54 protein-coding genes and 2 pseudogenes (1 of these 56 running past the window's edge) are annotated in these 56,648 nt (G+C 58.6%); 32 read left to right on the top strand and 24 right to left on the bottom strand.

Features of this window, described 5'->3' with window-relative positions; all coding sequences use genetic code 11:
• A protein-coding gene (locus tag AB4Z52_RS25765; RefSeq protein ID WP_442220741.1) for a DUF2252 family protein crosses the window boundary here: on the bottom strand, positions 1-289 show its 5' portion. The gene continues 938 nt to the left of window position 1, outside the view; 289 of the gene's 1,227 nt are visible here — the first part of the coding sequence; the start codon lies at positions 287-289; the stop codon falls past the left edge of the window.
• A 794-nt stretch (positions 290-1,083) separates the two neighbouring features.
• Here AB4Z52_RS25765 and AB4Z52_RS25760 point away from each other — a divergent pair.
• From AB4Z52_RS25760 to AB4Z52_RS25740, 5 genes are all read left to right on the top strand, one after another.
• Entirely contained in the window at positions 1,084-1,317 is a 234-nt protein-coding gene (locus tag AB4Z52_RS25760; RefSeq protein ID WP_442220740.1) for a DUF6894 family protein, read from the top strand.
• Between the two features lie 82 nt (positions 1,318-1,399).
• Positions 1,400-2,308, top strand: coding sequence for a DUF6328 family protein (locus AB4Z52_RS25755; protein ID WP_442220739.1), 909 nt, complete (start codon positions 1,400-1,402; stop codon positions 2,306-2,308).
• Positions 2,309-2,667: 359 nt separating this feature from the next.
• Positions 2,668-2,937, top strand: coding sequence for a hypothetical protein (locus AB4Z52_RS25750; RefSeq protein ID WP_442220738.1), 270 nt, complete (start codon positions 2,668-2,670; stop codon positions 2,935-2,937).
• A gap of 363 nt (positions 2,938-3,300) precedes the next feature.
• Positions 3,301-4,062 carry a hypothetical protein gene (locus AB4Z52_RS25745; protein ID WP_442220737.1) on the top strand — a complete coding sequence of 254 codons (762 nt, stop codon included), beginning with the start codon at positions 3,301-3,303 and terminating at the stop codon, positions 4,060-4,062.
• Positions 3,986-4,642, top strand: coding sequence for a sensor histidine kinase (locus AB4Z52_RS25740; RefSeq protein ID WP_442220736.1), 657 nt, complete (start codon positions 3,986-3,988; stop codon positions 4,640-4,642). Before AB4Z52_RS25745 ends, AB4Z52_RS25740 begins: the two co-directional genes overlap by 77 nt.
• A 67-nt stretch (positions 4,643-4,709) precedes the next feature.
• On the opposite strand, the gene AB4Z52_RS25735 is transcribed toward AB4Z52_RS25740, so the two are convergent.
• The 3 genes from AB4Z52_RS25735 to AB4Z52_RS25725 form a co-directional block, all read right to left on the bottom strand.
• Entirely contained in the window at positions 4,710-5,096 is a 387-nt protein-coding gene (locus AB4Z52_RS25735; protein WP_442220735.1) for a hypothetical protein, read from the bottom strand.
• Positions 5,097-6,032: 936 nt separating this feature from the next.
• Positions 6,033-6,506, bottom strand: coding sequence for a VOC family protein (locus AB4Z52_RS25730; RefSeq protein ID WP_442220734.1), 474 nt, complete (start codon positions 6,504-6,506; stop codon positions 6,033-6,035).
• A gap of 31 nt (positions 6,507-6,537) precedes the next feature.
• On the bottom strand, positions 6,538-6,741 hold the full coding sequence (locus AB4Z52_RS25725; RefSeq protein ID WP_442220733.1) for a hypothetical protein: 204 nt from the start codon (positions 6,739-6,741) through the stop codon (positions 6,538-6,540).
• On the opposite strand from AB4Z52_RS25725, the gene AB4Z52_RS25720 reads away from it, so the two are divergent.
• On the top strand, positions 6,734-6,895 hold the full coding sequence (locus AB4Z52_RS25720) for a DUF3309 family protein (RefSeq protein WP_442220732.1): 162 nt from the start codon (positions 6,734-6,736) through the stop codon (positions 6,893-6,895). The genes AB4Z52_RS25725 and AB4Z52_RS25720 overlap by 8 nt on opposite strands.
• A 114-nt stretch (positions 6,896-7,009) precedes the next feature.
• On the opposite strand, the gene AB4Z52_RS25715 is transcribed toward AB4Z52_RS25720, so the two are convergent.
• The gene (locus AB4Z52_RS25715) at positions 7,010-7,420 is read right to left on the bottom strand and encodes a hypothetical protein (protein ID WP_442220731.1); all 411 of its coding nucleotides are present in this window, start codon (positions 7,418-7,420) and stop codon (positions 7,010-7,012) included.
• A gap of 817 nt (positions 7,421-8,237) precedes the next feature.
• Between AB4Z52_RS25715 and speB the strand changes: the two genes are divergently transcribed.
• Complete coding sequence (gene speB / locus AB4Z52_RS25710; RefSeq protein WP_442220730.1) at positions 8,238-9,197, top strand: agmatinase; 960 nt, start codon at positions 8,238-8,240, stop codon at positions 9,195-9,197.
• 175 nt (positions 9,198-9,372) lie between these two features.
• Here the strand turns inward: speB and AB4Z52_RS25705 are convergent, their stop codons facing one another.
• On the bottom strand, positions 9,373-9,549 hold the full coding sequence (locus AB4Z52_RS25705) for a hypothetical protein (RefSeq protein WP_442220729.1): 177 nt from the start codon (positions 9,547-9,549) through the stop codon (positions 9,373-9,375).
• 62 nt (positions 9,550-9,611) lie between these two features.
• Positions 9,612-9,719 (bottom strand): annotated as a pseudogene (locus AB4Z52_RS25700) (DUF993 family protein); the annotation flags it as partial.
• Positions 9,720-10,088: 369 nt separating this feature from the next.
• Between AB4Z52_RS25700 and AB4Z52_RS25695 the strand changes: the two are divergent.
• Both AB4Z52_RS25695 and AB4Z52_RS25690 read left to right on the top strand, forming a co-directional pair.
• Entirely contained in the window at positions 10,089-10,301 is a 213-nt protein-coding gene (locus tag AB4Z52_RS25695) for a hypothetical protein (protein WP_442220728.1), read from the top strand.
• Positions 10,302-10,813: 512 nt separating this feature from the next.
• The gene (locus AB4Z52_RS25690; RefSeq protein WP_442220727.1) at positions 10,814-11,053 is read left to right on the top strand and encodes a hypothetical protein; all 240 of its coding nucleotides are present in this window, start codon (positions 10,814-10,816) and stop codon (positions 11,051-11,053) included.
• Positions 11,054-11,179: 126 nt separating this feature from the next.
• On the opposite strand, the gene AB4Z52_RS25685 is transcribed toward AB4Z52_RS25690, so the two are convergent.
• Together AB4Z52_RS25685 and AB4Z52_RS25680 are read right to left on the bottom strand one after the other, a co-directional pair.
• Entirely contained in the window at positions 11,180-11,422 is a 243-nt protein-coding gene (locus tag AB4Z52_RS25685) for a DUF982 domain-containing protein (protein WP_442220726.1), read from the bottom strand.
• Between the two features lie 598 nt (positions 11,423-12,020).
• On the bottom strand, positions 12,021-12,170 hold the full coding sequence (locus tag AB4Z52_RS25680; protein WP_442220725.1) for a hypothetical protein: 150 nt from the start codon (positions 12,168-12,170) through the stop codon (positions 12,021-12,023).
• A 50-nt stretch (positions 12,171-12,220) separates the two neighbouring features.
• Here AB4Z52_RS25680 and AB4Z52_RS25675 point away from each other — a divergent pair, with 50 nt between their 5' ends.
• Positions 12,221-12,433 (top strand): hypothetical protein, encoded by a 213-nt coding sequence (locus tag AB4Z52_RS25675; protein ID WP_442220724.1) that lies wholly within the window; start codon positions 12,221-12,223, stop codon positions 12,431-12,433.
• Between the two features lie 277 nt (positions 12,434-12,710).
• Here AB4Z52_RS25675 and AB4Z52_RS25670 read toward each other — a convergent pair.
• Both AB4Z52_RS25670 and AB4Z52_RS25665 read right to left on the bottom strand, forming a co-directional pair.
• Positions 12,711-13,568 (bottom strand): annotated as a pseudogene (locus tag AB4Z52_RS25670) (alpha/beta fold hydrolase).
• A gap of 276 nt (positions 13,569-13,844) precedes the next feature.
• Complete coding sequence (locus tag AB4Z52_RS25665; protein ID WP_442220723.1) at positions 13,845-14,153, bottom strand: hypothetical protein; 309 nt, start codon at positions 14,151-14,153, stop codon at positions 13,845-13,847.
• A 350-nt stretch (positions 14,154-14,503) separates the two neighbouring features.
• Between AB4Z52_RS25665 and AB4Z52_RS25660 the strand changes: the two genes are divergently transcribed.
• Complete coding sequence (locus AB4Z52_RS25660) at positions 14,504-14,755, top strand: cold-shock protein (RefSeq protein ID WP_442220722.1); 252 nt, start codon at positions 14,504-14,506, stop codon at positions 14,753-14,755.
• Between the two features lie 170 nt (positions 14,756-14,925).
• Positions 14,926-15,705 (top strand): TIGR01458 family HAD-type hydrolase, encoded by a 780-nt coding sequence (locus AB4Z52_RS25655; RefSeq protein WP_442220721.1) that lies wholly within the window; start codon positions 14,926-14,928, stop codon positions 15,703-15,705.
• A gap of 496 nt (positions 15,706-16,201) precedes the next feature.
• Here the strand turns inward: AB4Z52_RS25655 and AB4Z52_RS25650 are convergent, their stop codons facing one another.
• Positions 16,202-16,321 carry a hypothetical protein gene (locus tag AB4Z52_RS25650; RefSeq protein WP_442220778.1) on the bottom strand — a complete coding sequence of 40 codons (120 nt, stop codon included), beginning with the start codon at positions 16,319-16,321 and terminating at the stop codon, positions 16,202-16,204.
• Between the two features lie 760 nt (positions 16,322-17,081).
• On the opposite strand from AB4Z52_RS25650, the gene AB4Z52_RS25645 reads away from it, so the two are divergent.
• The gene (locus tag AB4Z52_RS25645) at positions 17,082-18,422 is read left to right on the top strand and encodes an epoxide hydrolase family protein (RefSeq protein ID WP_442220720.1); all 1,341 of its coding nucleotides are present in this window, start codon (positions 17,082-17,084) and stop codon (positions 18,420-18,422) included.
• Positions 18,423-18,780: 358 nt separating this feature from the next.
• On the opposite strand, the gene AB4Z52_RS25640 is transcribed toward AB4Z52_RS25645, so the two are convergent.
• The 3 genes from AB4Z52_RS25640 to AB4Z52_RS25630 form a co-directional block, all read right to left on the bottom strand.
• Positions 18,781-20,787 carry an ABC transporter ATP-binding protein/permease gene (locus tag AB4Z52_RS25640; protein ID WP_442220719.1) on the bottom strand — a complete coding sequence of 669 codons (2,007 nt, stop codon included), beginning with the start codon at positions 20,785-20,787 and terminating at the stop codon, positions 18,781-18,783.
• A gap of 277 nt (positions 20,788-21,064) precedes the next feature.
• Positions 21,065-22,048, bottom strand: a complete 984-nt coding sequence (locus AB4Z52_RS25635; RefSeq protein ID WP_442220718.1) for an NAD-dependent epimerase/dehydratase family protein — start codon at positions 22,046-22,048, stop codon at positions 21,065-21,067.
• Between the two features lie 12 nt (positions 22,049-22,060).
• Positions 22,061-23,272 carry a glycosyltransferase family 4 protein gene (locus AB4Z52_RS25630; protein WP_442220717.1) on the bottom strand — a complete coding sequence of 404 codons (1,212 nt, stop codon included), beginning with the start codon at positions 23,270-23,272 and terminating at the stop codon, positions 22,061-22,063.
• 376 nt (positions 23,273-23,648) lie between these two features.
• Between AB4Z52_RS25630 and AB4Z52_RS25625 the strand changes: the two genes are divergently transcribed.
• From AB4Z52_RS25625 to AB4Z52_RS25590, 8 genes are all read left to right on the top strand, one after another.
• Positions 23,649-25,604 carry an oxidoreductase gene (locus tag AB4Z52_RS25625; RefSeq protein ID WP_442220716.1) on the top strand — a complete coding sequence of 652 codons (1,956 nt, stop codon included), beginning with the start codon at positions 23,649-23,651 and terminating at the stop codon, positions 25,602-25,604.
• 1,345 nt (positions 25,605-26,949) lie between these two features.
• Positions 26,950-28,671: a ubiquinone-dependent pyruvate dehydrogenase gene (poxB, locus tag AB4Z52_RS25620; RefSeq protein ID WP_442220715.1), complete on the top strand. Its 1,722-nt coding sequence runs from the start codon at positions 26,950-26,952 to the stop codon at positions 28,669-28,671.
• Between the two features lie 631 nt (positions 28,672-29,302).
• The gene (locus tag AB4Z52_RS25615; protein WP_442220714.1) at positions 29,303-29,470 is read left to right on the top strand and encodes a hypothetical protein; all 168 of its coding nucleotides are present in this window, start codon (positions 29,303-29,305) and stop codon (positions 29,468-29,470) included.
• On the top strand, positions 29,467-31,002 hold the full coding sequence (locus AB4Z52_RS25610; protein WP_442220713.1) for a sugar ABC transporter ATP-binding protein: 1,536 nt from the start codon (positions 29,467-29,469) through the stop codon (positions 31,000-31,002). Before AB4Z52_RS25615 ends, AB4Z52_RS25610 begins: the two co-directional genes overlap by 4 nt.
• Before the next feature lie 10 nt (positions 31,003-31,012).
• Positions 31,013-32,017, top strand: coding sequence for an ABC transporter permease (locus tag AB4Z52_RS25605; RefSeq protein ID WP_442220712.1), 1,005 nt, complete (start codon positions 31,013-31,015; stop codon positions 32,015-32,017).
• A complete protein-coding gene (locus tag AB4Z52_RS25600; RefSeq protein ID WP_442220711.1) occupies positions 32,014-33,027 on the top strand; it encodes an ABC transporter permease in 1,014 nt (337 codons plus the stop codon). The genes AB4Z52_RS25605 and AB4Z52_RS25600 overlap by 4 nt, the downstream gene beginning before the upstream one ends.
• Positions 33,024-33,350, top strand: coding sequence for an L-rhamnose mutarotase (gene rhaM, locus AB4Z52_RS25595; RefSeq protein WP_442220710.1), 327 nt, complete (start codon positions 33,024-33,026; stop codon positions 33,348-33,350). Before AB4Z52_RS25600 ends, rhaM begins: the two co-directional genes overlap by 4 nt.
• Positions 33,347-34,771, top strand: coding sequence for an FGGY-family carbohydrate kinase (locus AB4Z52_RS25590; RefSeq protein ID WP_442220709.1), 1,425 nt, complete (start codon positions 33,347-33,349; stop codon positions 34,769-34,771). Before rhaM ends, AB4Z52_RS25590 begins: the two co-directional genes overlap by 4 nt.
• A gap of 70 nt (positions 34,772-34,841) precedes the next feature.
• On the opposite strand, the gene AB4Z52_RS25585 is transcribed toward AB4Z52_RS25590, so the two are convergent.
• Positions 34,842-35,048 (bottom strand): hypothetical protein, encoded by a 207-nt coding sequence (locus AB4Z52_RS25585; protein ID WP_442220708.1) that lies wholly within the window; start codon positions 35,046-35,048, stop codon positions 34,842-34,844.
• 130 nt (positions 35,049-35,178) lie between these two features.
• On the opposite strand from AB4Z52_RS25585, the gene AB4Z52_RS25580 reads away from it, so the two are divergent.
• Complete coding sequence (locus AB4Z52_RS25580; protein ID WP_442220707.1) at positions 35,179-35,358, top strand: hypothetical protein; 180 nt, start codon at positions 35,179-35,181, stop codon at positions 35,356-35,358.
• Between the two features lie 47 nt (positions 35,359-35,405).
• On the opposite strand, the gene AB4Z52_RS25575 is transcribed toward AB4Z52_RS25580, so the two are convergent.
• From AB4Z52_RS25575 to AB4Z52_RS25555, 5 genes are all read right to left on the bottom strand, one after another.
• Positions 35,406-38,522 (bottom strand): efflux RND transporter permease subunit, encoded by a 3,117-nt coding sequence (locus AB4Z52_RS25575; RefSeq protein ID WP_442220706.1) that lies wholly within the window; start codon positions 38,520-38,522, stop codon positions 35,406-35,408.
• Positions 38,519-41,638: an efflux RND transporter permease subunit gene (locus AB4Z52_RS25570; protein ID WP_442220705.1), complete on the bottom strand. Its 3,120-nt coding sequence runs from the start codon at positions 41,636-41,638 to the stop codon at positions 38,519-38,521. Before AB4Z52_RS25570 ends, AB4Z52_RS25575 begins: the two co-directional genes overlap by 4 nt.
• Complete coding sequence (locus tag AB4Z52_RS25565) at positions 41,635-42,993, bottom strand: efflux RND transporter periplasmic adaptor subunit (protein ID WP_442220704.1); 1,359 nt, start codon at positions 42,991-42,993, stop codon at positions 41,635-41,637. Before AB4Z52_RS25565 ends, AB4Z52_RS25570 begins: the two co-directional genes overlap by 4 nt.
• 175 nt (positions 42,994-43,168) lie before the next feature.
• Positions 43,169-43,444: a DUF2934 domain-containing protein gene (locus tag AB4Z52_RS25560; protein WP_442220703.1), complete on the bottom strand. Its 276-nt coding sequence runs from the start codon at positions 43,442-43,444 to the stop codon at positions 43,169-43,171.
• A 119-nt stretch (positions 43,445-43,563) separates the two neighbouring features.
• On the bottom strand, positions 43,564-44,289 hold the full coding sequence (locus AB4Z52_RS25555) for a glucose 1-dehydrogenase (protein ID WP_442220702.1): 726 nt from the start codon (positions 44,287-44,289) through the stop codon (positions 43,564-43,566).
• 314 nt (positions 44,290-44,603) lie between these two features.
• Here AB4Z52_RS25555 and AB4Z52_RS25550 point away from each other — a divergent pair, with 314 nt between their 5' ends.
• The 5 genes from AB4Z52_RS25550 to ftsZ all read left to right on the top strand — a co-directional run bounded on the left by AB4Z52_RS25550 (position 44,604) and on the right by ftsZ (position 46,856).
• Positions 44,604-44,780: a hypothetical protein gene (locus AB4Z52_RS25550; protein WP_442220701.1), complete on the top strand. Its 177-nt coding sequence runs from the start codon at positions 44,604-44,606 to the stop codon at positions 44,778-44,780.
• A gap of 70 nt (positions 44,781-44,850) precedes the next feature.
• Positions 44,851-45,096: a hypothetical protein gene (locus AB4Z52_RS25545; protein ID WP_442220700.1), complete on the top strand. Its 246-nt coding sequence runs from the start codon at positions 44,851-44,853 to the stop codon at positions 45,094-45,096.
• A 57-nt stretch (positions 45,097-45,153) separates the two neighbouring features.
• Positions 45,154-45,348 carry a hypothetical protein gene (locus AB4Z52_RS25540; protein ID WP_442220699.1) on the top strand — a complete coding sequence of 65 codons (195 nt, stop codon included), beginning with the start codon at positions 45,154-45,156 and terminating at the stop codon, positions 45,346-45,348.
• A gap of 112 nt (positions 45,349-45,460) precedes the next feature.
• Entirely contained in the window at positions 45,461-45,667 is a 207-nt protein-coding gene (locus AB4Z52_RS25535) for a hypothetical protein (protein ID WP_442220698.1), read from the top strand.
• A 157-nt stretch (positions 45,668-45,824) separates the two neighbouring features.
• Positions 45,825-46,856 (top strand): cell division protein FtsZ, encoded by a 1,032-nt coding sequence (gene ftsZ / locus AB4Z52_RS25530; protein WP_442220697.1) that lies wholly within the window; start codon positions 45,825-45,827, stop codon positions 46,854-46,856.
• 20 nt (positions 46,857-46,876) lie between these two features.
• On the opposite strand, the gene AB4Z52_RS25525 is transcribed toward ftsZ, so the two are convergent.
• Positions 46,877-48,268: an FAD/NAD(P)-binding protein gene (locus AB4Z52_RS25525; protein ID WP_442220696.1), complete on the bottom strand. Its 1,392-nt coding sequence runs from the start codon at positions 48,266-48,268 to the stop codon at positions 46,877-46,879.
• Positions 48,269-48,496: 228 nt separating this feature from the next.
• Positions 48,497-49,222, bottom strand: a complete 726-nt coding sequence (locus tag AB4Z52_RS25520; RefSeq protein WP_442220695.1) for an invasion associated locus B family protein — start codon at positions 49,220-49,222, stop codon at positions 48,497-48,499.
• Between the two features lie 813 nt (positions 49,223-50,035).
• On the opposite strand from AB4Z52_RS25520, the gene AB4Z52_RS25515 reads away from it, so the two are divergent.
• The 5 genes from AB4Z52_RS25515 (at position 50,036) to AB4Z52_RS25495 (ending at position 56,202) form a co-directional block, all read left to right on the top strand.
• Complete coding sequence (locus AB4Z52_RS25515) at positions 50,036-50,893, top strand: CsgG/HfaB family protein (RefSeq protein ID WP_442220694.1); 858 nt, start codon at positions 50,036-50,038, stop codon at positions 50,891-50,893.
• 350 nt (positions 50,894-51,243) lie between these two features.
• Positions 51,244-54,750 (top strand): beta strand repeat-containing protein, encoded by a 3,507-nt coding sequence (locus AB4Z52_RS25510; RefSeq protein ID WP_442220693.1) that lies wholly within the window; start codon positions 51,244-51,246, stop codon positions 54,748-54,750.
• Between the two features lie 55 nt (positions 54,751-54,805).
• Positions 54,806-55,231, top strand: coding sequence for a curli-like amyloid fiber formation chaperone CsgH (gene csgH, locus AB4Z52_RS25505; RefSeq protein ID WP_442220692.1), 426 nt, complete (start codon positions 54,806-54,808; stop codon positions 55,229-55,231).
• A 35-nt stretch (positions 55,232-55,266) separates the two neighbouring features.
• A complete protein-coding gene (locus AB4Z52_RS25500; RefSeq protein WP_442220691.1) occupies positions 55,267-55,875 on the top strand; it encodes a hypothetical protein in 609 nt (202 codons plus the stop codon).
• 42 nt (positions 55,876-55,917) lie between these two features.
• The gene (locus AB4Z52_RS25495; RefSeq protein ID WP_442220690.1) at positions 55,918-56,202 is read left to right on the top strand and encodes a curli assembly protein CsgF; all 285 of its coding nucleotides are present in this window, start codon (positions 55,918-55,920) and stop codon (positions 56,200-56,202) included.
• Positions 56,203-56,314: 112 nt separating this feature from the next.
• On the opposite strand, the gene AB4Z52_RS25490 is transcribed toward AB4Z52_RS25495, so the two are convergent.
• Positions 56,315-56,648: group II intron maturase-specific domain-containing protein (locus AB4Z52_RS25490; RefSeq protein WP_442220689.1), on the bottom strand; the 334-nt coding region annotated here is incomplete at its 5' end.

Raw genomic sequence — 56,648 nt, 5'->3', positions numbered from 1 at the left:
GCCGAATAAGATCATGGGCCGGATTGCCAATAACGGTCTGATCGAAGTCACGAATCTGGATGGCGAGCTTGCCGCTCTTGCTCGCGACGGGCCCAAGATTGCCAACGTGGCAGTCCCCGCATATCCAGACGTTGGGGCCTTGGGGGAGTGCTCGGGGACCGGACGTCTGGAGCCATTGATAGAATTGATCGGTGCTTCCCCGAACAAAGGACTGTACAGACTTCGCCATCTTGCGGTTGCGCACCGTGTTGAGGACCAGCGTCCTATCCCCAGGCTGCACGGTCTTCATGCTATGGCCTTGCTCCGCAAATCCTCGGCGTACGTTGAACGCGTCGGATTTGATCGGAAACGTGCCGCTCGCCGAAAACTTGTTTGCGAGCTCCGCTGAGCAATATGCTTTGCATCCGCTGAGCGAACCGAGGCCGCGTTGTGCAAACAGGCGGCAACTTGCCCACATTGCACCGAAGAAATTTCAGATCCAGCAAGGCGATCATTTTGGAAGCCAATTCTTCGAGAGCTTCTGCCAACGATCCGCTAAACACGCAGACGTCAGCGCTCGCTAAACGATGAGCTGTTAGGTTGGTTCCATCGTCGGACCTGCGGCATCGTCGCAACATAAGAACTGGCTATTATGTTGTGACGCCTCTGCCGAGGACACGTTGTTGCCTCCGAATCTATACAAATCACAACATCTCATATCATCGCCGTTGGGCTTGTCTTTCCTGCTTTCAATTCATGCGCGTGCGGGCGAGTTCTTCACGATTGCCTTCCGCTGTCTGAACGACAGGCCTCTGGAAACTCTGCTGCCCGTCATGAAGGCAGCCGGCGACTTCCGTGCAATCCGTGCGGAGGTGTGACTGAAAAGCTCGGCGATGTGGTCCTTGAGACGGGCGCGTGCGGAAGGCCTTTGACAACATGAGGGCAACCTCGAGCACCACTGCTGCCGTCGAAGCTAGGGTGGAAGTGACCGATACTGACAGGTCTCGCCTGGCTTAGTTTCTTCGGGATCGCGCGGTTACCACAGCCTGGAACGGAACAAATTTTCTCCCTGGACCTTTTGCATAGATCGGAAGGACTGGCGCGATGAGCAGATATTTTTTCGACTTGCACAATGGTGACGGGCCAATAAGGGACGAACAGGGTATTGCACTTCCGTCGCGCGCGCGGGTGTCCAAAGAACTAGCAAGAATCCTACTTGATGTCGCTCGTGATGAGCTACCCGATTCAGACCGAGCGGTCATTTCTATCACAGTCAGAGATGAGAGCGGCAACGCAGTGTCCGTTGCTACTCTAACATTCAGCAACGAATGGCTTTGACGTATCGTTTAGGCTCGCCGCATCCCGCCAACCGGAACACTCCGGATCGGGCGGGAATTATTTCCGACAGTGAGGGAAAGGAATGTTGCTTACCGAGCGAACGAAGACGGCCCTGGATGAATCACGAATGCTGATGATGGGCGCGCAGATCTTGCTCGGTTTTCAGTTCCACGCGCCATTTCAAAACGCATTCGACGCGCTAAGCCCGCAGGAAAAAAACATTGAAATAGTAGTTCTTGGCGCCATAGTGATTGTCGTGGGCCTTCTTGTAGCACCGAGCGCGCGCCATCGAATCGTCGAGCACGGAGAGGCGACACTGGGCATCAACGACTACATCTCCCGGATCGCCATGGTCACGCTTGCACCGTTTGCGCTCGCCATGGCTCTGGATCTCGGCCTTGCGGCCAGCCGCGCACTCGGTGCACCAATAGGTACCGTTGTCGGCGCAACGGGCGGCGCCGTCGCACTTGGCCTGTGGTACGGGCCCTTGCTGTTGCGCGATAAAAGAGCAGAACCCATCATGTCAACTTCGGATGAAAAGACGCCGACTGCTGCCAAGATCGATTATGTGCTGACAGAGGCGCGCGTGGTGTTGCCAGGAGCACAGGCGCTGCTCGGCTTTCAATTTGCCATTGTGCTGACGACCGGCTTTGCGGAGCTACCGCCATCAGCGAAAGCACTGCACGGCGCCGCACTTGTTTTCGTCGCGGTTTCCGCAATGCTGTTGATGGCTCCGGCCGCCTACCACCGCATCGTCTATAACGGTGGCGAGGCTCCAGAATTCTATCGAGTCGCCAGCCGCTTCGTGCTTGTCGCAACGGTGTTTTTGGCCTTAGGCCTGACCGCAGATATCCAAGTCGTGACTGCAAAGATCAGCGGAAGCCCGATGCTTGCTGACATCCTATCGTTGGCAACCGCAATCATACTTTCCGGTCTCTGGCTTATCTGCCCATGGTGGCTGCGTGTTCGGCGCGCGCAGCGCCAATCGTAATACCGGCGGGTGGCTTTTAGAGCAATGCTGCCCTCTGCAGTAAAGGTCTCCTCTCCCGTATCCATGAACAGCATTCTGCTCCTCCCGACGATGATCAAAGGGTTCGCCGAACCCGACCTCTCCCGCCACCCGGAGACTTTCGGGTGCGAGGATCTGGTCGTAGCTCAAATAATTCGAAATCGATTGTGAACGCCGTTGCGAAGCCTCCTGTTCCGTGGCGATCTGAACACAAGCGGTTGCGGATCTGTTCACTACAGGAACCCGCCCGAATCCTCTGAGATCGTTTACATTTTACCGTTCCGATTACCGGCCCTGAAAGATCCGATGTGGTATGAACGTCTTGAAAGGGGACACTCCGCATGGCCGAAATCGACATCAAGCCGCAGGCGCTTTTCGACGCCCGGAACCGCATCCTGAAGCTCCAGGAGCAGATGACCGACCGTGTCCTGCAGATGGCAACCGAGGTCGAGAAGCTGATGAAGATCGTTCCGGCATCGGAAGCGAAGGCGTTCCTGAAGGCGCGGTGCAATCTGCCCGCGGTCGAGCTGTCGACATACGTTGGATTTGCGAGGACACTGAAGGGTTCAGAAGACGTCCTCCGGAGGCGCGCGCATCCTTCCCAGTCGTGAAAGCGCTCGTCTCGGCAGACGCCGAAGCCCGGCAGGAGGTCCTCGAGCGGATGCAGATCGGCGCTGGTCGCAGCCAGGCGAGCATCTTTTTCGGGTAGTCAGTTGACAGTTGTCAGTGTGCCTGATCCTGAATAGAACATATGCAGTGCGTCTGGGGTAGGCATAGGCGAAACGTTTCTCCGAAAATGGCGTCGCACGCTGAGACACCCGGCGTCGGCACCGACAATCACGGGCATAGTCCTCGTCGCGGTCTGCACCATCGCTGGACTGATGTCATGGCAGAACTACGCCTCGGTCGTAGCCTCGGCAGAGGCCCAGGCCCAGTCCTCCGCCCATGTCGTTGCCGCGCACGCCGAGTGGATGATGGAAGCGAGCGACCAGGCCCTCCGCCGTATCGACGCGGCACTGGCCGACAGACCTATCGAGATGGCGGCGGACGCGATCGCAGACATCGGCCAAGCGGTCGGCGGCCTTCCTGAAGGATTCCAATATTCCGTTTACGATCAAGATGGGCGCCTGCGTTTTTCGAGCTATCCACATGCGGAATTGGTGAATGTCTCCGATCGCGAATATTTCAAGCGCCTGAAGGCCGGGGCCGCAATCGACATTTCCCCTCAGCTTGTGGAGCGCGTCAGTCACCGGTCCGTATTTGTGGTCGCGCGAAGAATTGAGCGAAGCGATGGCCTCCGCGGGGTGGCCACCATTGCCATTCCTACCAGCAAGATGGATGAGCCCTGGGCGACGATGTCGCTTGGCCCAAGCTCAACAGTGTCCATCGTGCGCGAGGATGGCTTGCTGGTGGCGCGCTACCCAAGCGTGCCCGACTCGCTCGACATGCGGCAGTCGGCACTATTCAACGCGTATCCCAAAGCCGCGCATGGAGTTTACCATAGCGATCATTCCCCCGCAGACGGCATCGCGCGCGTCATCGGATACTGGAAGGTCGAGCACTGGCCGCTGGTTGCAGTGGCGGGAATGGAAAGGGGGTATTCGCTTCAACTCTTCTGGTCGACGCTGGTTATCCAACTCGCCTTTGCGCTTCCGGTGATTGTGCTCTTGCTTGCGGGGGCATTCTCGGGGGTCATTTCTTCTGCAGCGGTATGCGAGGCGGAACCTCGAGCTTGAGCAGGCTCTGGAGCGCAACAACTTCCTGTTTCGAGAGATCCATCACCGAGTAAAGAACAACCTGCAGGCAGTGTCTTCACTCGTCCGACTTCAGCCAATCCCAAAGGAGGCGCGCGAGGACATGGACAGACGCATCGCAGCAATGGTGGCCGTCCACGAACAGATCTACCGGACCGACCAGTTCGACCGGGTTGATGTCGCACCCTATGCGGAACATCTTATCTGGGACATTGCCGCGTCCTATCCGGGCGAAATTGACATTGACCTTCGGCTCGACCACGTCGAGGTGGACCGCGACCACGCGCTGCCGCTCGGGATGATTATCAACGAGGTTGTCTCGAACAGCTTCAAATACGCGTTCAGGGAACGGGGCAACGGCGTTCTGACGGTGTTGCTGGCACGGACGGATGACAATTGCGCCATTCTCACGATAAGAGACGATGGCCCCGGTGTCGTGGGAGATTGTACCAAAGGGGCCGGATCGAAGCTTATCGCAGCGTTCGTGACGCAACTGCGAGGAGAATACGCCCTCACCTCGGAGCATGGTGCAGTGTTCCGACTTTCTTTTCCACTGACCTGACGTCAGCCAACGAGCGACGTCGGCTGGGCCCTTCTCGCAGCGGCATGAGTACGCCGAGGCACAGCCATCAAAAGCCGCGGCGGCCAGCGTCAAACGTCGCCTCAATCAATGCCAGCCGAAGCAAGTGGGTAGCGACAAAAACGGCTCCAAAGGCTGCTGCAAGTTTCAGCCAGGGGAATTCTCCGAGCTGGTTGCGCGCGGTTCTGTCGAGAGCCATCGCACTCGAACTAATCGATGCTGCCTTGTCTTCCGCGATAGAGGCGAGACGATAGCGAAGCAGCGCAACTTCCCTTCGAAGCTTCTCCTTCTCTTCGGCCAGTTCCCGCAAGGCGATCTCGGAGGCCGTCGCAGGCGCATCCGCGAACGGGAGATCTCCTTCTTCAATACGCTCGTCGCGATCTTCCTCGCCCAGGTTGACGATGTTTCCACGGTCGTGTCTCTTGCTCTGGCGCATCGTTATCTCCTGCAGGCTCCCTGTTTCGGCACCTGATGGATCAACGCAGGTGGCAGAGAAAAGATGCATGTGGATGGAAAAACTCACGGAGTCTGCGGTTTCGCTCGAACTCGGCAAATCATCCGCTCACTCGACCGCACGAGCACCATCGCTGCAGGCCCGGCCCCTTTATGCCAGATAGTGCAGATGGGCCTCGTCCGCGGCGACCACGCTGCGGACCTCTTCCGGCTCCAAGGGGTGACCACATCGGCGCACGCCAGGATAGGGCCGCCACTGGGTCCTGCTGAGGGAGACGCGCGGACCATCAGATCAACAAAGCGGCCGTAGAACTCCCAGCCACTAACCTAAATGTGGCATTGCTGGCCACCGTTAGCGATAAATGTTTCAACCCGCATGACGGGCCTTTTCTCGTTCGGAGATTTATCTGAAGCCCCGATGGCAACTGCGCGCCATGCGACCACCGCGGCGGTCGTAGAACTCCGTATTTTGCGTCGAATGCCGTAATCCTTCAACGTAGCAGATGGCCCGACGCCGGGTGCGCGGCATGTCATCGTCTTCATCTAACCTCTCCTGGTTTGGTCGAGAGGAAACATCTGAATTCAAGGAATGGTTCCGAAACCTAAAGTCCCTGGGAATGTCCCCTTCAGGCCGCAATCTGGGGAGCACGCACGCCACGGCAAAGGGCGGGGGTGATTACTGCTCTGCTATAAAGGACCAATGCGGGCTGCCAATTGGCCAGCGCTACAAATCATAGTGATCATTGAAGTGCTTCGCACGCCGTGGTCTGCACGTTTGAACGCCGGGATCACCAGCTTAACAATGATTTGAGCAACGTCGCGCGAGACATCCGTTCAGTGGGCTAAGCCTTCCCCGGTTCGCGCGCCGGGCAAGACGAAGAAGCCGTCTGCGTCGCCGTGCAGCAGGGAGCCTTTCTCGTCAACCACGACGCGCCGCTTCGATCGCGGCGACGTCGATTTTCCCCATGTCCATCATAGCATCGAATGCGCGCTTTGCTTCGGCGCCGCCGGCCGCGATCGCGTCAGTCAGGACGCGCGGAGTGATCTGCCAGGAAACCCCCCACTTGTCTTTGCACCAGCCGCATACGCTCTCCTCGCCGCCATTGCCGACGATGGCATTCCAGTAGCGGTCGGTTTCTGCCTGATCGTCAGTGGCGATCTGGAACGAGAAGGCTTCGTTGTGCTTGAACGCCGACCCCCCGTTGAGCCCGATACAAGGAATGCCCGCAACCGTGAATTCGACCGTCAACACGTCGCCCTCCTTGCCGGCCGGATAGTCACTGGGTGCACGATGGACGGCACTCACCACGCTGTCGGGAAAGGTCTCGGCGTAGAAGCGGGCGGCAGCCTCTGCATCCTTGTCGTACCAAACGCAAATCGTATTCTTTGCCATTGCCTGTTCCTTTCGCATTGAAGCCAGGATTTCAGCCTTGTTTCCCATCGGCTCCGGTGATCACAACATCTCCAGAGACTTGGCTTGCAAGCCCCTTGGCATCCACCAGCCATGCCAAACGCGCGACGGTACTGAACGTTGACGTTTCGACCCAGGGCGCTAACTCCAATTTGTAAGAAACATCTGCAAGTCCTTTGACTTGCACTGAATTTCGACAAGGGATATCGATGGGCATACTTATAATCTTTGGTGGCGGTGGCGGGTACTACGCCCATGGCAGCTACGGCGGCAGGGGACTTGGCGGGGTCCTGGCCCTGGTTCTCATTATTCTCATTGTCTTGTGGTTGCTCGGTGGGCTTCATGGCTTCCCTAGCGGAGCCGCCGTCTAACGAACTTTCGCGACTTTGCATTCGAGCCGCCCCGAAGGCCGGGGCAGCCTTTCTTTTGTGTTGCCTGACGCGTGGCGGTAGACCGCTCTTTAGATCGCATTTATTGACGGAATGTCAAAGCCGCCCCAGGTTTTTCCACGTCGCCGCCCGCCTCAGATCGTCAAGCCGCTGCCGTAGGTCCGTGGCAACTGCCGCCAACCGATCGGCGGGATCGTTGGCCTTTGATCGGCGGGTCGTCGCCACCAACAGCCCGATCAACGAGACGACAACGACGGTTGCGATCAATCTATTATTTGACAGGATCCTTCCCGTCTCCCGGCTGACCTTTGTGGCGTTCGCCGCTAGACTGTTGCCGCCAGACCGTCCGAGATTTGCCAGTGCCTCGCGTGTAGCGACAACCTGCTCTCTCATCGAGCGGACCTCCTCTCGCATCGTCTGCCGCTCTGGCACACCAACGGTGCCGCTCGCAGTGTCAATCACGCCGACAGGTATTGTTTCTCCGATTCCGCTGCCAGAGTCCTTCATGAGCTTTCTCCCTGTACCTGAGCAATGAACCGTCAAAGTAAGGAGAAGTTCCACAGGCCACCGCACCGGGCTCCGGATACTATGGCGCAGACGATGTTCCAGCTTGGGGGATTACGAGTGACGTCGGTGCGGCCGGTTCGAACTGAACGTGGATGACATGCACCGCAGCTTGTCTCTGATGCAATGGGGGGCTGGCGACGCTCCGGGCACGGTGCCGCCAGCCTCCGCAGAGCACAGCCCTGCGTACCCGGTGAGGTGGGAAAACCGGATACAATCCAAGGCAAATCATACGAATATTAGATCGAGCTGAGGAGCAATGGATTCAGCCTCGGTGTTAGGCGACCTGACGGCGCGGCTCCCTCTCCAGTCTAGACGCTGACGCGTATCAGGATCCGCCCGTAGCTAACGGAACTTCTTTTCTCGCTTCCAGTTCTTGGCAAATGAGGTGACGACATGCCGCTAGGAAAGAGACAGCTCGATATCCGTACAACTCCATATAAGAGCACGAGGAGTGGGTGGGTGGTCTTCGGAGTTGTCGTGATTGGGCTGGCCGCTTCGGCGTGGTGGCTTATGAAATCGCAGCCGAACGAGGCGGCCGTCACCGGTTCCTCAATATTGGCGACTGCCCCGGCAGCCCCGCCGAAACAGCTCAATGCCGACGGGGCGCCCAGGTCAGATTAGTTCCGAAAACTGGGGGTGAAACGGATTTCATCCGATCACCCGTAATCTTCGAGGCAACGGGAATATGGCGGACGCCGGCGACTGTTCACCACAGGCCCTTTCGCTATGATCGAAAAAAACACAAAGGATTCCGGCCATGAACGAGACATTCCATCAGCCAGTCGATGCTGCCAAGGTGCCGCGGTTTGCAGGGCATGCGACTTTCATGCGCCTGCCCGCCATCGCGTCGGCTGAGGGGCTGGATATCGCGCTCGTCGGAATACCGTGGGATGGGGGAACGACCAACCGTGCCGGTGCGCGCCACGGCCCCCGCGAGGTTAGAAACTACTCCAGCCTCATGCGAAGCACCCACCATGTCTTTAAGACTGAGCCATTTAAAATTGCGAACATTGCCGATGTTGGCGACGTTGCGGTCAACCCGATCGATCTTCTCAACGGCCTGGAACTGATTGAAGCCGGCATTGCTGACATCGTCGCCAAGGGTGCACTTCCGCTTTCCATCGGCGGGGATCATCTCACAACGCTTCCGGTGCTGCGCGCAGTCGCCAAAGCGGCACCGGTCGGCCTTATCCATTTCGACGCCCATTCCGATACGAATGACACCTATTTCGGAAACAATCACTACACGCATGGAACACCTTTCCGTCGCGCCATCGAGGAAGGGCTACTTGATCCTCATCGCGTTGTGCAGATCGGCATCCGTGGTTCCATCTATTCTCCGGATGAGCATAACTGGGCACAGGCCCAGCGCATCCGGATCATCTACATTGAGGAATTCCTCGCGCGCGGAGCTGAGGCGGTCATGGCGGAGGCACGTGATATTGTCGGAGACGAGCCGACCTACGTCACGTTCGATATAGATTCCATCGATCCGTCAATGGCACCGGGGACAGGCACTCCGGAAATCGGAGGATTCACGACAAGAGAGGCACAGCAGCTCGTTCGCCTGCTAGATGGACTGACCCTGGTCGGAGCCGATGTCGTGGAAGTGTCTCCGCCGTTTGACCTCGGAGGCATGACATCGATTGTGGGTGCTACGATCATGTTCGAATTGCTTTGCGTCATGGCTCGCCAAGTGGAGAGGCGGCGAGGATGAAGGTTCAGGTTGCGACCTGCGGGCATGCATGGCTTTTGGCCATCTTCGACCAACAAGGGAAGCAAAGCACTTCTCGCACCCGCTTTCTTGGTAGATTTTTGATTTTGAAGTCGCAGTCAGCCTATCCCAAAGTCGAATGTCCGCGCCGATGTCGCTGGAATCAAGAATCGCTCACTCAGCGCACGAGCTTGCCGGACATTGATTTGCCTCCTGGACTCTCCGTGGCGGAGCGCGCGGCGTCATCCTCGGTCGCAACATCTGACAGCGCGATCGTAAGACGGGCGAAGAGACCATCGCAGCGATCGCCAAGCAGCGAATTTTGATGGCGGCGGAATTCGAATTCCGTGGCCATCGCCTTTCCCGGTGATGCAACGATCCTTTCATCGCGGCAAGCTCTTTGCACCAGCAATTTTACTATTCGATTCCATAGGTGCCGACAAAGTGCCTCATCCGATTGAGGGCAGGGTCCGGCCTGTTAAGAACGTTCGCATAATCGGCGAGCCTGAAGATGTCGGCATAGTGGTTGCACGTTATAGCAAGTAGCGAGCTGCGCCGATGCCAAAGAATCCTGAAGGAGGGCGCTGAAGGCTTCGGCGCACTGCTCGTCCGTGAGCGATCGCCGTCTTCCTTGATGCTGTCCCCTCGCCCGCCGCAGCAATCCCGGCGATCATGCACTCCCTGATGATCGCGCGCTGTAGATACCTCGTTGACTCGATCCAAAGCTACCCTAGTTGGTGTTGAAGGCGAAGTTATCTGTCGCCGGTCATGAAATTGCGCTCACTTGTGCCTGAGACCATGTCGCCGGTTTTCGTCTGCTGGCAACAAGACCGAGTTTTCAGGCGGCGATTTCTCGAAACGGATCATCTCAACCTGATGGCGAAAGGAGACATCATGGTATTCGCACGGATTTCGGAGGTGGCAGCACCTGACGACCACGTCGTTACCGCAAAGGAGGCGCTGGAATCTCTCTACCTGAGACTTGAGCAGGAGGTAGAAGTCCGGATGGTTGCTGCGGCATTGAGGGCTGGCTGGTCGGCCGGCGAAGCCCTGGATGCGATCGATGAGCTTCGGAGAGACGACATAGAGGCGGCGTCGGGGCATTGACCACGACCGCAACCTGTCGTCGCGCTGAAGTCAAAAAAATTGAGCCGTTCATCGAGATGACCGCCGCGGAGGTGGTCACTAACGTAGCCGCCGGCTCGAACCTGACCAGGCGATAGGCGCGGTGCGGTCAAAGAGGCACGAGAGAATCATAGCCTCCCTCCGGACAGATCACTGAAGGGTAACCGTTGCGCTTCTCACAATGTCCTCAAGGCTCAACCGGTCGCATAGTTCATCAGCGTCTTGAAGTCGGCGGCCTGTTTCGACAAAGCCGAGCGTCGGAACCAGCCACAATGGTGGTGAGAAAACAAAGGCGTTCCTCATTTTGCGTCCCTGCTGCGAAAGGCGGCATTTCTCACACCAGACGCGGCGGTCATTAGCCACCCCATGCCTACCGCCAACAGGAACGGCGAACCGTGCGGTATCGAATAAGCAGTTGAATCGCACTTTTTAAGGCCTAGAATGTCTTGCGAGCGCTAGTTGAGCGTATCATCCGCTCGGCAAGTGGGGCTGCGATGGCTGGCCTTTCTGAAGGAGTTTTCCATGCCGACCCAGAGGTTGTCCTTGAGGCGCTGACGGCATGGTGCATTCGAAGACATGACGACCCGGACGACTATTTGATATCGCTGGCAATCACCCTCTACAACGATGGCAACGATAGTCCGGAGCGCCTGTTGAAGGCCCTCGAAATTGAATTTGCCGGCGACGCCATACCGCTCTCTCGACTTGGAACCACTGCGCGATTTGACGGTTAATTCAGCGGTCAGGGTTTGAACAAACAGAGACCCTGAGCGCTAGAGGGCCAGGCGTGGTTCCCAGCATCCAGACTGCGCCTGGTCAGCACTCGCCGCAGGCCCCGACCTCAGCGCGCCTGGCCGCCTTTATGCCAGACATTGCAGGTGGGCCTCGTCCGCAGCGACCAGGAAAGTGCTGCGCACCTCTTCCGGCTCCGCAGCATCGTTGGAGGCGTCGAGGACCGCCATTTCCGTTCGCCACCACGCGCGCCTATGATCGGGCCACTCGTCCAGCAGCAGCAACTTGCCGACATCCATGACCGTTGTGACGATCCTGTAGCGCGCCCCAACCTCGACGCTGACTGGGCGAAAGGTTCTCCGGTTTTCCATGACACGAAACCTCGTAGAAGCCATCTCGCTCAACGATTCTGCGCGCGAACCGTTCCGGTTGTTCGAAGCCGCAGCGCTTTGTCTCCGGGCGTGTCAAGCGAAGCGAGGAATTGCCCTAACGAAGTGAAGAACTGACCCCTCGTGTCAGAACGAGGAGAGATGGATGACGAGTGAGATTTCATCGCATCCTCATTGTCGCGAACGATGCTGGACGGGGATATCCCATCGGCATCCGCCTCAGCCCAGTATAATGTGGCGACCGCCTCGGCGTATGCTAGGAGGGGTGCCACCGGGTCTCAATTGGGGAGATACACAGACCAACCGATCAACAAAACGCTGACAGAGTAAAGATCGAAATTGGCCTTTCATTGCCAAGCCTTCAATGGAGAGGCTGGCGATGCTCCGGGGGGGATCTGCGCCAGCCTCTGCAGAGCAATGCTCTGCGTATCCGGTCAGGTGGGGCCCATCCAGATACGTTATCACTCAGACCACACAAATATGAGCTTGAGCTGAGGGCTAATCCCATTGCCATGTCGTCTGGCCAAGGACATGACGCCCCACGAGTTCTCTGTCTTGTCTCAGCGTCAGAACTCGATCGTCACGCCGCTATGCCGCCGATAGTGTTGATCCCAGTAACGATCACGGTACCCCCCTTGATCCCAGTAGCGATCGTGGTGATGATCCCACCGATCCCGGTGCCAATCGTGACGGTCGTAGTGTCGGTGATGTCGCCAATACCAATCATCATGGCGGCCGTGCCCGTTCCAGCCGGCAGGCTTTCCATCCTGGCGCACTTGGATGACGTCAGATACCGGGGCAATCTCGAAGCGAGCGCCCGGCACTGCAGATGCGGGCGTTGATATCACCAGCGCCGATCCCAGCGTCATGGACGCAGTCAAGAAAATGGTTGCAAACGTCTTCACCGCATTGCTCCTATTTCGAACAGTCTTTGCGCCTCTGACCGATCAACGTGCGAATGCCTCTCATGTTCCCAATTTGCAGCCCAATTGATAGCTGCATCAAGCTCAGATTCGAGATCTTCCATAGCGTTCGCGCCAATGAGATGCCCGATAGTCGCGACAGTGATGCACAACGCAAGGTGGGATCTAACAGTCGGCGCGGACGACGGCGTCTGGAACGGCGGTGCGCATCGCGGTTCTCCTTTCGAAATCGCGGGCGTGTCAAGCCGACGCGAAAGGGATGGTGAACATGGCGGTTTTTCGGTTCTCCCGCCATGGCCAACGAGACGGCAGACGAGCACTCCACCTATCCGTCCGCGATTTCCCCCTCACCTCAAGAACGACTTCAAGGCCTCGGCCAATGCCACCGGATTTTCCTCGGCGACATGATGGCCGCTGTCGATACCGTGCCCATCGATCTCGCTAACCCAGGATCGCCAGACATCGATCGGGTTGCCGTACAGCTCCTCGATATCGTCCTTCGTCGACCACAGGCAGAGGGTCGGACATTGCACCCGCCTCCCCGCCAGTCTGTCTTCAAGGTCATGCTGGCGATCCGCCGTCAGTCCTGCCCGATAGTCTTCCACCATTCCATGCACGACCGCCGGATCATGGATAACGTCCAGTAGATCCTGAAACGCCTCAGCACCCATCTGGTCCGGTTTCAGCTCGCCATACCACGCTGAAGGGTTCGCCGAGATGGCTCGTTCAGGCTTGTCCGGCGTCGCGAAGAAGAACCAGTGCCACTATAGCCGCGCAAACGTCTCGTCAGCGCGCTCAAGCGCTTCCAGAATGGGCACGCTGTCGATCACGGCGAGTTTCGTGACGGCCTCCGGATGCTCCATCGCCATCCGAAACGCCACATAGCTGCCACGGTCGTGCCCCGCGACGGCAAACCGCCTATGGCCGAGACCTCTCATCAGCCCAACACAGTCCTGCGCCTTGGTACGTTTGGAAGACCCTGCGTGACCGCTGCTCTCTAGGGGCTGAAACGAGCGACCGAAACCGCGCAGATCCGGGCAGACGACCGTGAAGAGCGGCGACAGCAAATCTGCGACCTGTCCCCAGGTCATATGCGTGCGAGGATGACCATGCAGGAGAAAAAGCGGCGGCCCGGAACCCCCGTGACGGACGCGAAGTTCACCTGGGCCGACGTCGATCATTTCCAATTGGAAGCCGTTGAACATGCATCCTCCTCATCTACAGATGCAATATGGAACGCACGCTCGGACCCTCAACCATATGCTGGAGTCTGGCCGGAATATCGGCAACGCTGCCATGGGCGAATAACGGGACAAACGCCAAGCGGTGTCGCTTCGAGATTGTCGACGAAAGCATTGTCGCGCTTGGCTTGCCGTTGAAGGCAATCGGAAGGGCAGCACAGTCCATTGCGCTCGCGGCCACGTTGCGTCTTGCTTGGCAGGGCGGGCTTACCCTGATGGCGGGGCACGCGCTTATCTGTACTAGCGTTCGGGGCAACCTGGAACATTCGCAAAACTGATACGGTCGAGCCCACTATCGGTCATTCCTTCAACGATGATCCGACGGTCGGTTGCTCTGACGATTCTGGGATGATGAAATCCTTCCTCTCGAGCGGCCGCAATCGCTTCCCCTGGTGCGCAGCCATCGCGAGGCTCGTCGTCCCGTATCACCGGACGAATGCCATGTTTTCCTATTTCGATATCGATACCCTGGGCGTTGGCAGACAGGCTTGAAAACGTAATGCACGAAAGAAACGCCGCAGCGCTGGCGGCTATGGGAACAAGTTTCATTGTGCCTCTCCTTAGAAAGCTGCATGCCATAGTAATCTCTGGGCGGGATGTATGTTCCACGCAAATTCAGCCCCAGATCTGTCTTCGCCCAGCCGATGATGTTCATGCCGCCGCCATTCAGAAACAGCGATGTGGTCATGATCACTAAGGACTTGCGGCGGCCGCATCAGATTGACTTCAGCGTTGGGTAAACAATATTCGTCAGCAGCTCCTTTGTGAGGCCCTCACAAATGCTCGGTGATGGCGCATTGAAAATGGCGTCGATCGTTCAAGACCTCGGCTACTGCTTGTTGTCAGGCTCGGGGCCTCCCCCCAGTTTTTGGCAAGGCCATCGACGAGAGGACAACACGTTGGCAACCGGCACTGTGAAATGGTTCATTCAGGATAAGGGCTGCGGCTTCATTCCTCCCGATGATAAATCGACGGACGTCTTCGTCCATCTTTCCGCTGTGCAGCGTTCTGGCCTTGTCGATCTGCATGACCGGCAGAAAGTGAGCTACGAATTCGCGCAGGATCGGCGAACCGGAAAGACCTGTGCTGACAATCTCAAGGTCCTATGGGACACGATGCGATGTGGCTGGTATTTCCAACAGCGGAAATGAACTGCACGGAGGCCGACACGTCGGGAGAATGAAGAGCTTGCGCGTAAGCCACGCTCCGCCGCGAGTGAGGATTGATACCGGCGAAAGAACGGGAAGCACGGACGACGAATAAGCTGGAACTTCGCTTTGAAGAATTTGACGCATGACGCTTCCGGGTTCATTCTGCCTCGATGATCAGCGGTGTGCTTCTGGATCTTGCTGGCGTCATCTATGATGGCGGAAAGGTTATACCGGGCGCAACAGACGCGGTTGCCCGCTTGCGGGAGGTTGGCCTTCCCATCCGGTTCGTGAGCAACACGACACGCTCAAACAAGCAGGCTGTTCTTGATCGGCTTGATGGGTTTGGGCTTTCTGTCACAAGGAGCGAGCTCTTCACCCCCGCCCAAGCAGCACGAGAGTGGCTTGGTCAACACAATCGGACGCCGTGCCTTTTGGTTGACCCTGATTTGGTGGCGGACTTCCACGATCTGGTCGGCGGCCAGGGCAAGGCTCTTGTTGTTGGCGATGCGGGTGAGGTTTTCAATTACCAGACTTTGAACAGGGCGTTTCGAGAGTTGATCGAGGGTGCAGAATTCCTGGCGCTCGCGTCGAACCGGACCTTCCAAGATGTTGACGGAAAACGTAGTCTCGATGCGGGAGCATTCGTCACGGCCCTGGAGTTTGCCAGCCGAAAGGCTGCTATTGTCCTGGGAAAGCCCTCGCCTCAGTTCTTCCTGTCGGCGCTCACCAGCATGAATTGTTCGAAAATGGAGGCCGTGATGGTGGGTGACGATGCGGAGACCGATATCGCTGGCGCTTTGAGGGCCGGACTTTCCGAGGCAGTACTGGTGCGCACAGGCAAGTATCGTCTCGGTGACGAGAACCTTTTCAAGCCTGCGCCAACTGCAACGATGGACGACATTTCCGCCGCAGTTGACTGGATCATCGCAGCGCGCAGCATTTTGCCGTGACCGAAGCGCGATGCCCAATCGGTTGATGTGTGTGGTTGTGGAGCAACGCGGCCAATCCAAGTTGCGTTTAGCTGAAGCAGTCGAATACGCCCGATTGCTGACTGCCGGCCCGGAACAGGCAGTCGCCATCGCGATGGCGATGAGAGGCCTGATGCCGAGGTTCTATTTCAATGTGCGTGTTGGTTCCGAATGTCATACTCGATATCGAGGGGACCGACCTGTCCTCGCCCAGGAGGCGCAGGCCAGACTAACGGCAGCCGGACTGTCCCGTCAGATCAAGCGAATATTTTCGTATCGGACCTTCTTGAAAGTGTTCGACCTTCCCGTTGCTCGACCATAGATATTTATACGCGAAGACGTGACCTACGGGCGGCCAAGCGGGCATTTTCATAGATTCAACGCTTCAAAGAGGGTTGATCATAACTCTCGTCGATCTTCGCAATGTCCTCCAAATCGTATGTTGCATCAGTCTCCACGCGAGCCTGCATGATCAGGTTCACATCGCTCTCCGATAAAGCTTCTGCGAAAGCGAACCCCTGAATCGCTGCCAGAGCTGATGAAACATTTCTGAAGACACCAAATATGCTGTTGGTCTGCCGTACTTTGTGATCTCGATGGGACCTTAGTGCATCTCTTCATGCTACTTGCCGAAGTTTTTCTGAAACTCTGAAGCAGGAACGCAGGCCACAACACCCTCCGTTTTCCGTGGCATGCACAATTGACACAAAAGAAGCGGCCGTTTCAACGGGCCTTTCTCTTCCGGAATCTCGACGGAGGCTCTTTTCTGGACGAAGTCTGAGGCCGTAGGCCTTGATGATGGTGACAAGCGTCGGACAAGTGACGGAGCCGCATGGAACGTGGAGAGCGACGCAAAGGGCCCGAATGGAAATCCGATCGTCTGACTGTGCGTGTGGGCTTGAACAATCGCGAATTTGCCTAAGATATCATAAAGCCTGGCCCGAGGCTGTTTTCACCCGAGATTCCCATTAGCCGTGGAATGATTCTGTCAGCAGCGTTGGACTTTCAATTCAAGAGAGGAATCAAAAACATGCCCATAACCAAGGCGGCGCCGACCAACGCTGCTCTGCTGGCCTTTCTGAAGAGCTAGTGAGCAACGGCTGTCGTGCGCCAGGATTTGGATCCCGCTACGGCCGGTTCAGGGGTTTTTGTTCGGTTCTTTTCCCGCGACAAAGCTGCAAGTCTTGAGTTTGCACTTGGGGCCCTACAGCCTCGGCCGAGGCATCCCCTCGAATTCGAGATGTGCGATTGTACATCATCACACCTGGATGGTGCGACGGGAAGCGAGGAAGAATCCACGTCCCGACAGAGCTGCTCCCTGCCCTGCCAAAGACGCTTTGTTCAGAGGAGATAAAACTATGACCATATCCACCAAAAAGCCCGCTTCAAAAAATCAGCATGACATCGTTGATCAAGGCAGGCGAACGTTGATCGCGTCTGCGGCAATCGGTCTGGTCGCAGCAGGAACGGCTACTGTTTTGGCCCCCAACCTCGCATCGGCCGCTACGGAAGATGCGATCCGGCCGTTCCGCGCCAACGCTGCAGGCGAAGACCTCATGGACCTTCGCCGCCGCATTCAGATGACGCGTTGGCCCGATCAGGAGACGGTCGCCGATCAGTCGCAGGGAATTCAGCTTTCAAAACTCAGGCCTTTCGTTGAGTATTGGGGCACCGATTATGACTGGAGGAAGGCCGAAGCGAAGCTGAACTCCTTCCCGCAATACATGACCGAGATCGAGGGTCTCGACGTTCACTTCATTCACGTTCGCTCGATCCATCCCAACGCGATGCCTGTGATCGTCACCCACGGTTGGCCGGGCTCGGTGTTCGAAATTCTGAAAGCCATTGGTCCGCTCACCGATCCGACCGCACATGGCGGAAGTGCTGAGGACGCCTTCGATGTTGTTGCTCCATCGATGCCCGGCTATGGCTTTTCCGGCAAACCCACGACGACCGGATGGAGCCCAGATCACACGGCGCGTATCTGGGCCGAGCTGATGAAGCGCCTCGGCTACAAGCGTTACGTTGCCCAAGGCGGGGACTGGGGTTCTCCAGTCTCAAGCGCGATGGCGCGACTGGCTCCCGCTGGCTTGCTGGGCATCCACATCAACCTGCCTGCCGTTGTCCCACCTGAGATCGCCGTCATTCTCGCCGTGGGCGGCCCCGCGCCTGATGGCCTCACCGAGAAGGAGCGTACGACTTTCGAGACGCTCAGCACGGCTGCCAAGATGGGCAACAGGTCCTATGCCACGATGATGGGCACCCGTCCGCAAACCGTCGGATATGGGCTGACAGATTCACCCGCAGGTCTTGCGGCGTGGATGCTCGGGCATCCAGGTTTCACACGTTGGACCTACAAGGACAGCGACCCGGAAAAGTCGCCAGACGAGGTGCTCGACGACATCACGCTCTATTGGTTGACGAACAGCGCCGTCTCGTCGGCCCGCCTCTACTGGGAGTATGGCGGCGGTCGCAGTCCCGTTTTGGCAGCCGGAGAGAAAACGAGCGAAATTGCGCTGCCGGTGGCGATCACGGTGTTCCCAGGTGAGAGCTACCAAGCTCCGGAGACATGGGCGCGGCGTGCGTATCGCAATCTCAGTTATTTTCACGAAGTCAATAAAGGTGGCCATTTTGCCGCGTGGGAGGAGCCTGAACTCTTCTCGGCCGAGCTGCGGGCCGCATTCCGACCGCTGCGGTAACGTGGTTCGCCTAGTATCCTAGTGACAATTGCAGCAGTCGTCGGTTCTGCCAGCTTTTCAAGCCCGATCAGAGTTTGGATGGGGTTAAGGTGGATGAACAACTGAATGTAGCCATTTGTTTCTTCTTATGATTCTAGCCCACATCGATCTGTTAGTTTGCCGATGCAGAGCTTGAAGGCAGGCGTCCAGTTGGCCCCCGCCAGAAAAGGTCGTTGGACTTTCAACTGTGGATCGATGGTTTCGCCTCGTGATGGAGACGCCCAGGAAGCTATCTTGAGCAACTTGGTGGTGCCTGCGACAGGACCATCTCTAACGCAGGCTCGCGCAAGTCCTTCCGGAAACCCCGACCAGGCGGACTTCAATTTTTATTCTGGGGCAGCGCCGCTTTACTCGAGGTCGTATTCCCTTTCGGTCGGGGGCGCGGGTTCTCCAAAAAGCGCAAAAGCAAGTTCCGTTTTTTCTTGTGCTGGACAAGATCGATATCACTAACAAGCTTTGCGCCGCCTTCGCGCCGCTCCAATGTGATCTTGCGGCTATGGAAGGCTTCCAGCTCAGCTCGATGCGCTACACTTATAATGGTGACCTTCGGCAATTCGTGGATCATCATCTCCATCATCTTGTCCTGGCTCTTCTCATCGAGTGCTGACGTTGCTTCATCCAGCACGATGATATCGGGATTGTGTAGCAGGAGACGCGCAAATGCGAGCCGCTGCTTTTCGCCACCCGACAACGTATGGTCCCAGGGCGCGTCTTCCTCGACCTTGTCCTTCAAATAATCGAGTCCCACCTTGTCGAGGGCCGCCTTGATCTTATCGAGCGTCCAGCTATCCTCGGCACTGGGATAGGCGACTGCGCGGCGAAGCGTACCGGAAGGGATATAAGACCGTTGCGGTAACATGAACAGTCGTCTGTCGGCGTGGAAATTGACGCTGCCGCCACCCCATGGCCAAAGACCTGCGATGGCCCGCACCAGCGTGCTCTTGCCTGAACCGGATTCTCCCGCTACGAGCACCCACTCGCCTGGTTCGATCACAACCTGGGTTTCCTTGACCACGGCGGTGCCGTCGTCGAGCGACACCGACAGATCGTTTAGGCTCAGCATCGCATCGCCTTCAGTTTCACCGCGATTGATGCGTCCCAAGGCGTTGCTCTGTTCTGCGCGCTCGAGCCCGTCGAGCGACATCATCAGCGAAGCAATGCGCCGTGCGCAGGCGTTCCAATCGGCAAGACGGGGGTAGTTGTCAACCAACCATCCGAACGCACTCTGAACGATGGCGAAGGCAGAGGCAGCCTGCATGACCTCTCCAAGAGTCATACTGCCCTCGAGGAACTTTGGAGCGCAAAGCAAAATCGGCACGACTGGCGCAAACAGGCTCGACCCCTGCGACACAAGCGTTGTGCGCATGTGCTGGCGTGCAAGGAGCGCCCATTGCTTAAGGACATTGGCGAACGTCTTGTCGACATCGTTGCGCTCTTCCTCTTCACCGCCGAGCAACGCGATACTCTCGCCGTTTTCCCGCACGTGCGTCAGCATGTAGCGAAACTCGGCTTCCGCCTGATTTTTGACCTCAGAGACCTGGACGAAATTGCGGCCGATGACCGCTATCGAGCTGGACGTGATCGCAGCGTAGAGTACCGCAGTGACGACGAGGAAGGCGGGAACAGTGATGGTCGAACCTGCGATCGTCAGAGTGAGAGCCCCGCCGATGGTCCAGAGCACCACGATGAAGGTCGAGGCCGACAAAAATGCAGATATGACGCCAGCGATAAAATCGACAGGGGATTCGGTGGCAATCCGCAAATCCTCCGCGATGCGCGCCTCGGGGTTCTTGTGATCGCCGCCGATGAGGTTCAACTGGTAGTAACGGCCGTTGGCGAGCCAGCGCGCGATCACTGCGGCGGTGAGCCAGGAACGCCAGCGGCGCTGAATCGTCATACGAAGAGAGACTTGTGCCACGACAAGGACTACGCTTCCGAGCACGAGTGGCAGGAATACGGCGCTCAGAAAGTAGACGGTGCGGGCGTTGTGTTGCTCTATGGCGTCAAAAATTGCGCGATTCCAGACATTGATTCCATACTGGAAGCCGACATTGATACCGATCAGGGTCAATAGCCCGATTGAGCACGGCCAAGCGAGCCTGTGGCCGCCGCGGCCCCAGTAACCGCGCGCGCTGATCCAGAAACGCGTTAGTAAATACCTCTTGCGCGCCTGCTCAGCCTCCTCAGGCGTCAACTCTCGATCGGGCTCAATGACATCTGGCGGCGGCGCGGCCTCGACAGTCGATGCCTTCTCCTGGCGCGACGTCTCGGGAGCCTGCGGATTGGTGCCGTCTACGGATTTCGGATTGAATTTTGGGTCGGCCATAAGCACAATAACGGCTTAAAAATCAAAAGGTTTCATGATGCCAGTATCGAACATCACATCGGAGGCTTGTCGAGGGAATGAGGTAGTGGCCGTTCGAACTCACGGGATAACCATTGCGTTCGCAGAGCCTGACCAACAACTTCCGCCGGCATGCCTCGTGGTCATTCATCCGGCAAAAGCGGAGCGATTTGGTTGCTTTTGGCAAGCAATTATAGGCAACTATTTAGTTGCAGTGACTATGGCAAATGGAAAAGCGGCGGAGTTGATTGGTCCTTGTTCAGATGGCTAGCGCTATGGCGCCTGCTCGCAGATGCTCCAGCGTCCGCGCGACCCCCTCTTCTAGACTGACCAGCGGCGTTAGTCCGTAGGAGCGTTGCAGGACCGTATCACCGCAACGGTAAAAAACACCTTCGGGATGGCCCGATCGGCCGGCGACGGCCGGCTGCCAGCCAATCTGCCGACTGATGGTCTCGGCCAATTCGATGAACGAGGTAGCAATGCCGGTCGAAAGATTGAGACTGGCGCCGTCGGGAAGCAATTCCTTCGTCTGCCAGATGAAATCGATGCAGTCGGAAACATGGATGAAATCACGGCACTGTCGGCCTGAGCCCCAAACGAATACTTCTGCCGCGCCTTGCTCTGCAAGCAACCGGCGACAGATCGCCGGGAAAGGATAGGCGAGATCCTGATCCTCGCCGTAGCCGCTGAACGGTCGGTAGGCGATGGCGCGTAGGCCGTAGCGCTCGACATAGAGCTTCATCAGATATTCGCCGGTCAGTTTCGCCCAGCCATAGCTGAGGTCGGGTACGCCGATGGCGGCGTCGAAATTGATCATGTCCTCCGCTAGCAGCCGATGATTTCCGACGGTCTGCAGCGACACTGGATAGGCCGCGCTGGAGCTAAAGAATACCACTGAACCCGGCTTGGCGCGTGACGCCCACTGCCATAGCTCCGCATCGACCGCCAGATCCTCAGCAACATCGAGCGCCCGCGTTTCCAACGTCACGCGGCCGCCGACCAGGGCCGCCAGATGGAAGACATAGTCAAAATGCTCAAGCGGGCGTGCGAAGAAAGCGCGACAAGCTTCCTGGAGAAATGTGAAGCGGGAGCGCGCGAAACGCTGCCACAAGTCCGGATGAAGTGCCCCCGTCCCCACCACCAGCGAATCGACGCAGACGACATCCAGTCCTTCAGCAAGAAGCCGCCGGATAAGATGTCGGCCGACGAAACCGCAGCCGCCCGTCACCAAGGCACGTGCCATTGTCCACCCCCACTAATGCGTAGAGAAGCTGCTACGCCCCATATAGATGTCCACCATTTTGAGCCCCCATTCCGCTCTGCTCGGCGCGATCCGTTGGCCAAGGGCAAATGCACCCTCGCTCAGCCTTCGCATAAGACGGTCGTCATCTGTCGCCGCCAATTTCTCAGCCAGCGAATTTGCATCGCCGCTATCGAAAACCAAACCGGCGTCGTTGTTCTCGACTTCCGTCGCAATCAGCGCATTGCTGCTGACAATCACCGGGATGCCGGACATCAATGCTTCGGCCGCGACCAGACCGTAAGGCTCGGGCATGCGAGACGGCATGATGAAAACGCGCGCTTCGCTCGCGTGCCTCGTGACCTCTTCATCGCTCAGCCAACCGGGCACGAAGCAATGCGGCAACGCACGCTGCATCTCCGCAAGCAACGGTCCTCGTCCGATAAGCGTAGCTGTCCTGCCCGTTTTGTTGAGCGCATCCGCCAGGGTTTGCACCCCTTTTTCCCAGCACATGCGGCCGAGATAGATGGTGCGGCGGTTGCTCCATACCTCCACCGGCCCCCGCGTCAATGGCTCCGTCGGCGTGCGCAGCGTCGTGAAATGCTGCAAAGGGCCGGAGCGCAGATGCGCCTCCATGTTTTCATGGGCCAGCACGATGCCGACGCGGCTCCAGAATTCCTCGCCGACGCCCTGTTGGGTCAAGGCTCGGCTGAAACGCCAAAGTTTATGGAAATAATTGCGCTTGTCGCAGTTGGTCGCCAGGCATGCAGCAGACAGCGGCTTGATATGGCAGACGTCGCCGCTGCGGAAATTGATGAGCCCTCCGTTTGGACAGTTCAGGAAGAAATCATGCGCTGTGACGATGACTTTGGCCTCGTGCTTTGCAAGCGCATAGAAAATCGACGGCGACAGGATTTGCGACCAACCGTGCACGTGCACGACGGTCTCCTCTGCCGATTCCTGAAGCAATCCCTCCATCGCCTCGTAGGCGCGCCTATTGTAGTTCTTCGTGAAGACATCGGTGAAAGTCGGACCTTCCCGCAGGGGCCGCTCGCCAAGCGCGACTGTCCGAATGCCGGCGAACTGCGGCTTGAGACCTTCACCATCATCGCCGACCAGTATGGCGCAAGTCAGACCCGCATCCATGCCTGCCTCAAGACATTGCAATGCCACCTTGGTCGCGCCGCCGCGAACGGTTGAAACGTCATTGACAACTATGAGACGCATGAGACCAGACGCCCGCTTGTGTTATCTGGGCGGACGAAAGAAATTGGTCTCTTACGTCGCGCACCTGACATACATAGAGGGGGCTAACACAGCGCTATTGCAATTCATCCATTCGCATGAGGGCATCCCGCTTTCAGATCGAATCAACAATATCTTAAAGATTCAAAGGGCTGGAATGCCTTTAGCGTGTGCTCACTATGGTTGTTACTCTAGGATTGGTTGATCAAGCGAAGACGGAAATTCGCCCCCGAGCGCGTCTGGCTCATGCTTACGCCAACCCGGGTGCAATCCGGCACGGCGCGAATATGCATTGAAGCACTTACGGATGCGCTATAGCTTCGGATCTCGCCGCCATACATGAGAGCACGAGAGCGCCGTGAGCCCTGCCCTTCCGCATCTATATTCGCCCTTCACCATCAGGCGCACGGTCATCAAGAACCGCATCATGTCAACGGGCCACGACACAACATTGCCGACAGCGTTTGTGCCGAATGACGCACTGATCGCCTACCAACAAGCGCGGGCAAAAGGCGGCGTCGGGCTGATTGTGCTGCAGGTCGCCGGCGTGCACGAAACCGCGCGCTATACTTCCCATTTGCTGATGGCGACCAGCGATGACTGCATTCCGGGCTACCGGAGGCTGGCCGAGGTCTGTCATGAAAATGGCGCGACCGTTTTCGGCCAACTCTTCCATCCCGGCCGGGAAATCATGGAAACCAGCGAAGGGACAGCACCGGTCGCCTATGCACCCTCGGCTGTCCCGAACCAGCGTTTCCATGTCATGCCGAGGGCACTGTCGTCCCGAATGATCGACGAGATCGTCCAGGGTTACGGCCAGGCCGCCCGTCGATTGCAAGAAGCAGGACTCGATGGTGTCGAAATCGTCGGCAGTCATGGATATCTGCCGGTCCAATTCGTCAACCCGCGTGTCAATCTGCGCGAGGACAATTACGGCGGTTCACTTGGCAATCGCTTGCGTTTTATTCGTGAGGTCGCTGAAGCTGTTCGTGCCGCAACAGGGCCGGACTTCATCTGCGGCTTGCGGTTCAGCGCTGCGGATAACGACCTGAACGGGATGACCGCGGCAGAGGTATCAGAGGCCCTTATCGCTCTCGACGGCATCTTTGATTATTTCAACCTGACGATAGGGTCCTCGGCAAGTTTCGGCGGCGCTGTCCATATCGCTCCGCCGATGGCGTTTGCGAGCGCATATGGTGCCACGACGGCCGCCGCGATAAAAAGGCAGGTCGCGACCCCGGTATTTTATGCCGGCCGTGTCAACCAGCCTCAGGATGCTGAACGACTTCTTGCCGCCGGCGATGTCGATATGGTGGGAATGACACGCGCCCTGATTTGCGATCCAGAGATGCCGGCCAAAGCGAAGGAAGGTCGCTTTGATGATATTCGCGCCTGCATCGCTTGCAACCAAGCCTGCATTGGCCATTTCCAACTGGGCGTTTCCATCTCATGCATTCAACATCCGGAAACGGGACGCGAGTTGCAGTATGGGCGGATGACGTTTGCCGGGGTGGCGAAGCGTGTCGTCGTGGCTGGAGGCGGCCCCGCGGGAATGAAGGCAGCGATCGTCGCGGCGCAACGCGGACATGAAGTCACACTCTACGAGGCCACGGATCGCCTGGGTGGTCAGGCACTGCTGGCTCAACTGATACCGCGGCGAACCGAGTTCGGCGGCATCGTCACCAATCTGGCGCACGAGGCGGAGCTGGCCGGCGTCACTATAGTCAAAAACACCCGTGTTGATCGCTCTTTGATCGAGCGGTTAAGCCCGGACACTGTGATCGTAGCGACGGGCGCCAAGCCTCGGCGTCTCGATATTCCTGGTGCGGAGACCGCGCATGTGGTGACCGCCTGGCAGGTTCTTCGCGACGAGGTCAACGTCGGCAGTTCGGTGCTGATTGTGGACTGGCGCTGTGACTGGATCGGCATGGGAATAGCTGAGAAGCTGGCGCGGGCGGGCTGCAAGGTTCGCCTTGCCGTCAATGGCTATATGCCTGGTCAGCGCATCCAGGCCTATGTTCGTGATCAGTGGGCAGGCGTTCTGCATGATCTCGGTGTGGACGTCATTCCCTATGCCGACCTCTACGGCGTCGACGGCGCCACGGTCTATCTCTCGCATGTGACTGGAAAGGAGCCGATCATCATTGATGGTATCGATACGCTTGTTACATCTCTGGGCCATGACGCGGTGAATATCCTTGAGGCGGAGCTTTCGCAGTTCGGCGGCGATCTACGCATTATCGGGGACTGTCTGACGCCGCGAACAGCAGAGGAAGCCGTGCTCGAGGGACTGAGAGCCGGCTGGGCAGTCTGACGGCGATTGCCAATTGCGGATCAGACCGTTGGGCTGCGGTCTCATGTTTGGGCGACCGAAGCCACGAGTTTTCTTTGATGCTATGGAGTGGCTGGCGACGCTCCGGGCACGGTGCCGCCAGCCTCCGCAGAGCAGAGCCCTGCGCACCAGGCGAGCGTGGGCAAGCCGGATACAATCTAAAGCAGATCGCACGAATATGAGCTCGAGCTGAGGGGTTAATGCGCGACGAAATCCGCCCAAGGGCAGGACTGTGCTGAATGCACAGGTAGTCTATCTCGACCAGGCGCTCACGCATCTGGGAAACCGCACCCAAGCCGCGGAACTTCCTTCATCGCTTCCCGTTCATTGGTAAATAAGGTGATGACATGCCCGTAGGAAAGAAGCAGGTCGATATCCGTACAACTCCACATAAGAGCGTGAGGGTTGGGTGGGTGGTCTGCGGGGTCGTTGTCATTGGGCTAGCCGCCACGGGATGGTGGCTTATGAAACCGCAGCCGACCGAGACGGCCGTGACCGGCTCCACAATATTGGCGACTGCCCCTGCAGCCCCACCGCATCAGCTCAATGCCGACGGGGCGCCCAGGTCGGATTAGTTCCGAAAATTCCCTTGCTAGGCCCGAAGCGATGTAGCAGGGGCCGTTGTCGGCAAGCAGGCGCGGTTTGTGCTCGACCCTTGCCGTGTCGCAACCGGATACTGTGAGCGCTAAGTTCAGCGTGTCGGTGACATCCTCGACCTTCAGACGACGAAGGAAAAAAATATCCTGCCGGACTTGATGCTGTATTTGGACGACTGGCAATCGAACTTCAGGCGCGACTAGACCACTTTGGATACATGTCATCGCTCGGAATGCTGCAGGAGATCGCAATGGCCGAACTGCCGCCTGGGTTCGGTTGCACATTGCTCGGTCCCAAACGATTTCGGCAAACCGCCGCTGCGTAGGCAACGTCGAAGGCAGAAACTGGAAGTTCGCCTTAATTTAGCGCGCCCCTCAAGTTCAAGCAGAGCTTAGTCAATAAAAACCGTGCCTTGCCCGGGTTTTTTGTATCAAACGTTGGGCCGGATGTCGGCTCCCTATCCTGAAAAAGGAAGCGCAGCGTGGCCCAACCCGTGGCACCTTTGTTTTCTCGCAGGAATCCCTTGTCCAAGCATGAGTGGACTTTTCCGATTGATTGCTTCTGAGTTGGCTGCCCACAATCGCCAACGGCCTGAGCCTTCGACGAGCTTTAGCTTGGCGTCTCGCAAGCGAGCATTGCAATACGAACACCGCGTGCGCCGAGCGCTTCGCCTTGTCAGGCGTCGAGCTCGGCCTAGGTTCCCACTGTCAGCCAATTGAGGAGCGCCAATATGCCAAGAACCGTTGCCGACTACATTGCAGAGGCTCTGCTCCAGCAAGGTGTGAAACGGGTCTATGGGGTTGTCGGCGACTCATTGAACGGCTTCACGGATGCTCTGAGGCGACTGAAGGCGATTGAATGGGTGCACATGCGCCATGAAGAAGGCGCTGCCTTTGCGGCTGGTGCCGAAGCGCATCTTACCGGTGAGCTTTCGGTTTGCGCGGGAGGCTGCGGGCCGGGCAATCTGCATCTGATAAACGGTCTATTCGACTGCCAACGCAGCGGCGTTCCGGTACTCGCCATTGCCGCGCACATTCCCAGTTCAGAAATCGGAATCGACTATTTCCAGGCGACCCATCCAGAGCATCTCTTCAAAGAATGCAGCCATTACGTTGAGTTGGTCTCCAACCCTGAGCAGCTTCCACAAATACTGACGAGAGCCATGCGGGTCGCGGTCGGCAAGAATGGGGTCGCTGTCGTTGTCATCCCGGGTGATGTGGCATTGAAGCCGAGTAAAGCCAAGGTACCTGTCTGGCTTACTCCTAAAGCTCCGGCAGCCTTGCCCGATCCAGCCGACGTCGCCAATCTCGCCAACATGCTGAACGCGTCAAGCAAGGTCGCGCTAATGTGCGGAGCCGGATGTGCCGGTCTGCACGACGAGATCGTGGCGCTTGCCGCCCACCTCAAGGCACCGATCATTCATTCGTTGCGGGGCAAAGAGCACGTCGAATATGACAATCCCTATGACGTCGGAATGACCGGATTGGTTGGGTTCGCGTCTGGCTATGCCGCGATGAAGGAATGCGACGCACTGCTCCTCATCGGCACAGATTTTCCCTACCGGCAGTTCTATCCAGAAAGGGCGCTTATTGCACAGGTTGACATCCGACCCGAGGCGCTCGGCAATCGATGCGGTCTCGATATAGGCGTCCTGGGCGACGTTAAGTCGACGCTCAAGCTGCTCATGCCACATATTGAGGAGAAGACCGACAGGCGGTTCCTAGACGCCGCCCTCGCCCATTATCTGAAAGCCCGAAAGGATCTGGACGCGCTTGCTGTGCCGGATCCAAAGAGCACTACCATCCACCCGCAATACCTGACGCGGCTTGTCAGCGAGTTGGCTGCCGAAGACGCAATCTTCACATGCGACGTAGGAACCCCGATCGCATGGACAGCGCGATATCTGAAGATGAACGGCAAACGGCGGTTAGTCGGTTCGTTCAACCATGGATCCATGGCGAACGCGCTCTTGCATTCCATCGGAGCCCAGTCCGCTTTTCCCGGCCGTCAGGTCGTTTCCATGTCGGGCGACGGCGGCTTTTCCATGATGATGGGCGACTTTCTGACCCTCATTCAGATGGAGCTTCCGGTCAAGGTCATCGTGTTGAACAACGGCACACTGGGCTTCGTCGAAATGGAGATGAAGGCTGGTGGCTTCCTTGACGTCGGATGCGATCTCAAGAATCCAAACTTTGCCGCGATGGCAGAAGCTATGGGAGTTAAAGGCATCCGTGTTGAGCGACCGGGAGATCTCGAACCCTCATTGAGGGAGGCCTTGGCCCACGACGGTCCTGCCCTCGTGGATGTCGTCAGCGCCCGACAAGAACTTGTCATGCCGCCCAAGACGACGATTGGAGAAGCCTATAATTTTGGTTTGTTCATGATGACGGCCGTGCTTGACGGGCGAGCTAACCAGCTTGTTGACCTTGCTAAAGTGAACTTGAGACGTTGAGGTCGCCGCCGGTCTGGGCGGAGAGTGATGCCAATACCTGGTGACGGCAATTCCGATCAGCCTAACGACCAAGGGTTTGCCAACCACGTAGATCCTTTTGCACCTTCGAAATCCGTTATGGTTCATGAGAGCGCTCTGAAGAGATGGCTGGTATTTTACTCAGAGCGTGCTGGTCGCTCAGCGTCGGACCCTGGAATTGCCACCAGGATCATTCCCATCGGCGTCCGGAGGTGTTTTCTTTGGCCGGGGGGCGCGGTTCCGAAGTCGTCATATCGATGCTGGTTTTCTTCGAACGGCTGCGCGGGCGTTCTGCCATTTAGAATTCGATCAGGTTCCTCGGTTCGCGCCCTCGACAGCCCCGCCTCGTCCGAAAACCTCGGCCATTCGCCATGAACTCAGAGCTCCTAGCATCCATCGGCCAGACCCGTCCCCGCTCTTACAAACACCATGCAGTTGGTTAGCTTTGAGCGATACGGATACAAGTTCCGCTCATCCTAGCCCAGAGATCGAGCATGATCGATCGCATTCGCTCGTTTATGATTATTGTGCGGCGCAATATGACGCTTTTTGATCGTTTCTTGATTGACACTGCTGAGACGATGCGAAATAGATGAGTTAGGGAGGAACTTCGATGCAGACACGCAATCGCGTCATCGCCGCTATGGCGCTGGAGCAAGCTACCGACACCGGCGTCGATCCCGCGGTGCGATCTGGTGGACGACCTTCGCTGGCAGTTCGAACCTCAAGCGTCTCCGCAATTGCGATCCCCACTGCGACCGTGCTGAAGTCTTGCCGATGAACGCCCCGATGCAAAGTCCAGTGCCGCAGATCCCAGCAGACGATATTCCTGCCATTCTGGAAATGCGTGGCATTTCGCAGATATTCCCCGGAGTGAAGGCGCTCGACAACGTCAGCATCTCGCTCTACCCGGGCAAAGTCACCGCGCTGATCGGCGAAAACGGTGCCGGCAAATCGACCCTCGTCAAGATCCTGACCGGCATCTATCGCCCCAACGAAGGCGAGATCCTCGTCGACGGCAGGCTCATAACCTTTACCAGCGCGCAGGCCGCGATCGACGCCGGCGTAACCGCTATCCATCAGGAGACCGTGCTCTTCGACGAGTTGACGGTTGCCGAGAACATCTTTCTTGGTCATGCCCCGCGTACAGCCTGGCGAACGATAGACTGGAAGACGATGAACAGCCGGGCGAGAACCCTGCTAGAATCGCTTGAAAGCACCATCGATCCAACGATACGCCTGAAGGACCTCTCGATTGCCCAGCGCCATCTGGTGGCGATCGCCCGGGCGCTATCGATCGAAGCACGCATCGTCATCATGGACGAGCCGACCGCAGCGCTGTCGCGCAAGGAGATCGACGATCTGTTCCGCATCGTCGAGGGACTGAAGGCAAAAGGCAAAGCCATTCTCTTCATCAGCCACAAGTTCGACGAGGTCTACGAGATCGCCGACAACTTTGCCGTCTTTCGCGATGGACGCGCGGTTGGCCATGGACGCCTGAAAGAGACGCCACAGGATGAGATCGTTCGCATGATGGTCGGCCGCGATGTCAAGGATGTGTTCCCCAAGGTGACCGTCGCGATCGGCGATACCGTGCTCGATGTCGAAAGCTATTGTCACCGCACCGAATTTCGCGACATCTCATTTAAGCTGAGGCGCGGCGAAATCCTTGGCGTCTATGGGCTGATCGGCGCCGGCCGCTCCGAGCTTTGCCAGTCGCTTTTCGGCATCACGCGCCCGCTTTCCGGCCGTCTTGTGCTCGAGGGCAAGGAAATCAGCATCCATTCACCACAGGATGCCATCCATGCCGGCATCGTCTATGTGCCGGAGGAGCGCGGCCGTCATGGTCTAGCGTTGCCGATGCCCATTTACCAGAACATGTCGCTGCCCTCGCTGCTGCGCACTTCGAGGCGCGGCTTCCTGAAGGCTGCAAACGAGCTGGCGCTTGCCCGAAAATATGCCGAACGGCTCGATCTGCGTGCGGCGTCACTGTCGGTGCCGGTCGGAACACTTTCGGGCGGAAACCAGCAGAAAGTGGTGATCGGCAAGTGGCTTGCCACACAACCGAAGGTCATCATCCTCGACGAGCCGACAAAGGGCATCGACATCGGGTCCAAGGCTGCCGTGCACGCATTCATCGGCGAACTGGCAGCGGAAGGCCTCAGCATCATCATGATATCCTCCGAACTTCCGGAGATCATCGGCATGTCGGATCGGGTGCTGGTGATGAAGGAAGGCCTATCGGCAGGGCTGTTCGAGCGCGGCGCGCTGGCGCCAGAAACGCTGGTGCGCGCCGCCACGGGCAATGCATAGGGAGGGCCGAATGATACCACTCTTGAAAAAACGCGAAACGTTGCTCCTTGCCATTATCATCGCGATGATTGCGGGCTTTGCCACTAGGGCAACGGGCTTCGCCGAGCCGGCCAATCTCGTCAACATCTTCAATGACACCTCGATCCTGATCATCCTAGCTCTGGCGCAGACGACAGTCATCCTGACAAAATCGATCGATTTGTCCGTTGCCGCCAATCTCGCCTTCACCGGCATGGCAATCGCTATGATGAACGCCGCCTTTCCAGGCATCCCATTGATTTTCCTCGTGATCTTGGCGATCGTCATCGGAGCGCTTCTCGGCGCGATCAACGGCTATCTCGTCTGGGCCCTGGAAATGCCGCCTATCGTTGTGACGCTCGGCACGCTAACGATCTATCGCGGCATGGCCTTCGTTCTTTCAGGCGGCGCCTGGGTCAACGCCCACCAGATGACGGAAACGTTCCTCGATGTCCCCCGTACCGTCGTTCTCGGCCTACCCGTACTGGCCTGGGTCGGAATTGCAATCGTCCTGATGATCTACTTCGTCCTGCGCCACACGTCGGTTGGCCGCGCGACCTATGCTGCGGGCGGAAATCCCGTCGCGGCGGTCTATGCCGGGGTGGATGTCGGCTGGACGAAGTTCTTGGCCTTCGTGCTTTCCGGTTCGCTCGCTGGTCTTTGCGGATATCTCTGGGTTTCGCGCTACGCGGTCGCCTATGTCGATATCGCCGACGGTTTTGAGCTTGATAGCGTTGCTGCCTGCGTGATCGGGGGCATATCGATTGCCGGCGGGGTCGGCTCCGTTGCGGGCACAGTGCTTGGCGCGCTCTTCCTCGGGGTGATCAAGAATGCGCTTCCGGTGATCGGAATATCGCCGTTCACGCAAATGGCCATCTCGGGCACGGTCATCATTCTCGCCGTCGTCTTCAACGCCCGGCGCGAGAAAAACCGCGGCCGCATCATCCTCAGGGATCAGGCTGCCAAGGAGACGATCGGCAAGGAGGCGACCGCATGAGCACCGTTCCGGCGACGAGCCACGAAAAACGCATCATTCCGGACCGCCTCGGCACGCCGTTCACGCGTGTTCTTGCCAGCTGGGAGGTCCTGCTTCTCGGTGTCGCAATCCTGATCTTCATCTTCAATTCGATCGCCTCGCCCTATTTCCTCGATGTCTGGAACCTGTCGGACGCGACCTACAATTTCACCGAGAAGGCAATGATCGCCTTTGCCATGGCGCTGTTGATCATTGCCGGTGAGATTGACCTGTCTGTCGCAGCGGTCATCGCGCTTGCGTCGACCGCAATGGGTGCTGCAGCGCAGTTCGGCGTCGGGACGGCTGGGATTGTCGCCATCGGTCTTTGCGTTGGCGTGCTTTGCGGACTGTTCAACGGCTTCCTCGTATCCGTCCTGAAACTGCCATCGATTGTCGTGACGATCGGCACGATGAGCCTGTTTCGCGGCATCTCCTATATCGTCCTTGGCGACCAGGCCTATGGCAACTACCCCCCTGACTTCGCCTATTTCGGACAAGGCTATGTCGTCTGGGCCTTCACCTTCGAATTCGTCCTGTTTGTCGTTCTGGCGGTCGTCTTTGCAATCGTGTTGCATGCGACCAATTTCGGGCGGCAGGTTTATACCATCGGCAACAATGATTTTGCGGCACGCTTTTCCGGCATTCCGGTCGAGCGAGTAAAGTTCATCCTCTTCCTCCTGACTGGGCTCATGAGCGGCATTGCTGCTGTCTGTCTGACATCGCGACTGGGCTCGACGCGGCCATCCATCGCGCAGGGTTGGGAACTGGAGGTGGTGACGATGGTGGTTCTTGGCGGGGTCTCCATCCTCGGCGGCTCGGGGACCATCGGCGGGGTCGTCATCGCCGCCTTCGTTATGGGCCTCGTCACCTTCGGCCTCGGCCTGCTCAACGTACCCGGTATCGTCATGTCGATCTTCATTGGCTTGCTTCTGATCGTCACCATCGCCATTCCCATCGTCGTGCGGCGCGTAAAAGCGATGAGTTCCAAATGATCGGCAAACTCGAACGTCACGCCTTCAAGATGCGGCTCAACCCGGGGATGGAGGCCGAATACAGAAGGCGTCATGACGAAATCTGGCCTGAGCTGGTCGCCCTGCTTCACGACGCCGGTGTCAGCGATTATTCCATTCATCTCGATCGCGAAACCGACACGCTGTTCGGGGTGCTGAGCCGGCCGCTGGATCACAGGATGGGAGCCCTTCCCGACCATCCGCTGATGAAGAAGTGGTGGAACCATATGGCCGATATCATGGCCACAAATCCCGACAACTCGCCCGTTCAGAGCGACCTTGAAACGGTGTTCCATCTCCCATGACCGTCCCTAAGGCCTTTCGCCATATCGCCGTTCTCGATATCGGCAAGACCAACGCCAAGGTCGTGGTGCTCGACGCGGCAACGGGCGACGAAATTGCTGCGGTCCGTACATCCAATGCCGTTTCCAGATCGGGCCTCTATCCGCATTATGGTATAGCGCGGCTTTGGACCTTCGCCGTGGCAGCGCTGAAATCCTTTGCGACTGAACCAGGCTTTGATGCCATCTCGATCACCGCGCACGGCGCCTCGGCCGTTCTCCTCGACGTCAGCGACAATCTCGCACTCCCGGCTCTCGACTACGAGCATCACTATCCCGACGCAGTGAACCAAGCCTATGACAGGCTGAGGCCATCCTTCGACGAGACCTTTTCACCGAGACTTTCTGGCGGTCTCAATCTTGGAGCGCAGCTTCACTATCAGAAAACAGTCTTTCCCGAGCGCTTCGCCGACGTCGCGACCATCATGACCTATCCGCAATATTGGGCGTGGCGCCTAACAGGGATAGCCGCCAACGAGGTAACGTCGCTCGGCTGCCATACCGATTTGTGGAATCCGAGGACTGGCGAATACTCCTCGCTGATCGACAAGCTGGAGTTGCGCAAGCTATTGGCGCCGTTGCGCTCAGCATTCGATGGCCTTGGTCCTGTGTTGCCATCGGTCGCCGAGGTGATCGGGATCGAGGCCGACGTGCCCGTCTATTGCGGCATCCACGATTCCAACGCCTCCCTCCTCCCGCATCTGATCGGCCGCGAGCCGCCCTTCACGGTCGTGTCGACCGGGACCTGGGTGGTCAGCTTCGCTGTGGGAGGTGATCTTGATCATCTCGACCCGGAAAGAGATGCGCTCGCCAACGTCGACGCCTTCGGCCGCGCCGTGCCCTCGTCGCGTTTCATGGGTGGGCGCGAATTCGAAATTCTCAAGAGCGAGATCGGCGACGTAATACTCGAGGATGCGGAGAGCGCCGTCGGGACCGTCATCGAGAAAGGGTTCATGCTGCTGCCCAGCGTCGTTTCCGGATCGGGACCCTTTCCCAGCCGGGAAATGCGTTGGATTGCCAGCGAAAGTACAAACCCGGCAGAGCGGATGGCCGCAGTCAGCCTTTACCTAGCATTGATGACGGAGGTCTGTCTCAGTTTGATCGGCGCAAAAGGCCCGATCCTTGTCGAGGGGCCCTTCGCGCTCAATAGGATCTATATTGCGGCAATCTCCGCCCTCACCTCTTCACAGGCCATCGCTTTGCCCGGGTCCACCGGCACCAGCCTCGGGGCAGCGTTGCTGACCGGTATCACGCCGTCGGTCCATTCTCCGAAATACGCCAAGATCGAATTGCAGGATTTGAAATCCTACCGTGAAGCTTGGCATCGCGCGCTGAATGATCAATCGTCGACGGAGAAATCCGTCGGGCATCCCGGAGGATCTTGAACACTAGCCGCGCTTTCGACTGTCTTGTTGATGGCGTAGAGCTTCGCAGAGGGTGTGTCGCCGACGAGCTTCAGGCCGGGGGCACGATATCGCCGACATACTGATCGGCGATATCGGCATTCACGACGAGCACGAAATCGAACCGCTGACGCCAGTTCGACAGGTAGGGCGTGAACCCCACAGCCCCTTCCATCAATGTTCGGCAGCTGAGAACCGCGGTGGAAAACAGGTTCCCTTCCGGCACCGCGATATCGGACCACGGAGCCAGGACCGTCAAAGGCTGCTTGCCCTGTGCGGTGAAGATGGTCGGGAAGAAGGCGTGGGCATAATGGACAGCGAGCGTCGGCAGATGGCGGAAAGTGTTCTCTCTCTCTCTCTCTCTCTCTCTCTCTCCAGGCGAAATATCGATGGCTTGGCATGGCGGCGGCGACACCGGAGAGGTCGATGAGCGGCAGGATAGCGGAACCTGGGGGCACGGCAGCCAGCACCGTCTCGACGTCATGGACATCGCTTTGCCCCTGCCACCAGTTAACACCGACCCAGGTGTTCCGACCGAGGACGATGCAGCTGAGCGCAACCTGAGATAATGACCGATAGCCTGCGACGCCCCACGCTGCAGGCTATATTCGCCGCGTCAGGAAGACCGGTCTTGAGCGATCAGGTGTGCGGGGCCGCTGGCACTACGGGTCGACCATCGATGATGGAGTTTTGCCAACATCAGATAAATGATCGGCGTGGTGTAGAGGGTCAATATCTGCGAGATGACCAAGCCGCCGACAATGGTGATCCCAAGTGGCCTGCGAAGCTCCGAGCCCGGTCCGGTCGCGATGATCAAGGGGATGGCACCCATGATGGCAGCCAGCGTCGTCATCAGGATTGGCCGGAACCGCTGCAGGCAGGCCTGGTAGATCGCCTCTTCAGAGGTGAACCCCAGCTTGCGTTCGGCCTGGAGCGCAAAGTCGACAAGCATGATGCCGTTCTTCTTGACGATGCCGATCAGCAGGATAATGCCGATAAAGGCAATGATCGTCAGTTCCGTGCCGCTGATGGCAAGCGCAAGCAGCGCCCCTAGGCCGGCCGAAGGCAAGGTCGAGATGATCGTCAGCGGATGTGCCAGGCTCTCATAGAGAACGCCGAGCACGATATAGACCGCGAGCAATGCCGCAAAGAGAAGCAACGGCTGGCTGCCGGAGGATTGGGTGATGGCTGCCGCGTCGCCGGCAAAATCTGCGTGCAGCGAATCGGGAAGATGCATCTCGCCAACAATTTGCAAGACGCTGTCATTTGCGTCCTGGAGCGTCGAGCCGAGGGCCAGGTTGTAGGAGATCGTCACCGCGGCAAACTGGCCCTGATGATTGACGACGAGGGGGGCCAGCGTCCGATCGATCGAGGCGACGCTGCTCAGCGGCACCAGCTTGCCCCCTGACCCCGGGACATAGAGACTTGTAATCTTTGCGGGATCGCGGGCATAGCCTGGATCGGCTTCGAGCACGACACGGTATTGGTTGCGCTGGCTGTAGATCGTCGAAATCTGCCGCTGGGCGAAGGCGTTGTTGAGCGCGCTGTCGATCGATTGGATGCTGACACCGAGGCGCGATGCTTCACTGCGGTTGATACTGACCGTGGCCTGCAGCCCGTTCGGTTGCCGGTCCGTCGCAACATCCGTCAGTTTCGGTTCCTTCTGCATTTGCGCCAGCACCTTGGGAGCCCATTCGACGAGTTCGTCGTAATTCGCGTCCCAGAGCGTGAACTGATATTGCGATTGCGACTGACGCGCGCCGGCTCTGATATCCCCCGGCGAAAACAGGAACGTGCTGAGCCCCGGCACACCAGCCAGCTTCTTTCGCATCCGATCGATCACCTCGGCCGTCGAAACACGCTCCGATGGCGGTTTCAGGGAGATCAACAGCTGGCCGCGATTGACCGAGCTTGCAAAACCGCCGCCGCCGACGGAGGAGCCGATGCCGGCTACCGCCGGGTCTTGTCCGGCGATCTCGGCAGCCTTACGCTGGAGTTCGACCATCGCTGGGTAGGAGATGTCGGTCGAGGCCTCCGTCCCGCCCTGGATGAAGCCGGTGTCGTCTTGCGGGATAAACCCTTTCGGCACCCTTATGTAGAGAAAGACCGTCATTCCGACGCATGCAAAAATGACGATGATCGCCAGCGCCCGATGATGCAGGACGGCTTTGAGGGTCCGACCGTAAAAGCCGATGACGGCGGAAAGCGATCCCTCGATGATGCGGCCGAACAGGCCGGGCTTTGCTTCCAGATTATGTGCTCGCAGCCGGTGCCCGCAGATCATTGGGGTCAGGGTCAGCGATACGGCGGTGGAAACGACAATGGCGAAGGCAAGCGTCAGCGAGAAGGTCTGGAAGAACCGCCCAATGATGCCGCCGAGGAAGAACAGGGGAATGAAGGCCGCAAGCAGCGACAGGCTGATGGAGATCACCGTGAAGCCGATCTGGCGCGCGCCCTCGATCGCCGCCTTCATCGGCTTCATCCCGGTTTCAAGGTTGGCGTAGATATTCTCGATCATCACGATCGCGTCGTCGACAACGAAGCCAACGGATACCGCCAGCGCCATCAGCGACAGATTGTCGATCGACAGGCCGCAAGCCCACATGGCAGCAAATGTCCCGGCAAGCGAGAGCGGCACGGTGACACCCGCCGCCAAAGTCGGCGTCGCTCGCCTCAAAAAAATGAAGACGACCGCCATGACGAAGCAGACGGTCGCAAGTAGCGTCCATTGCATGTCGTTGACGCTTGCGTGGATCGTGGTGGTTCGGTCCGACAGGATGGCAATATGGATCCCCGCAGGAATGACCTTCTGTAACTCGGGGATCAGCGCCTTGACTGCATCCACCGTGGCGATGACGTTGGCATTGGCTTCCTTGGTGATGTTCAAGAGCACGGCGGGTTTGCCGTCATACCATGCGTCGGAACGGCTGTTGCGCACGCCCGGTTCGACGGTTGCGATATCGGCAAGTCGCACCGCGGTGCCGTCGCCGCTGCGGATGACAACCCGGCCGAAATCCTCCGGCGTCTTCAACTGACCGTTCAGGCTGATTGCAAAGGCGCTGTCACTGCCGTCGATCGAACCCGTCGGGCCCAATGTGCTTGAATTGACGATCGCGGTGCGAACACTGTCGAGAGAGAGGCCCATGGCCGAGAGCCGATCGGGGTTAAGCCTCACGCGGATGGCGGGTTGGTCGGCGCCGCTGACCGTCACGTCGCCGACGCCCTCAACCTGGGCAATCTGCTGCACGACGACCGTATCGGCCGCATCGTAGATGGCGCTCGGCGAAACATTGTCAGAGGTGAGCGCAAGAATCAGCACGGGGGCGGCTGCGGGATTGACCTTGCGAAATGAGGGAAGCGTCGGCAGGTCTGCCGGCAAATCGGTCGCAGCGGCATTGAGCGCTGACTGCACATCCTGTGCTGCGCCGTCGACGCTGCGCGACAGATCGAACTGAATGACGATGCTCGAGGAGCCCAGCGAGCTCACGGATGTCAATTCGGTCACGCCGGCGATGGTTCCAAGATGACGCTCGAGTGGTGCCGCAACGCTTGCCGCCATGCTGGCGGGGTCGGCGCCCGGTCGGCTTGCGGAGACGATGATCGTCGGCAGATCGACGGTCGGAAGGCTGGCAACCGGCAGGAAGCGATAGGAAACGACCCCGAGTATGATCAGTCCGATGGCCAGAAGCGTGGTGCCGACGGGGCGCTGGATGAATGGAGCGGAGAGGTTCATAGCCCGGTCCCGAGTTCGCCTTCCGCCTCCGGCGCCGGCACGCTGGTCGGGCGGCCAACGATGCGGCTGCGCAGGCGCTCGAACGCGAGATAGATGACCGGCGTGGTATAGAGCGTCAGAAGCTGGCTGAGCACCAGGCCACCGATGATGCTGATACCGAGGGGTGTTCTCAGTTCCGAACCCGTGCCTTCGGCCAAGGCAAGCGGCAGGGCGCCGAAGAGAGCTGCAAGCGTCGTCATCATGATCGGACGGAAACGAAGAATGGACGCCTGGAGGATCGCTTCGCGCGGCGCCAAGCCGCCCGTTCGCTCTGCAGCAAGCGCAAAATCGATCATCATAATGGCGTTCTTCTTGACGATACCCATCAGCAGCACGATGCCGATCAGCGCGATGAGCGACAGGTCATGACCGAACAGCATCAATGCCAGCAGCGCGCCGACGCCGGCTGAGGGCAGCGTCGAAAGGATGGTGAGCGGATGGACCGCGCTTTCATAGAGCAGACCGAGCACGATATAGATCGTCACCACGGCCGCAAGGATAAGCCAGGGCTCGCCGGCAAGTGACGACGCGAACTCCTCGGCATCGCCAGAGTAGGACCGCTGGATCGAACTCGGCATGCCGATATCCTGCTCCGCGACCTTCACCGCGCTCACCGCATCGCTCAACGAAGCGCCAGGCGCCAGATCGAAGCTGATCGTGACAGATGGAAACTGTTCGTCATGGCTTATGACGAGCGGTGCTGTCGTAAAGGAGGCTTTGGCGAATGTGTTGAGAGGCACCTGCGCGTCGGCAGCGCCCGAGACGTAAAGCTTGTCGAGCGATTTCGGATCCGACTTATATTCCGGCGCCGCCTCGAGGATGATCCGATACTGGTTCGATTGCCCGTAGATCGTTGCAATCTGGCGCTGCCCGAAAGCATCGTTCAGCGTGTCGCTAACCGCCTGCATCGAGACGCCAAGGCGCGATGCCGTCTCGCGGTCGACATTGACGAAGATGCGCCCGCCGCCCATTTCGACCTCGGAGGCCACATCGACGAGCGAAGGCTCCTGCTGCAATCTGGCGGCGAGCTTCTGCGCCCAATCGACGACCGCTGCCGTGTCTGTTCCCGTCAGCGTATATTGGTATGGCGCTCGGCTTGAGCGCGTGCTGATGCTGATATCGCGCACGCTCTGGAAGGTGACGTGGACACCCGGCAAGCCCGAGACCGTGCCGCGGAGGCGATCGATGATCTCGGTTGAGGAAGATGTTCGCTGGTTCCTCGGCTTGAGCACTAGGCTCAACGTGCCGGTGTTCAAGGTGAGATTGTTGACGCTGGCTCCAACGACCGAGACAACGCCTGATATGTCGGGATCGGCCTTCAACTTGTCCGCCACGACGGTCTGCGTTCTCTTCATCGCTTCGAAAGAGGTCGTCGGCTCGGTCTCGACGACCGCGGTGATGAGGCCGGTATCCTGCGGCGGCAGGAAACCCTTGGGGATGACGATGTAGAGAGCGATCGTTGCGACAAGCGTCAGGGCCGTCAGGGTCAACATCAGCGCGCTGCGATCAATCGCCCAGACGAGGCTTCGCCGATAGGCGGAGATCAGCCGTTCCGTAATCCGGTCGGCGCCGGCCAGCAGGCCGCGCCGATGCTCGGCAGGTTTGCGCAGGATGCGGGCGCACATCATCGGCGTCAGCGTCAGGGAAACCACGGCCGAAACGACGACGGCAATCGTCAGCGTTAATGCGAACTCGCGAAACATCCGTCCGACGATGCCGGTCATGAAAAGCAATGGAATGAAGACGGCGATCAGCGAGAAGGTCAGCGAAATGATGGTGAAACCGATCTCCCCTGCCCCCTTCAACGCTGCTTCCATCGGATTTTCGCCATCCTCGATGTGTCTGGCGATATTCTCGATCATGACGATGGCGTCGTCGACGACGAAGCCTGTGCCAATCGTCAACGCCATCAGCGACAGGTTGTCGAGGCTAAAGCCGGCAAACCACATCACGCCGAATGTCGCAATCAGCGAGAGCGGCAATGCCACAGCCGCTATGATTGTTGCCGTGATCGTCCGCAGGAACACGAAGACGACCAGGATGACCAGGCCAACGCTGATGGCGAGCGTCCATTGAACGTCAGTAATCGATGCGCGGATCGTCTCGGTTCTGTCATTGACGATATCGAGAGAAATTCCTGCCGGCAGCGCCTCCTTCAGACGGGGCAATTGCGTCAGCACATTGCCCACCGTCTGGATGACATTGGCGCCGGGTTGCCGCATCACGTCGATGATGACAGCGGGCTCGCCTTGATACCAGGCGCCGACACGGGTGTTTTCCAGTCCCTCGACGACATCGGCGACGTCCTTCAGAAGGATCGGCGCATTGTTGCGGTAGGCGACGATGACGGATTTATAGATCTCTGGATCGACGATCTGGTCATTCGCGGCGAGCGTGAAGGACTGGTGCGTCCCGTCGAGCGCACCCTTTGCGCCGGCGACGCTGGCAGCAGAGATCGCCGCACGGACGTCCTCAAGGGCCAGGCCGTAGGATGCAAGCCGCGGCAGATTGGCCTGGATGCGAATGGCCGGCCGCACGCCGCCCTGAATGTTGACGTTGCCGACGCCCGATACCTGGCTGAGCCGCTGGGCGATCATCGTATCGGCGAAATCGCTGAGGTCGCGGATCGAATAGCTGGTCGAGCGCAGTGCCACGGTCACAATCGGCGTGTCGGCCGGGTTTACCTTGGCATAGGTTGGCGGATAGGGAAGTGTTCGCGGCAATGTCGATCCGGCCGCGTTGATCGCAGCCTGGACATCCTGCGCCGCCCCGTCGATGTTGCGGCCAAGATCGAACTGCAGGGTGATCTGGCTGATGCCGAAGGCACTCGACGAGGTCATCGACGCAAGAGACGGGATCTGCCCGAGCGGGCGTTCGAGCGGCGCTGTCACCAACGAGGCCATCGTGTCGGGATCGGCGCCCGGCAGCTGGGTCGTTACCCGGATCGTTGGAAAGTCGACCTGCGGCAGGGGGGCCACCGGCAGATTGAGATAGCCCAACAGACCGCCCAACAGGATCGCGATCCCCAGAAGGGAGGTTGCGATCGGCCGGTTGATGAACAGCGAGGAGACGCTCATTGATTTGGTTCGGGCTTTGGTTCGGTCGAAATGGCTGAGGTGGCTTCTGTGTCGCTGGCCGCACCGTTCTGCTTGCGGCGATGGTGAGCTTTCTGGTCATCGCCTTGCGCGGGCGCTGGTGTCGCAGCTGCGGGCTGCGAAGGCTCCGAGACCTCGACCTTTGCGCCGTCCTGAAGGCGCCCGAACCCTGTCGTCACCACCTTGTCGCCGGCTGCCACACCCTCGGTTACCACGGCCTGGACGTCGTCCTGCAGGCCGACCTTGATGGTCTTCATGGCAACCGTCTGGTCCGAATGGACGAGATAGACGAAGGTGCCGGTCGGGCCACGCTGCACTGCCGCGGTCGGCACGACGACGACATCTTTCATCGTCTCGACGAGAAGCCGGGCGTTGACGAAAGCACCGGGCCAGAGCGCCAGCTTGTCATTGGCGAAATTCGCCTTGAGCTTGACGGTGCCGGTTGCCGTGTCGACCTGATTGTCAACGACGGCAAGCGTGCCATTGTCGACAACGGTTTGGCCGTCGCCCGAGATTGCCTCGACGCTGAGAGTACCAGCAGCGCTTGCCGCGTTGACCCGCGCCAGTTGTTGTTGCGGCACTGAAAACACGACCGAGATCGGCCGGATCTGCGAAAGTGTGACGATGCCGGTCGTGTCCGAGGAGCTGACGATATTGCCGATATCAACGTTGCGGATGCCGGTGCGGCCGTCGATCGGCGCGCGGATGGTGGTGTAGTCGAGGGTCGCCTGTGCACTCTCGATAGCCGCCTGATCCGATTGCAGGGCGGCAGTGTACTGCGCGACCTGGGAACGCGCCGTATCCGCCTGCTGCTGGGTGCCGGAGCTCGATTGCACCAGCCGTTGGTAACGTTCGAGATCGAGCTGCGCGTTTTGGAGGAGCGCCTGGTCCTGGGCCTTCTTGCCGACTGCCTGGTCGAGTGCGGCGCGATAGACCGCGTCGTCGATCCGCACGATCACGTCACCCTTCTTGATATCCTGGCCTTCCTCGAAATCGACTTCGACGATCTTGCCGCTCACCTGCGGACGGACGGTCACCGTGTTCAACGCCTTCACCGAGCCGACACCATCGATATAGACCGGAACATCCGCCGTCTTTGCGTTAGCGATCAGAACCGGAATGGGACCTTGTGATTGCGCGTCGCCACGCCGGGGCCGCCCGGTGCCTTGCCGGTTGCCTGACTGTCGATTGTCGGCCTGCTGCGATGTCGCGCCGCCTTGACTGATGCCGAGGATGCGCTCGACATTGCCGAGCCAATGATCCCGAATGGTGTAAGCGCCGTAACCCAGAGCGCCGATGATCGCCACCGACACCAGGACCCGAAAAGTTCGAGCCATCAAAACACCTTCCTTCTGCCGCCCCAAAAAGGGGCATCGATGCTTGACCTTATCTGGCCGAACATGAACAGGGTATTTGTACTGGGATTAAATTTTGTCCACGTGCTGGCGCCTTGAGCGGCAAGACGCAAGTTTTTCTGGCGAAATGGCCCTGGCGAAGGACCGGGCGATCGGGTCAGCCGCCGGCGCCCAATTTCCTCACGGAGGTCTTCGTCACCGGTGATGCGTCGGGCGCGGGCGAACTGTCTTGCGCTGCCCGCATGGTGCGCGCGGCCGCCCTAAGCTTGGCCACAAGCTCGCTTCCATCCACCGACGCCCTGGTCCGCTCAAGCCGTTCGAATTCGCTCGCCGCCTGCGCCCAATGGCCGCCGCCCCGGCCTTCCGGTCTGCCTTCGGCTTCCCAAAGGGAATAGGCGCGCTGGCTGATCCAGTCGTCTTTCGTGTGGTTCATGATATCCCCGGCCAATCCAGAAAAGGCAGCTCCCGACAGGCTGCCAAATTTGGTTTACCGGATCGTTACGATGAGAGATTATTTCGCTGTTTGGGCGCAATTTTTGCCTTGTCGCGGCATCAGGTTATCGCCAGCCCGCCATCGACGGCAAGCGAGACCCCGTTGATCATGCTGGCCTCATCGCTCAGCAGGAACAGAATGGCCTCCGCGATCTCGTCCGGGTCGAGGAAACGGCCAAGCGGAATGCGCGCTTTGACGGGATCGGCCTTTGCCGGGTCGCTCCACGCGAGAACGCCCATCGGCGTCATCGTCACCGTCGGGTTGACGCTGTTGACCCTGATGCCAGAGGGTCCAAGTTCGAGTGCCATGACCCTTGTGATGGCGTCAAGCGCTGCTTTCGACGCGCAATAGGCCGTGTGATCGGCGACAGCGCGGCGAGCCGCATCACTGGAGACATTGACGATTGCACCGACGACGCCGCGCCGCAGCCAGTCGCGTACAACGATCTGCCCGATGATGACAGGCGCCTTCGTGTTGACCGCGAAGACGCGATCGAATTCTTCAGGGTCGGTGTCGATGAAAGACGACAGCACCGTCGTCCCGGCACAATTGACAAGCATATCGACTGGCAACGCCGACAGAACCGCCGGGCGGAGGGCGTCGCTATCGGCGACATCGGCGCAAACCGGTTCGCAGTCGATCTCGGCAGCAAGGGTCTTGAGATCCTCCTTGCTGCGCGTCATGGCAACGACTTTCGTACCCCGGCGAGCAAGCATTACGGCAGTCGCCCGGCCGATGCCCTTGCCGGCGCCAGTCACCAGAACACGCTTTCCCCTCCAGTCCATCCCTTGCTCCCCACTCTCACATTTGGTTCGGAGCCAAGGTCTAGCCCAGGCTTTGCTGCGCGTCACGCACACTCAGTCCCCGCGGCCGATTGCCGATCGGCGGAGGGGTCGCACAGCGACGCCTTTGTTTTCCACACCATGTCGAGGGACGGATAAGCACTGCGCCGCAGTCCTTTTGGCGCAGCGCCGGAACGCCGGCACAAGATTGTCCTGCCAAATCGCCATAACTTCAGGACGCGGCGGGGCGTTTCCTGCTAAGAGCTATCCAACGCATCATTCGATGAGCCTTAGACGAAGCAATCTGGAGAATACCCATGCCCCCGGCGCAAATGAAACAAAAGAAGATGCCGCCGACCGACCCTTATCAACCGGCAGGGTTCGCGGCTCGCCACGGAATAGGCATTGAGGACGCCAAGCGGATCCTTGCCTTGCACAAGGGCGACCGTGATTCGTCCAACAGGGCTGCCCACAAGATCAAGGGCCTGAACTGAAGCCCCTCCTCAAGTACGAGGAGGGTTTGCGCCGACGCGGGCGCCTTTTTGACGCAAGAGTGATCGATCAATGGCTCTAGACCCAACCCAGGCGTTCTCCGATTACGCCGCAACCCCCTGCTCGGTCCAATTCTGGGTTGCCGGCGCAGACGCGCTTGAATTTCGCTCGCTGCGCGCTGCGGTGATCTATGCCAGAGATAACGGAGCCTTGACGAAATCGGTCGAGATCACTGTGCATCTGCCGCGTGAAGATATTGCCTATGGCACGGAAAAGGTCCGCGAACTGGTCAAGGAACTGGCTCAGGCAAAACGATAGCCAATTTATGGTCACCAAGAGTGCTATCCCTCAAGAAATAATCAAACGGAGATTTAAATGATACGCTTCAAGAAAGACGAAACGGTCGTTGCGCCCGTAGCTGCCGCCCCGGTACCAAGCGAGGCCACCAAGACCGCGCTCGAGGCGGGCAAACCTTCGCGCCAGAAGGCACAAAAGACGAAAACGGACGAGCCGAAATCGGCTGAAAGCCTTGAACTGTTCCGGCCGGCAGCCGAGCAGGACGCCGAATAGCGAGTACATCGCTTACTCGTCTTCCGCCTGCACAAGTGCGGGCATCTGCCGGCCATCGCTCGACTTTTTTGCAACGTGTGTATAACCACCGCGGCGAAACACAGGAGGCCATATGGAAACGGTAGAAATCAGCGGCAGAAGCGATTTTGCCCTTTGGGCGATTCAGCGCGCGCAAGAGATCGTCAGGACCGAAGGATCGGCACTGGCGCTCGCGGCGCGGGATATGAACGAGCAAGCACTTCAGGAGAATGGTGCAGCACTCGGCAAGGCGATCGCCGACGCCATGCTCGAGGTCTTCGACGGGCTTATGACGGAATGAATTTCCGGCGCAAATCTGCCTGCTCTCCGCCTTGTTGAACGTATAAGCTAGGGCATCTGATTCGTACCCCAACTTGCCTGGCTTTAACGTTGCAGTTTCCAGACCGCAAACTTTCAACGGCACCGGCACTGCAGGCAACTGCGCAAGGAGAAAACACATGGTCGATCTCAAGCGTCCGGAAATCACCGAAATGAGACCGAAGATCACGGTTATCGGCGTCGGCGGCGGCGGCGGCAACGCGATCAACAACATGATCGCCGAAAAATTGCAGGGCGCCGAGTTCATCGCCGCCAATACGGATGCGCAGGCGCTTGCCATGTCGAAGGCGCCGCGGCTGATCCAGCTGGGTTCACATGTGACGGAAGGGCTCGGTGCCGGATCGCTACCGGAAATCGGTCGGGCCGCCGCAGAGGAATCGATCGACGAGATCATGGATCATCTGCGCGGCACGCATATGTGCTTCGTGACCGCCGGCATGGGCGGCGGAACCGGAACGGGTGCTGCCCCGATCATCGCCCAGGCGGCGCGAAAAGCGGGCATTTTGACCGTCGGCGTCGTCACCAAGCCGTTCACCTTCGAAGGCAAGCGTCGCATGCAGACCGCCACCGAAGGTATCGAGCGGCTGCGCGAAAGCGCCGATACCGTCATCGTTATCCCGAACCAGAACCTCTTCCGGATCGCCGACGCAAAGACCACGTTCGCCGATGCCTTCATCATTGCCGATCGTGTTCTCTATGCGGGCGTCGGTTGCATCACCGACCTGATCGTCAAGGAAGGTCTGATCAATCTCGACTTTGCCGACGTAAAGTCGGTCATGAAGGATATGGGCCGGGCGATGATGGGAACCGGCGAGGCATCCGGCGAGGGACGCGCGCTGAAGGCGGCGGAAGCTGCAATCGCCAATCCGCTCCTCGATGAAGTCTCGATGAAGGGCGCAAAGGGCGTGCTCGTTTCGATTTCCGGCGGGCTCGACATGACGCTGTTTGAGGTGGATGAAGCAGCCACCCGTATCCGCGAGGAAGTCTACGAGGATGCCGACATCGTCGTCGGGGCCATATTCGACAGGTCGCTCGACGGCACGTTCAGGGTATCCGTAGTGGCAACCGGCCTCGACCGCGCAATGGCGTCGGACGGTGTCGGTGCGGACATGCGGCCAAGCCAGATCGGCCAGTCGCGAACATTGCAATAGGCTTCCCGCCGGAGACAGGCCTATGCCTTTCCGGCATGGGCCTGAACGCGCGGGACCTGAACATCGGCCGCAATTCGTTCGGCGACCTTCTTTGCCTGCATCCGGATGTCGGGCACCGCAGTTATCTCCCAGAACTGGCCCGCCGTCAGCGCGCCAACCGCGAACAAGCCCGGTTGCGGCTGTCCGACGCCTTTGAGGACTTGCGATTGGCCATCCACCGCAATGCCGAGCCCCAGCTCGTCGGCACTTATCATCCCCTGCGCCTGCATTTCGCCCAGCAGCGGAGAATGACCTATCCCCGCCCGCTCCATGCCGGTGCAGTTTACAATCCAGTCGACCTTCAACGCCTTGATGTCTTCGCTGCCGCGCCGACGATAACGCAGAGTGGTATCCTCGCTATTGCGCTCGATCGATCGAAGGAACCCGGCGTGGACGACGACTGCCCCGTCACGGACGAGCGCATCAAATCGCGCGAACACTGCCGGCGCTATCCGGTGACGATGAATATTCCACCACGGCAGAGCGTGCCTCAGGAAGCGAGCGCGTTGCCCAATTGTCAATTCCTGCCATAGACCTTGGGTCACCGGCCGGAGGCCGTCCATCAATCCGCGCCAATCGTCGCCGCTTCTTGCCACTCGACGCAGGGAGGCAAGGATTGCGCTGATCTCGCGCGTCCCCTGGGGTAGGTCGGGCTTCAGGGGTGCCCGGTGCGCTGCATGCGGATGCGGAAGCAAGCCACGACGGGACAGGAGATGGATCCGTCCCCGGTGGCCGTGCGCTCGTAGGGCAAGCACCTGGTCGATCATCGTCAGGCCGGAACCGAGAATACATATCTCATCAGTTTCCCCCACCTTCGAAAGCCAGCCGAGCCTCCATGGATTGGGCACGATCCGGGCCTTGGCCCTCGCATCGAGACGATCTGGCGGGATCGGCAACTGTGCATTGCCGACGCCGAGACACAGCACGACATTCCTCGCCGTCAATTCCGCCTGATTGTCGAGATGAAAGACGACCCCCGTGCGCGCGCACTCGATGCAGGCGCTTGCCCTGGCCTTGATAAAATCGACGTTTGCCCTGCCTGCTGCGCGATCCCGCAACAGAGACGCTAGCCGATCGCGCAAATATTGCCCATAATCGCTGCGAGAGGCAAAGCCGTCCGCTGCCACTATTCTTCCCTCATTTCGAAGCCATTTGACGAAATCGTCCGGCTCATCGGGAAATACGCTCATCCTCCCAGCCGGGACATTCAGGCGATGAAGATAAAGCTCGGTGCGATAGGCGGTGCCGCGCCCAAAACCCGGATCGTCGCCGACAATCGCAATGGAGCAAGCGGGCGGCAGAAGCCTGATGAGGTTGATCGTCACGGCAATTGCCGAGAACCCTGACCCAACGACGGCGACATCATAGCTCAATAGAGACTCCTGCCCTTGTCCACAGGGAAACCGACATGATCGCCGAGATCCGATGGCCCAAATGCAATTCAGGGACCGCCAGTTCCCTTGGCGGCTACTATCCATCAAATTTATAGTCTTTATCGAATTAAGCCAAGAGGCAAAAGCCCACTCAACGCGCATCCAATGATCGGGGTGCGCAGCGCGGCCGGCCTTGGCGGGCCCGGTGACGCGCCAAAGCTCTGAGAATTATTTGCCTTGCGAACCCTGGGTCGGCTTCATGCTGCCATCTGCCGTCTTCATCGCGGCAAGCGCCTCTGCAAAACCATCGAGCGGTAGCTTGATCGGGATGACCTTGTTATCGGGGGTCGCCACGGTGATCGTGGCTGCCGGCTTGGTCTTCATTGCTTCGATCATGGCGTCTTCGATATTTCCCTCGACAAGGCAGCCTTGCGGGGTGCAACGGCTGATAGGGATGGTGGTCGAATAGGCGCCGTTGACGTCGATCTTGACGCCTGCCTTCAGCGCGATGCCGAGTGGCACCGCCATTTGCGTGACGATCGCCTTGCCGTCTGCCGTCGGTGCCAGGCTCATCACCAAGATCACCTGCTTGCCATCCGGCGACACGACATTGCCGGTAACCTGGCAGCGCTTTTGCCCCTTGGCAAATTCAGCGCATTGCAGTTCCCAGTTCTTGAATTTGTCAGCGCGTGGAGCCGGAGCAGCCGCCGAAACCGGCGCATTGGACTGTTTTTCCTGCTTGGGCGCATTTGTCGGTTGGCGGCCGGTCGTATTCGGGATGATCCCGCCATTTTGCTTATTCGGATCGTTCAGTATGGGCGCCCCTGTCGTCGATCGCGAAGCCGGCGTCGAAAACAGCGGACCCGTCTGCTGGGCGAATGCGGGCATGGCGGTAACCGCAAAAAACGCCATTGCCAGGCGGACTTTAGCTCCGCTTCCAACCTTGAATGACATTTGAATCTCCCTGTGAAAGCATGTTTTGCAGTTCTGTTCCATGGAACTTGAACAGAGTCAAACTACTCGTGACAATTGCCATTTACATTGAAATGCACAATAAGGTCTCCGACAAAACCATCCGCTTGGGAGAAAACATCATGTCGATACACAGGAAAAGCGCGATAACCACCATAGTTTGCTGCCTTTTTTCTTGTATTGCTACGGCCGCAGGCGCTCAGGCCTACGTCAACCAGACCTCCGCCGGCGAAAAGAGCGCCTATGTCTCACAGACGCCTCCAACTGCCCGCCAGACCCCCACTCCCACTCGTTCTGCCCGCCAGACGGCATCAATTGGCGAAAAAAGAGCGAGAAATTCGGCCCGCGCGGTCAAGAATCCCTTTCCGACAGTGGGTCGAGGGTCTTCCGCTAACGTCAAAATCGAGGCCGAAACCGACGCTTGGCCGACGGTTGGCCGAGGTGCAGTCAACAGATAACGAGAATTAACCAGTATTTTTTACCACGTCTGAGGCATTTATATCATTTCTCTATGAATTAGCCAAAGCACCCAAAAATGAGATTCAGATTTTCGTCAGCTTCGATGGTAGTTGACGCTCCAATTTACTCGCATGGTGCGCAAAAAGCTGAGCAATCGGCTGGTTAACTTGGAGTTTCTGGTTCCTGAAGAATGTATTGCAGACTAACGCAAGTTTCTCTTGAGTTTCAACTATCCTTGAGCTTTTGGAAACTTTAGCATTCGCAAGTGTACTCTGGCATGAACAAAAATAAGTAATTCGTGAGCTGTTTACAGTATCGCGCTTTCTCGGGGGAAATATGAAGTTTCAGATCATCGCTGCATCTCTCGCCAGCTCCTTGCTGTTGGCAGGATGCCAAACCGGGCAGAAGCTCGACACCCCGGCGGCGGCTCTTACGTCACCCACCAAGACCACGGCAAAGGTGCAAACCCTGCCTGCCCCGGCAGTACCAGTCGATGTGGCCGTTTACGACTTCCCGGATTTGACCGGACAGGCCAAGCCGAACGATAACTTCGCGGAATATAGCCGCGCCGTGACGCAGGGTGGCGCATCGATCCTGATCGACGTGTTGAAGAAGACCGGCAGCGGCAAATGGTTCCGCGTCGTCGAACGCTCCGGGCTGAAGGACCTCGTCCAGGAACGGACGCTGATCGAGAACACTCAGAAATCCTACGGCCAGAAGAGCGGCCTGCCTCCGGTGCGCTTTGCAGGCGTGCTGCTCGAGGGCGGCATCGTCGGCTACGATTCGAACGAACTCACCGGCGGCGCCGGCGCCAAGTATCTCGGCATCGGTGGAGATCTGAAATACCGCTCCGACGTCGTCACTGTCAGCCTTCGCGCTGTCAGCGTCCAGACCGGCGAAATCCTCGCCTCGACGACGACGACGAAGCAGATCTATTCCGTTGCGGTCCAGGGCAGCGCCTACAAATTCGCCACCAAGAACGAACTGCTCGAAGTCGAGCTTGGTCAGTCGCGCAATGACCCCGAGGCATTGGCAGTGCGCGAAGGCATCGAGCTTGCGGTTGTCTCGCTCGCGGTCGACGGCGTTCGCCAGGGGCTCTGGCACCTGGGCGATCCGTCGCAGGAAGCAGAATTCATCCGGTCCTTCACCAAGAAGTACGCCGATGCTCCGCTGAGCATGAATACGGAAAACTGATCTCCGGGAGCGAGTTCTCCCAAGTACTGATTTGGTTCCAAACTATAAATAGCTGCTGATTCGAAAATCAGCGGCTATTTTATCGTATAAATACATAAATATTTAATATAGATCTCGCGAACTTCGCGTGGCGCTTAGTCTATCTCCTCTGTCAACCAACTATTTTCGGGATTATGCAGCTCATTTTTGGGTGCATACCCATTGTAATTAACTATCAGTTACTTTTTGACTCCTCTTTGACTTGCGGTGATACAGTTGCTGATGTTAGTAAACCGACTGTAAACGCTTCAATGCTCGACGTGCCCATGCGAAACAATGGATCGCGTTCGAAGGTCTCTAGGGAGAACAACATGAAATTTTCAATCAAGCGTACAGCACTACTTGCAGGCGTCGGCATTGTCGGCCTTGTCAGCGGTGCCGCGGCGCAGGATCTGACGAACGACGCTTACATCGGCCAGATGACAGACAATAACTTTGCTTACCTGTCACAGCAGGCCGGCGTCACCGGCGGCAACCAGGGCTTCATTTACCAGTACGGCACCCACAACGTGTTTCTTCCGTATGCGAACGGCCAGCCATCGGACGCGCAGAGCGGCAATAACATCCTCGGCGTCATGCAGGTCGGTACAGGCAACTTCGTCGGCGAACAGTTCCTGCAGACCGGAAACAGCACGGGCAGCATCGCTCAGTTCGGCGACCAGAACATCGTCAACAAGTTCATCCAGACGGGCAACAACCGCGCCACGATCTTCCAGGGCGGCAATGCCAACCTGGCCCAGGCCGTGCAGCTGCGTTCGAACGACATTGGTGCATCCAACGATTCAGGCATCATCCAGATCAACCCGGATGCAAACGCCCCCGGCAATTTCGCATTCAACGACCAGCGTTTCGGCATCCAGCAGACCAACGGCTCGTTTGAAGGCGTCCTGCAATACGGCTCGTCGAACGTTGCGACCAACGAGCAGCTTGAGCAGCAGAATTCTAAGGCTGGCATCGCTCAGGTCGGCACCGGCAATATCGGCTTCAACGACCAGGTCATCACGACCTACGACAATGCCGGCTTGATCGATACCTACCACATGGGGACCGGCAACACGGCAGGCATCGTGCAGGATGGCACGGCAAACAGCGCCTTCAACCTCCAGGATTCCAGCACCAACAGCACCGTCGGCATCGTTCAGAGCGGCAAGACCAACGTCGCCGCCAACCTTTACACCGGCGGCACCGGCCACACCGGCACGATCGGCCAGTTCGGCACCGACAACCAGGCAACGAATATCAGCCGCGACGGTACCGGAAACACAGCCGGCACGCTTCAGTTCGGCTCGAGCAACAATGCAGTCAACAATTCGCAGAACGGCTTCGGCGACGTTGCCAAGACTGTCCAGATCGGCAAGAGCAACCGCGCCTTCAATGATCAGATCGGAACGGCATCACTTGCTAAAAAGACAGGCGCAAAGGCTTCCATCTTCCAGAGCGGCGGCAACAACGACGCTACCAATCTTCAGCTTGCCCAGGTTGACGGCGGCCACAACAGCGCCGGCATCGTTCAGGGTGGATCGAGCAACACTGCAACGAACCTGCAGACTGGTGGCTCCGGCAACTCCGCCAACATCGTCCAGGGCGGCACGTCGAACGTAGCTGTCAACGGCCAGGGCGTCGGCACGAAGACCTCGTCTGCCAAGATTGCGCAGTTCGGCTCCGACAACGGCGCTGTCAACTCGCAGTCGGCGACCACCGACGGTTCGGTCGCCATCGCGCAGTTCGGCTCCGACAACTCTGCCTCGAACGTCCAGAACAATGTCGACCCGACATCTGCGACAATTATTCAGAGCGGCCAGAACAACCTTGCCGGCAACCTGCAGAACAACGTTACGAATTCGAGCGCCTCGATTGGCCAGTTCGGTCAGGACAACGTTGCAGCGAACACCCAGCAGGCCGGTAGCGACAACGTCAAGGCTGCAATCGTGCAGAGCGGATCGAACAACAAGGCATCGAACGTTCAGGGAGCCGTGGTCAACTACGCCAAGGTCACCATCCCGGCCAAGCACAATGTCGATAGCGGACAGAAGGTCGGCAACTCCTACGAAGGCATGAAGCGCGAGTATGAAACCCGCTTCGACGGCCTGACCGTTCCTGCAGGAACTGCCAATGCGGCAGCGAAGAACTCGAACGCAGCTACTGTTCAGTCGGGTTCCAAGAACATCGCGTCGAACAGCCAGGTCGGCCAGTACGTCGCCCCATCTCTTGCCGACTACAAGGAGGCTTCCACCCAGTATCGCTGGCAGGAAACCGGACAAACGGCGCTCAATCCAGGCAAGAATCCCAAGGGTAAGACCCACGATGTCTACGGTTGGGTTCCGACCGGCGTTCATTCCGATGCCGTCGTCCCGGTTGGCACTTCCACGCCCACAGTTGCTTCCAACGCCATCATCGGCCAGTTTGGCGACAACAACATTGCTTCCAACTCGCAGATTGCGACCAACGGCACGGATGCCGCAACGGTTCAGATCGGCAGCGGCAACGTCGCTCTCAACAACCAGCTTCTGACCGACGGTTCCAAGGCTGCCAACCTGCAAATCGGCTCCGGCAACTTTGCCGATAACGAGCAGCTCGGCACGACGTCTTCGAACGCCGCAATCGTTCAAGACGGCAAGGGTAACGGCGCCGTCAACATGCAGACCGCAACGCTCGACTCGAAGGCAGCAATCCTTTCGATCGGTAACGGCAACGGTGCCCTCAACACGCAGACAGAGACCACTGGCTCCAGCGCAACCACCGTTCAGGTCGGCAGCAAGAACACGGCCGTCAACACCCAGACTGGAACCGACAATGCTGCGGCAACGGCGGTTCAACTGAGCGACGGAAACGGCGCCACCAACATCCAGGACGGCGTTTCTGACGCCCTGGCGACGACCTTGCAGATGGGCGGCACTGGCAACAGCGCAACCAACGTCCAGCACAATGGCAGCTCGCTGGTTGCGGCAACCATCGTCCAGAACGGCAATTCCAACGAAGCGACAAACGTTCAGGGCGCGAAAGTGAACACCCCGTCGATCCACGGATTTCCAGTGGCAACTGCCGACGCTCCTGCCGTTGCTTCGGCCGAGGCCATCGTCCAGTCGGGCAACAACAACAAGGCGGCCAACGTCCAGGGTGGCGGATTGCCTCTCACGTCCGGCTTCTTTTCCACCAACGCGCCGGGCGCCACGTTCGGCACCGTTGCCGGCATTGCCCAGTTCGGCAATGACAACAATGCCGCGACGGTCCAGGTCGCAACACTCGGCGCAGTTGCCGGAACAATTCAGGTTGGCAACGACAACAAGGCAACGACGTCTCAGTCTGCTGCTCTCGGCGTTGCCGCTGCTACCTACCAGAACGGCGACAGCAACACGGCGCTGACCACCCAGCAGGGCGATATCGGCTCGTTGTCTCTCGCGACCTTCTCGACGGCAGCCACCGTCCAGATCGGCAGCTTGAACTCGGCCATCACTGCTCAGCTCGGCGGTTCGGGCAACAGCGCCCTGACCGTTCAGAACGGCGTGCATAACGCTGCGCTGACCACCCAATCTGGCAAGGGCGAAAGCTCGCTGATCGTCCAGAGCGCCAGCCAGTCGATCGCGCTGGTCGGCCAGGCCGGCGGCGGCAACAGCTCCGTGGTGGCGCAGGCCGGGCAGTACTCGAATGCCTGGATCAGCCAGCCGGGCAGCGGCAACAGCTCTGCCGTCTTCCAGTACGGCACCGGAACAAGCGATGCCGACCGCAACTATGCGATCGTCTCGCAGACCGGCAACGGCAACAACTCGGTCGTTGTCCAGGCCGGTGTCCGCAACGTCGCTGTCGTCAGCCAGCACTAAGATCAAAAGCGGGGCGTTCCTCGGCGCGCCCCGCCTCCTACCCAGAGGAAAACACATGAAGCTTCGTCTCAAGCTGGTGCGTTTTCTCTTCGCTTCCTCAAGTGCAGTCCTCCTTATCTGTAATTCGGGTGCAGCTTCGATGAACGGCCAGACAATTCTTGGAACGACAGACGACCCGCGCATCCAGCGTTGTGGCATCCATGTCGCCGGCGAAGATTGGCTCAGCGTTACGCCGTTCATCGAAACTGCAGAAGGCTTCGACGGCAGCTTCGACCTCGGTGTCACCAAGACATCAAAGGCCGGCACCAGCCGGACACGCCAAAGCAACAATATCAAGGCGGGCGTTCTAAGCAGCTCGCGCATCTGGGTGGATCGTCCGGCACGGATCGACATCGAGATGAACGTCAAGGATGACGGCGGAAAAGTCGTTTGCCGATTGACGCAGGCTCTCAGCCTGCCTGGATCGTCGGACAAGCTTTGAGTGCCTGGAAAGAACAAAGGGAACAGGTGAAAGCCATGGAATTTACAGTCGGCAAATATGCCAAGCTTCTCGGCGGTGCATTCATCGCAGCAGCCCTTCTTGCAGCGCCTGCCGCATGCGCTGCGGAACAGCTTCTCGGAGACGCGGTCACGTCCACGGCTGTGGGTGCCTCGCTGATGGAACCGATCCAGCCCTACCTCAACAATAGCGGCTCGTCATCGACCACAATCCTGCAGCTTGGCACCGACAACTATGCCAGTGCCGACTTGACCGGCAAGGGAAGCCTGGCCGTCATCAAGCAGTCCGGCGTCAACAATCGCGCCACCCAGGCGATCGACGGCAATAATTCAGCGCTGCTGCTGGTGCAGGGCGGCTCGAACAACTCGGTCGTCCAGGCGGCCAAAGGCAACAACGATTTCCAGCTTGTCGGCGTTTCCGGAAACAACAACCAGGTCGCCTATATCCAGAGCGGCGACAATCTTGCCGGTGCGCTGGACGTACGCAATGCAAACAACACGACCGTTGTTGCAATTCAGACCCCGCAGAGCGGTAGATTTCTTATGCCGACAGGTATAAGCGGGTTGCAGAACCAGAATGTTATTGTCGTCCCTGGAAGAATGTATGTTTTTCCCAAGTCTAAATAGTCTTTCGCATAGTGAATGCCGAATGAACGAAGGAGAGTTTCAATGCGCGTGATCAACATTACAGCCCTGACCGTAGGCATCATAATTGCCGCTGCCGGTTCGTCCTATGGTTCGCAGCTCGTCTACAAACCTGTCAACCCGACCTTCGGCGGCGATCCGCAGAATGGTAACTGGCTGCTTTCGCAGGCAAGCGCCCAGGGCAAGGCCACATCGAGCTCTTCCAGCCCCGGCTTCTCGATCGATTTCCCCAATTTCGGCGGCACGACGCAGACACCGTCGACATCGACGACACTGCCTGCCGTGAACAATACGACGCCGACCAACTGACACGTAGCGCAACAGGCGGTCTGAAATCGGCATAGGGGGCGACTTTATCAGTCGCACCCCTGCCACACCACCTGGCAAGCGGGTCCGCACCCGGCGGTTCGAGAAGTTGAGGTCATGAGAGCCGGGGTAGGCCCCGCTGGTCGAACCATGACAAGGTCAGCACCGCATTGAGGAGCATGCCGCTATTGCGCCACCAGCGACGGCTGTTGGCCGCCACCTTTCGCGCAATACCGGGCTTTGCGCCCAATGCGTTCAGTTCCCGGTACATGGTTGGCCCGCGCTTCCACTGTTTGAGCTGTATGGCCCGCAACCGATGGCGCAGCCATTCATCCAGCCGCAGCCAGATGCCTGGTGTTTGCGCCAATCGGAAGTAAGCTTTCCATCCCAGAACGTAGGGCCGCAACTGCCCCACCACATCGGCCATGCTGCGCCCGACGTTTCGTTCG

The sequence above is a fragment of the Rhizobium sp. 2YAF20 genome (assembly GCF_052114685.1).
GTDB lineage: Bacteria > Pseudomonadota > Alphaproteobacteria > Rhizobiales > Rhizobiaceae > Rhizobium.
The sequence above is the reverse complement of the archived record's forward strand: the minus strand, read 5'-3'. Positions and strand labels throughout refer to the sequence as shown.

Coding starts and splice junctions, on each gene's coding strand:
- AB4Z52_RS25540 (WP_442220699.1), top strand. CDS start 45,154: ATGATACGCTTCAAGAAAGACGAAACGGTCGTTGCGCCCGTAGCTGCC.
- AB4Z52_RS25500 (WP_442220691.1), top strand. CDS start 55,267: ATGGAATTTACAGTCGGCAAATATGCCAAGCTTCTCGGCGGTGCATTC.
- AB4Z52_RS25535 (WP_442220698.1), top strand. CDS start 45,461: ATGGAAACGGTAGAAATCAGCGGCAGAAGCGATTTTGCCCTTTGGGCG.
- AB4Z52_RS25575 (WP_442220706.1), bottom strand. CDS start 38,522: ATGAACCTCTCCGCTCCATTCATCCAGCGCCCCGTCGGCACCACGCTT.
- AB4Z52_RS25745 (WP_442220737.1), top strand. CDS start 3,301: ATGGAAGCGAGCGACCAGGCCCTCCGCCGTATCGACGCGGCACTGGCC.
- AB4Z52_RS25615 (WP_442220714.1), top strand. CDS start 29,303: ATGCAGACACGCAATCGCGTCATCGCCGCTATGGCGCTGGAGCAAGCT.
- AB4Z52_RS25665 (WP_442220723.1), bottom strand. CDS start 14,153: ATGAAACTTGTTCCCATAGCCGCCAGCGCTGCGGCGTTTCTTTCGTGC.
- AB4Z52_RS25580 (WP_442220707.1), top strand. CDS start 35,179: ATGGCTTGGCATGGCGGCGGCGACACCGGAGAGGTCGATGAGCGGCAG.
- AB4Z52_RS25605 (WP_442220712.1), top strand. CDS start 31,013: ATGATACCACTCTTGAAAAAACGCGAAACGTTGCTCCTTGCCATTATC.
- AB4Z52_RS25685 (WP_442220726.1), bottom strand. CDS start 11,422: ATGGAAAACCGGAGAACCTTTCGCCCAGTCAGCGTCGAGGTTGGGGCG.
- AB4Z52_RS25600 (WP_442220711.1), top strand. CDS start 32,014: ATGAGCACCGTTCCGGCGACGAGCCACGAAAAACGCATCATTCCGGAC.
- AB4Z52_RS25690 (WP_442220727.1), top strand. CDS start 10,814: ATGGCTGGCCTTTCTGAAGGAGTTTTCCATGCCGACCCAGAGGTTGTC.
- AB4Z52_RS25655 (WP_442220721.1), top strand. CDS start 14,926: ATGATCAGCGGTGTGCTTCTGGATCTTGCTGGCGTCATCTATGATGGC.
- AB4Z52_RS25760 (WP_442220740.1), top strand. CDS start 1,084: ATGAGCAGATATTTTTTCGACTTGCACAATGGTGACGGGCCAATAAGG.
- AB4Z52_RS25565 (WP_442220704.1), bottom strand. CDS start 42,993: ATGGCTCGAACTTTTCGGGTCCTGGTGTCGGTGGCGATCATCGGCGCT.
- AB4Z52_RS25640 (WP_442220719.1), bottom strand. CDS start 20,787: ATGGCCGACCCAAAATTCAATCCGAAATCCGTAGACGGCACCAATCCG.
- AB4Z52_RS25555 (WP_442220702.1), bottom strand. CDS start 44,289: ATGGACTGGAGGGGAAAGCGTGTTCTGGTGACTGGCGCCGGCAAGGGC.
- AB4Z52_RS25730 (WP_442220734.1), bottom strand. CDS start 6,506: ATGGCAAAGAATACGATTTGCGTTTGGTACGACAAGGATGCAGAGGCT.
- AB4Z52_RS25735 (WP_442220735.1), bottom strand. CDS start 5,096: ATGCGCCAGAGCAAGAGACACGACCGTGGAAACATCGTCAACCTGGGC.
- AB4Z52_RS25720 (WP_442220732.1), top strand. CDS start 6,734: ATGGGCATACTTATAATCTTTGGTGGCGGTGGCGGGTACTACGCCCAT.
- AB4Z52_RS25630 (WP_442220717.1), bottom strand. CDS start 23,272: ATGCGTCTCATAGTTGTCAATGACGTTTCAACCGTTCGCGGCGGCGCG.
- AB4Z52_RS25510 (WP_442220693.1), top strand. CDS start 51,244: ATGAAATTTTCAATCAAGCGTACAGCACTACTTGCAGGCGTCGGCATT.
- AB4Z52_RS25635 (WP_442220718.1), bottom strand. CDS start 22,048: ATGGCACGTGCCTTGGTGACGGGCGGCTGCGGTTTCGTCGGCCGACAT.
- rhaM (WP_442220710.1), top strand. CDS start 33,024: ATGATCGGCAAACTCGAACGTCACGCCTTCAAGATGCGGCTCAACCCG.
- AB4Z52_RS25515 (WP_442220694.1), top strand. CDS start 50,036: ATGAAGTTTCAGATCATCGCTGCATCTCTCGCCAGCTCCTTGCTGTTG.
- AB4Z52_RS25560 (WP_442220703.1), bottom strand. CDS start 43,444: ATGAACCACACGAAAGACGACTGGATCAGCCAGCGCGCCTATTCCCTT.
- AB4Z52_RS25645 (WP_442220720.1), top strand. CDS start 17,082: ATGACCATATCCACCAAAAAGCCCGCTTCAAAAAATCAGCATGACATC.
- speB (WP_442220730.1), top strand. CDS start 8,238: ATGAACGAGACATTCCATCAGCCAGTCGATGCTGCCAAGGTGCCGCGG.
- poxB (WP_442220715.1), top strand. CDS start 26,950: ATGCCAAGAACCGTTGCCGACTACATTGCAGAGGCTCTGCTCCAGCAA.
- AB4Z52_RS25570 (WP_442220705.1), bottom strand. CDS start 41,638: ATGAGCGTCTCCTCGCTGTTCATCAACCGGCCGATCGCAACCTCCCTT.
- AB4Z52_RS25610 (WP_442220713.1), top strand. CDS start 29,467: ATGAACGCCCCGATGCAAAGTCCAGTGCCGCAGATCCCAGCAGACGAT.
- AB4Z52_RS25705 (WP_442220729.1), bottom strand. CDS start 9,549: ATGGCCACGGAATTCGAATTCCGCCGCCATCAAAATTCGCTGCTTGGC.
- AB4Z52_RS25755 (WP_442220739.1), top strand. CDS start 1,400: ATGTTGCTTACCGAGCGAACGAAGACGGCCCTGGATGAATCACGAATG.
- AB4Z52_RS25715 (WP_442220731.1), bottom strand. CDS start 7,420: ATGAAGGACTCTGGCAGCGGAATCGGAGAAACAATACCTGTCGGCGTG.
- csgH (WP_442220692.1), top strand. CDS start 54,806: ATGAAGCTTCGTCTCAAGCTGGTGCGTTTTCTCTTCGCTTCCTCAAGT.
- AB4Z52_RS25675 (WP_442220724.1), top strand. CDS start 12,221: ATGACGTCAGATACCGGGGCAATCTCGAAGCGAGCGCCCGGCACTGCA.
- AB4Z52_RS25545 (WP_442220700.1), top strand. CDS start 44,851: ATGGCTCTAGACCCAACCCAGGCGTTCTCCGATTACGCCGCAACCCCC.
- AB4Z52_RS25750 (WP_442220738.1), top strand. CDS start 2,668: ATGGCCGAAATCGACATCAAGCCGCAGGCGCTTTTCGACGCCCGGAAC.
- AB4Z52_RS25680 (WP_442220725.1), bottom strand. CDS start 12,170: ATGATGATTGGTATTGGCGACATCACCGACACTACGACCGTCACGATT.
- ftsZ (WP_442220697.1), top strand. CDS start 45,825: ATGGTCGATCTCAAGCGTCCGGAAATCACCGAAATGAGACCGAAGATC.
- AB4Z52_RS25495 (WP_442220690.1), top strand. CDS start 55,918: ATGCGCGTGATCAACATTACAGCCCTGACCGTAGGCATCATAATTGCC.
- AB4Z52_RS25550 (WP_442220701.1), top strand. CDS start 44,604: ATGCCCCCGGCGCAAATGAAACAAAAGAAGATGCCGCCGACCGACCCT.
- AB4Z52_RS25590 (WP_442220709.1), top strand. CDS start 33,347: ATGACCGTCCCTAAGGCCTTTCGCCATATCGCCGTTCTCGATATCGGC.
- AB4Z52_RS25695 (WP_442220728.1), top strand. CDS start 10,089: ATGGTATTCGCACGGATTTCGGAGGTGGCAGCACCTGACGACCACGTC.
- AB4Z52_RS25725 (WP_442220733.1), bottom strand. CDS start 6,741: ATGCCCATCGATATCCCTTGTCGAAATTCAGTGCAAGTCAAAGGACTT.
- AB4Z52_RS25520 (WP_442220695.1), bottom strand. CDS start 49,222: ATGTCATTCAAGGTTGGAAGCGGAGCTAAAGTCCGCCTGGCAATGGCG.